This window comes from Novosphingobium sp. SG707, from assembly GCF_012275515.1.
GTDB lineage: Bacteria > Pseudomonadota > Alphaproteobacteria > Sphingomonadales > Sphingomonadaceae > Novosphingobium.
Map to the genome: position 1 here is coordinate 112,617 of NZ_JAAZQL010000004.1, position 57,671 is coordinate 170,287.

At 64.0% G+C, this 57,671-nt stretch carries 47 protein-coding genes (2 of these 47 cut by a window edge); 25 read left to right on the top strand and 22 right to left on the bottom strand.

The window, feature by feature from the left end:
* On the top strand, positions 1-2,046 hold the 3' portion of the coding sequence (locus tag FHW92_RS12955; RefSeq protein WP_168603698.1) for a TonB-dependent receptor. Its footprint begins 423 nt before the window's first position; 2,046 of the gene's 2,469 nt are visible here — the last part of the coding sequence; the start codon falls outside the window, past its left edge; it ends in the stop codon at positions 2,044-2,046.
* Between the two features lie 41 nt (positions 2,047-2,087).
* On the opposite strand, the gene alr is transcribed toward FHW92_RS12955, so the two are convergent.
* Positions 2,088-3,137 (bottom strand): alanine racemase, encoded by a 1,050-nt coding sequence (gene alr, locus FHW92_RS12960; RefSeq protein WP_246870145.1) that lies wholly within the window; start codon positions 3,135-3,137, stop codon positions 2,088-2,090.
* A 157-nt stretch (positions 3,138-3,294) separates the two neighbouring features.
* Between alr and FHW92_RS12965 the strand changes: the two genes are divergently transcribed.
* Genes FHW92_RS12965 through FHW92_RS12990 form a run of 6 tightly spaced genes read left to right on the top strand, consistent with a single transcriptional unit; the run spans position 3,295 to position 13,316 of the window.
* Complete coding sequence (locus FHW92_RS12965; RefSeq protein WP_168603699.1) at positions 3,295-6,654, top strand: transglutaminase family protein; 3,360 nt, start codon at positions 3,295-3,297, stop codon at positions 6,652-6,654.
* A 1-nt stretch (position 6,655) separates the two neighbouring features.
* Positions 6,656-9,139 carry a circularly permuted type 2 ATP-grasp protein gene (locus tag FHW92_RS12970; RefSeq protein WP_246870146.1) on the top strand — a complete coding sequence of 828 codons (2,484 nt, stop codon included), beginning with the start codon at positions 6,656-6,658 and terminating at the stop codon, positions 9,137-9,139.
* 7 nt (positions 9,140-9,146) lie between these two features.
* A complete protein-coding gene (locus FHW92_RS12975; RefSeq protein ID WP_168603700.1) occupies positions 9,147-10,031 on the top strand; it encodes a transglutaminase family protein in 885 nt (294 codons plus the stop codon).
* 33 nt (positions 10,032-10,064) lie between these two features.
* Entirely contained in the window at positions 10,065-11,693 is a 1,629-nt protein-coding gene (locus FHW92_RS12980) for a SulP family inorganic anion transporter (protein WP_246870147.1), read from the top strand.
* Between the two features lie 20 nt (positions 11,694-11,713).
* Positions 11,714-12,331, top strand: coding sequence for a ParB-like protein (locus FHW92_RS12985; protein WP_210428492.1), 618 nt, complete (start codon positions 11,714-11,716; stop codon positions 12,329-12,331).
* 7 nt (positions 12,332-12,338) lie between these two features.
* Positions 12,339-13,316 (top strand): quinone oxidoreductase, encoded by a 978-nt coding sequence (locus tag FHW92_RS12990; protein WP_168603701.1) that lies wholly within the window; start codon positions 12,339-12,341, stop codon positions 13,314-13,316.
* 86 nt (positions 13,317-13,402) lie between these two features.
* Here FHW92_RS12990 and FHW92_RS12995 read toward each other — a convergent pair whose 3' ends face one another.
* The 4 genes from FHW92_RS12995 to FHW92_RS13010 form a co-directional block, all read right to left on the bottom strand.
* Positions 13,403-14,035 carry a LysE family translocator gene (locus tag FHW92_RS12995; protein ID WP_168603702.1) on the bottom strand — a complete coding sequence of 211 codons (633 nt, stop codon included), beginning with the start codon at positions 14,033-14,035 and terminating at the stop codon, positions 13,403-13,405.
* Positions 14,032-14,556: a DUF4337 family protein gene (locus FHW92_RS13000; protein ID WP_168603703.1), complete on the bottom strand. Its 525-nt coding sequence runs from the start codon at positions 14,554-14,556 to the stop codon at positions 14,032-14,034. Before FHW92_RS13000 ends, FHW92_RS12995 begins: the two co-directional genes overlap by 4 nt.
* Positions 14,557-14,634: 78 nt before the next feature.
* Positions 14,635-16,005, bottom strand: coding sequence for a 3-deoxy-7-phosphoheptulonate synthase class II (locus tag FHW92_RS13005; RefSeq protein ID WP_168603704.1), 1,371 nt, complete (start codon positions 16,003-16,005; stop codon positions 14,635-14,637).
* A gap of 245 nt (positions 16,006-16,250) precedes the next feature.
* Positions 16,251-19,136 carry a M16 family metallopeptidase gene (locus FHW92_RS13010; protein WP_168603705.1) on the bottom strand — a complete coding sequence of 962 codons (2,886 nt, stop codon included), beginning with the start codon at positions 19,134-19,136 and terminating at the stop codon, positions 16,251-16,253.
* Positions 19,137-19,273: 137 nt separating this feature from the next.
* On the opposite strand from FHW92_RS13010, the gene FHW92_RS13015 reads away from it, so the two are divergent.
* The 5 genes from FHW92_RS13015 (at position 19,274) to FHW92_RS13035 (ending at position 22,196) form a co-directional block, all read left to right on the top strand.
* Positions 19,274-19,849, top strand: a complete 576-nt coding sequence (locus FHW92_RS13015; protein ID WP_168603706.1) for a NifU family protein — start codon at positions 19,274-19,276, stop codon at positions 19,847-19,849.
* On the top strand, positions 19,846-20,538 hold the full coding sequence (tsaB, locus tag FHW92_RS13020) for a tRNA (adenosine(37)-N6)-threonylcarbamoyltransferase complex dimerization subunit type 1 TsaB (protein ID WP_349237684.1): 693 nt from the start codon (positions 19,846-19,848) through the stop codon (positions 20,536-20,538). The genes FHW92_RS13015 and tsaB overlap by 4 nt, the downstream gene beginning before the upstream one ends.
* 21 nt (positions 20,539-20,559) lie before the next feature.
* On the top strand, positions 20,560-21,036 hold the full coding sequence (locus FHW92_RS13025) for a GNAT family N-acetyltransferase (RefSeq protein WP_246870148.1): 477 nt from the start codon (positions 20,560-20,562) through the stop codon (positions 21,034-21,036).
* 172 nt (positions 21,037-21,208) lie between these two features.
* The gene (locus FHW92_RS13030) at positions 21,209-21,652 is read left to right on the top strand and encodes a MucR family transcriptional regulator (protein ID WP_168603707.1); all 444 of its coding nucleotides are present in this window, start codon (positions 21,209-21,211) and stop codon (positions 21,650-21,652) included.
* Positions 21,653-21,767: 115 nt separating this feature from the next.
* Positions 21,768-22,196: a Fur family transcriptional regulator gene (locus FHW92_RS13035; RefSeq protein WP_168603708.1), complete on the top strand. Its 429-nt coding sequence runs from the start codon at positions 21,768-21,770 to the stop codon at positions 22,194-22,196.
* Positions 22,197-22,233: 37 nt separating this feature from the next.
* Here FHW92_RS13035 and FHW92_RS13040 read toward each other — a convergent pair whose 3' ends face one another.
* The 7 genes from FHW92_RS13040 to FHW92_RS13070 form a co-directional block, all read right to left on the bottom strand.
* Complete coding sequence (locus tag FHW92_RS13040) at positions 22,234-23,226, bottom strand: aldo/keto reductase (protein ID WP_168603709.1); 993 nt, start codon at positions 23,224-23,226, stop codon at positions 22,234-22,236.
* Positions 23,227-23,489: 263 nt separating this feature from the next.
* On the bottom strand, positions 23,490-24,440 hold the full coding sequence (locus FHW92_RS13045; RefSeq protein WP_168603710.1) for a Gfo/Idh/MocA family oxidoreductase: 951 nt from the start codon (positions 24,438-24,440) through the stop codon (positions 23,490-23,492).
* A 59-nt stretch (positions 24,441-24,499) separates the two neighbouring features.
* Positions 24,500-25,342, bottom strand: a complete 843-nt coding sequence (locus tag FHW92_RS13050) for a class III extradiol dioxygenase subunit beta (RefSeq protein WP_168603711.1) — start codon at positions 25,340-25,342, stop codon at positions 24,500-24,502.
* Positions 25,343-25,353: 11 nt separating this feature from the next.
* On the bottom strand, positions 25,354-25,800 hold the full coding sequence (gene ligA, locus FHW92_RS13055) for a protocatechuate 4,5-dioxygenase subunit alpha (protein WP_168603712.1): 447 nt from the start codon (positions 25,798-25,800) through the stop codon (positions 25,354-25,356).
* Positions 25,801-25,857: 57 nt separating this feature from the next.
* Positions 25,858-26,883, bottom strand: coding sequence for an amidohydrolase family protein (locus FHW92_RS13060; RefSeq protein WP_168603713.1), 1,026 nt, complete (start codon positions 26,881-26,883; stop codon positions 25,858-25,860).
* A gap of 6 nt (positions 26,884-26,889) precedes the next feature.
* Positions 26,890-27,729 carry an NAD(P)-dependent oxidoreductase gene (locus FHW92_RS13065; RefSeq protein WP_168603714.1) on the bottom strand — a complete coding sequence of 280 codons (840 nt, stop codon included), beginning with the start codon at positions 27,727-27,729 and terminating at the stop codon, positions 26,890-26,892.
* 110 nt (positions 27,730-27,839) lie between these two features.
* Positions 27,840-29,003, bottom strand: a complete 1,164-nt coding sequence (locus FHW92_RS13070; RefSeq protein WP_168603715.1) for a LysR family transcriptional regulator — start codon at positions 29,001-29,003, stop codon at positions 27,840-27,842.
* Positions 29,004-29,117: 114 nt separating this feature from the next.
* On the opposite strand from FHW92_RS13070, the gene ligK reads away from it, so the two are divergent.
* The 7 genes from ligK (at position 29,118) to FHW92_RS13105 (ending at position 37,489) form a co-directional block, all read left to right on the top strand.
* Positions 29,118-29,792 (top strand): 4-carboxy-4-hydroxy-2-oxoadipate aldolase/oxaloacetate decarboxylase, encoded by a 675-nt coding sequence (gene ligK / locus FHW92_RS13075; protein WP_168603716.1) that lies wholly within the window; start codon positions 29,118-29,120, stop codon positions 29,790-29,792.
* Positions 29,793-30,072: 280 nt separating this feature from the next.
* Positions 30,073-31,134, top strand: coding sequence for a 4-oxalomesaconate tautomerase (locus tag FHW92_RS13080; RefSeq protein ID WP_282599745.1), 1,062 nt, complete (start codon positions 30,073-30,075; stop codon positions 31,132-31,134).
* Between the two features lie 13 nt (positions 31,135-31,147).
* Positions 31,148-32,026 (top strand): amidohydrolase family protein, encoded by an 879-nt coding sequence (locus FHW92_RS13085; RefSeq protein WP_168603717.1) that lies wholly within the window; start codon positions 31,148-31,150, stop codon positions 32,024-32,026.
* Positions 32,027-32,093: 67 nt separating this feature from the next.
* A complete protein-coding gene (locus tag FHW92_RS13090) occupies positions 32,094-33,023 on the top strand; it encodes a LysR family transcriptional regulator (protein ID WP_168603718.1) in 930 nt (309 codons plus the stop codon).
* A gap of 220 nt (positions 33,024-33,243) precedes the next feature.
* Positions 33,244-34,674, top strand: coding sequence for an efflux transporter outer membrane subunit (locus tag FHW92_RS13095; RefSeq protein WP_246870149.1), 1,431 nt, complete (start codon positions 33,244-33,246; stop codon positions 34,672-34,674).
* A 5-nt stretch (positions 34,675-34,679) separates the two neighbouring features.
* Positions 34,680-35,876 carry an efflux RND transporter periplasmic adaptor subunit gene (locus tag FHW92_RS13100; protein WP_246870150.1) on the top strand — a complete coding sequence of 399 codons (1,197 nt, stop codon included), beginning with the start codon at positions 34,680-34,682 and terminating at the stop codon, positions 35,874-35,876.
* An 11-nt stretch (positions 35,877-35,887) separates the two neighbouring features.
* Positions 35,888-37,489 (top strand): DHA2 family efflux MFS transporter permease subunit, encoded by a 1,602-nt coding sequence (locus tag FHW92_RS13105; RefSeq protein WP_168603720.1) that lies wholly within the window; start codon positions 35,888-35,890, stop codon positions 37,487-37,489.
* 58 nt (positions 37,490-37,547) lie between these two features.
* On the opposite strand, the gene FHW92_RS13110 is transcribed toward FHW92_RS13105, so the two are convergent.
* Positions 37,548-38,183 (bottom strand): CoA transferase subunit B, encoded by a 636-nt coding sequence (locus FHW92_RS13110; protein ID WP_168603721.1) that lies wholly within the window; start codon positions 38,181-38,183, stop codon positions 37,548-37,550.
* A gap of 5 nt (positions 38,184-38,188) precedes the next feature.
* Positions 38,189-38,893: a CoA transferase subunit A gene (locus tag FHW92_RS13115; protein ID WP_168603722.1), complete on the bottom strand. Its 705-nt coding sequence runs from the start codon at positions 38,891-38,893 to the stop codon at positions 38,189-38,191.
* Between the two features lie 269 nt (positions 38,894-39,162).
* Between FHW92_RS13115 and FHW92_RS13120 the strand changes: the two genes are divergently transcribed.
* On the top strand, positions 39,163-40,029 hold the full coding sequence (locus tag FHW92_RS13120) for a LysR family transcriptional regulator (protein WP_168603723.1): 867 nt from the start codon (positions 39,163-39,165) through the stop codon (positions 40,027-40,029).
* Positions 40,030-40,247: 218 nt separating this feature from the next.
* On the opposite strand, the gene FHW92_RS13125 is transcribed toward FHW92_RS13120, so the two are convergent.
* The 3 genes from FHW92_RS13125 to FHW92_RS13135 form a co-directional block, all read right to left on the bottom strand.
* Complete coding sequence (locus FHW92_RS13125) at positions 40,248-40,640, bottom strand: dihydroneopterin aldolase (RefSeq protein WP_168603724.1); 393 nt, start codon at positions 40,638-40,640, stop codon at positions 40,248-40,250.
* 17 nt (positions 40,641-40,657) lie between these two features.
* Entirely contained in the window at positions 40,658-41,530 is an 873-nt protein-coding gene (purU, locus tag FHW92_RS13130; RefSeq protein WP_349237685.1) for a formyltetrahydrofolate deformylase, read from the bottom strand.
* A gap of 69 nt (positions 41,531-41,599) precedes the next feature.
* On the bottom strand, positions 41,600-42,472 hold the full coding sequence (locus FHW92_RS13135; RefSeq protein ID WP_168604084.1) for a methylenetetrahydrofolate reductase: 873 nt from the start codon (positions 42,470-42,472) through the stop codon (positions 41,600-41,602).
* A gap of 186 nt (positions 42,473-42,658) precedes the next feature.
* Between FHW92_RS13135 and FHW92_RS13140 the strand changes: the two genes are divergently transcribed.
* Together FHW92_RS13140 and FHW92_RS13145 are read left to right on the top strand one after the other, a co-directional pair.
* Entirely contained in the window at positions 42,659-43,354 is a 696-nt protein-coding gene (locus tag FHW92_RS13140; protein WP_246870151.1) for an alpha/beta fold hydrolase, read from the top strand.
* Positions 43,355-43,382: 28 nt separating this feature from the next.
* Positions 43,383-44,771, top strand: a complete 1,389-nt coding sequence (locus tag FHW92_RS13145; protein WP_168603727.1) for an aminomethyl transferase family protein — start codon at positions 43,383-43,385, stop codon at positions 44,769-44,771.
* A gap of 54 nt (positions 44,772-44,825) precedes the next feature.
* On the opposite strand, the gene mtnP is transcribed toward FHW92_RS13145, so the two are convergent.
* Positions 44,826-45,692 (bottom strand): S-methyl-5'-thioadenosine phosphorylase, encoded by an 867-nt coding sequence (gene mtnP / locus FHW92_RS13150; RefSeq protein WP_168603728.1) that lies wholly within the window; start codon positions 45,690-45,692, stop codon positions 44,826-44,828.
* Positions 45,693-45,813: 121 nt separating this feature from the next.
* Between mtnP and FHW92_RS13155 the strand changes: the two genes are divergently transcribed.
* Positions 45,814-46,440: a glutathione S-transferase family protein gene (locus FHW92_RS13155; protein WP_168603729.1), complete on the top strand. Its 627-nt coding sequence runs from the start codon at positions 45,814-45,816 to the stop codon at positions 46,438-46,440.
* A gap of 39 nt (positions 46,441-46,479) precedes the next feature.
* On the opposite strand, the gene clpB is transcribed toward FHW92_RS13155, so the two are convergent.
* Complete coding sequence (gene clpB / locus FHW92_RS13160; RefSeq protein WP_168603730.1) at positions 46,480-49,059, bottom strand: ATP-dependent chaperone ClpB; 2,580 nt, start codon at positions 49,057-49,059, stop codon at positions 46,480-46,482.
* A 115-nt stretch (positions 49,060-49,174) separates the two neighbouring features.
* The gene (locus tag FHW92_RS13165; protein ID WP_246870152.1) at positions 49,175-50,941 is read right to left on the bottom strand and encodes a M28 family metallopeptidase; all 1,767 of its coding nucleotides are present in this window, start codon (positions 50,939-50,941) and stop codon (positions 49,175-49,177) included.
* A gap of 190 nt (positions 50,942-51,131) precedes the next feature.
* Here FHW92_RS13165 and FHW92_RS13170 point away from each other — a divergent pair, with 190 nt between their 5' ends.
* Both FHW92_RS13170 and FHW92_RS13175 read left to right on the top strand, forming a co-directional pair.
* Positions 51,132-51,779, top strand: coding sequence for a hypothetical protein (locus tag FHW92_RS13170; RefSeq protein WP_168603731.1), 648 nt, complete (start codon positions 51,132-51,134; stop codon positions 51,777-51,779).
* Between the two features lie 87 nt (positions 51,780-51,866).
* Positions 51,867-54,722 carry a pitrilysin family protein gene (locus FHW92_RS13175; protein WP_168603732.1) on the top strand — a complete coding sequence of 952 codons (2,856 nt, stop codon included), beginning with the start codon at positions 51,867-51,869 and terminating at the stop codon, positions 54,720-54,722.
* A gap of 252 nt (positions 54,723-54,974) precedes the next feature.
* Here FHW92_RS13175 and gatB read toward each other — a convergent pair whose 3' ends face one another.
* Both gatB and gatA read right to left on the bottom strand, forming a co-directional pair.
* On the bottom strand, positions 54,975-56,480 hold the full coding sequence (gene gatB, locus FHW92_RS13180; protein WP_168603733.1) for an Asp-tRNA(Asn)/Glu-tRNA(Gln) amidotransferase subunit GatB: 1,506 nt from the start codon (positions 56,478-56,480) through the stop codon (positions 54,975-54,977).
* Positions 56,481-56,657: 177 nt separating this feature from the next.
* Positions 56,658-57,671: the 3' portion of an Asp-tRNA(Asn)/Glu-tRNA(Gln) amidotransferase subunit GatA gene (gene gatA / locus FHW92_RS13185; RefSeq protein ID WP_168603734.1), read on the bottom strand. 468 nt of this gene lie beyond the right edge of the window; 1,014 of the gene's 1,482 nt are visible here — the last part of the coding sequence; its start codon lies beyond the right edge, outside the window; it ends in the stop codon at positions 56,658-56,660.

The window sequence follows — 57,671 nt, forward strand, 5'->3', positions numbered from 1 at the left end:
GATGCGGGCCAGATCGAAGTGCTGCGCGGGCCGCAGGGCACGCTCTATGGCAAGAACACCACCGCCGGCGCGATCAACATCACCAGCCGCGCGCCCACCTTCAACTTTGAAAGCCGGGGTGAAATCTCCGTCGGCAATTACGGCTATCGCCAGTTGAAGCTGGCCGTGTCGGGGCCTTTGTCGGAAACCGTGGCGGCGCGCATCGCGGTGTCCTCGACCGGGCGGGGCGGCACGATCTATAACACCACGACCAAGAGCTGGGTGCAGTCGCAGGACAATCTGGGCCTGCGCGGGCAAATCCTGTGGCGCCCCTCGGCCACGGTGGATGTCACGCTGGCGGCGGATTACAACGAGCAGAACCCCTCGTGCTGCGCCACGGTCTATTACGGCTATGGCAGCACCCAGCGCTCATCCGCCCGCCAATTCCCGGCGCTGGCCAATCTGCTCGGCTATACGCCCGCCAGCACCAATCCCTATGCCCGCGTAACCGACCTCGACAGCGAATTGCGCGCCACGAACCGTATTGGCGGCGCCTCGCTCAAGATTAAGACGCAGGTCGGCGCAGGGACCTTCACCAGCATCACCGCATGGCGCTTCTGGGACTGGAACCCGTCGAATGACCGCGACTACACCGGCCTGCCGATCACCACGCTGAGCCAGAACCCGACCAAGCAGGAACAGTACACGCAGGAATTCCGCTACAGCCTCTCGACCAGCAAGTTCGACTGGAACGTGGGCCTCTTCGCCTTCAATCAGGCCGTCCACACCACCGGCACCCAGCAGCAGGGCAGCGCGGCGAGCCGCTTCCTGCTCTCGTCCACCCAGATCAACGCGATCTGCCCCACCGGCTCCTCGGCCACCTGCGTGCCCGACATTCTCAACGGCCTGACCGCCAAGAATGACATCCGCCTCAACAACACCAGCCTGGCCGCTTTCAGCCAGTTGAGCTGGAAGGTGACGGATCGTTTCACCATCCAGCCGGGCGTGCGCCTGAACTATGACCAGAAGAAGGGCTGGTACAATTCGGTCGTGAACAATTCGGCCGGGACGCAGATTTTCCCGTCGTCGGGCACGGGCGCCAATTCGCTGCTGGGCGCGCAGGCGGGCGTGCTTTCGTCCCAGCAATTCCCGGCGCGCTATTCGGCGTGGAATTTCAGCTATGATCTGACGCTGTCCTATGCGCTGGCCCGCGATGTGCGCGCCTATGCCACCTATGCCAAGACGTTCAAGTCGGGCGGGGTCAACCTGAACGGCGTGCCCTCGGACGCCAATGGCCAGCCGATTCTGGCCGCCGCCACAGTGAAGCCCGAAACGGTCAACCATTTCGAACTGGGCTTCAAGAGCCAGTGGCTGGACCGTAAGGTGACGGTCAATCTGGCCGCCTTCCGCACCACCATCGACAATTTCCAGGCGCAGGTGACCAATGGCGCGCTGGGCGTGCTGCGCGGCTATCTGGCCAATGCCGAACAGGTTCGCACGCAGGGTCTGGAAGGCGATTTCTCGGTGCGCCCGAGCGACCGTTTCAGCGCCTATCTGAATGCCGCGCTGACGGATGCGAAATATCGCAAGTTCACCACCGCCCCCTGCCCGCCCGAACTGTCGGGCGGCACCACCGTCACCGGCACGCAGACGCCGGGCGCGGCGGGTGTACCAGGCGCGCTCAGCCCGGCCAGTTGCGACATTTCGGGCCAGCGCCTGCCGGGCGTGTCGAAATATGCGCTGAGCTGGGGCGGCGAATATAACGTTCCGGCCCAATTGTTCGGCAAGGATGGCGAGGTCTATGTCGGCTATGACGCCTCCTATCGTTCGAGCTGGTCGTCCAATGCCTCGGCCTCGATCTACACCTGGGTAAAGGGCTATTCGCTGCACAATTTCCGCGCAGGCTGGCGTCAGGATCGCGGGATCGACATCTATGGCTGGGTCCGCAACGCCACCGGCATCAATTATGTCGAGATGCTGACCGTGGCCAGCGGCAACACGGGCCTGATCGCGGCCAACCTTGGCGATCCGCGCACCTATGGCGCGACGGTGAAGTTCGAATTCTGATAAAGCCTCCGGCGCGGGCCGTCCGCCCGCGCCGGATCGCATCAGCGATAGATACGCTGATACCGCGCGCCCAACTGGGTCAGGATTTCATAGGCAATCGTGCCCGCCTCCTGCGCCACAGCCTCAATCGGGCGATGCGGGCCGATGATCTCGACCAGTTCCCCCTCGGCCAGCGCGCCCTCGGGCAAGGCGGAAGCATCGACCACCGTCACATCCATCGACACCCGGCCCACGATGGGCAATGTCGCGCCCTGCGCCCACACCGCGCCCCGGTCCGACAGGCTGCGCGGAAAACCATCGGCATAGCCGATCGAGAGCAGCGCCAGCCGCGTTTCACGCGGGGCATGCCATGTCTGGCCATAGCCCACGCCGGTCCCGGCGGGCACAGTGCGGGTTTGCAACACGCGGGCCTGTAATCCCACCACCGGGTGGAACGGCTCGGCCCGCCCATCGGCAGGCTCGGCGCCATAAAGGCACAGGCCTGCCCGCACCAAATCGCCATGCCAGGCCGCGCCCAATTGCACTCCGCCCGAATTGGCAAAACACCGCGCCACGCCCGGAAACAGTGCGGCAGCGGCCTCAAACCGCGCCAATTGCACGGCATTCTCGGCCCGATCGGGTTCATCGGCGCAGGACAGATGGCTGATAATCGCCAGCAAGGGCACAGCGCCGCGAAATTCCGCATCGCCCGCCAATACGACCGCTTCTTCAAAACCAAGCCCATGGCGCGCCATGCCGGTATCGACCTGAAGCATCGCCGGGCGGCCAAAGGCCTGCCATCGCCGCGCCTGCGCGATACTGTTCAGCACCGGCGTGATTCCCGCATCGGCGGCAAAAGCCTCTCCACCCGGATGCAGCCCGTTGAGCACCGCCAGCAAAGCGTCATCCGGCACCAGCGTACGAATGGCCAGCGCCTCAACCAGATTGGCGACGAAAAAAGCACGGCAACCCGCCGCTGCCAGCACCGGGACCACCTGCGCCGCGCCCAGACCATAGGCATCGGCCTTGACCACAGCGGCGGCTCGCGCGGGCGCAACCTCGCGCGCCACGCGGCGCCAGTTTTCCACCAATGCATCAAGATCGATTGTCAAAACCCCCGGCGCGGGGGCCATTTGCGCCTGCACTTGCCTGTCACTCCAGTTGCACGCGCCCTGCTGGACCACAGGGGGGCAAAGCGCAACCGGCTTTGTTGACAAGGCCCGCAATTCCATATTGCAGCGCACAAACCTTTCGCGCACACTCCCGTTCATGATCACAGCTGGCCTGCACCACCTCACCCGCTATCGCTACAGCAAACCGATCCGTTTGGGGCCGCAGGTGATCCGCCTCCGTCCCGCGCCGCACAGCCGGACGCTGGTGCCCAACTATTCGCTGAAGATCAGCCCGGAAAACCACTTTCTCAACTGGCAGCAGGACCCGCATGGCAATTGGCTGGCGCGGCTGGTTTTTCCCGATCCGGTCGATCATTTCAGCATAGAGGTCGATCTGCTGGCCGATATGGTGGTGATCAATCCCTTCGACTTCTTTGTCGAGGATTATGCCGAGGAACGCCCCTTTGCCTATGATCCGGCGCTGAAAGAGGATCTGGCCGCCTATTTCGATGTCGAACCGCAGGGCGCCCTGTTCGAAAAGCTCTATGAACGCTTTGCCGATGTGAAGCAGCGCACGGTCGATTTCCTCGTCGATGTGAACATGGCGGTCTATCAGGCGGTCAATTACGTGATCCGCATGGAGGCCGGGGTCCAGGAACCGGAGGAAACGCTGGAGATCGGTTCGGGATCGTGCCGCGATTCGGCGTGGTTGCTGGTCAATCTGCTGCGGCGGCTGGGTTTTGCCGCGCGCTTTGTCTCGGGCTATTCGATCCAGATGACGCCCGATGTGATCCCGGTCGACGGGCCGAAGGGCGTCTCGCAGGATGTCTGCGATCTGCATGCCTGGGCCGAGGCCTATGTGCCGGGCGCAGGATGGATCGCGATGGATGCCACCAGCGGCATGTTGGCGGGCGAAGGGCATATCCCGCTTTGCGCCACGCCGCATTACCGATCCGCCGCGCCGATCAGCGGGCTGGCCGAACCGGCCGAAGTCGATTTCCATTTCGAGATGGGCGTCCACCGCATCCATGAAGCGGTGCGCATCACCAAGCCCTTTACCGACGAACGCTGGGACGCGGTGCTGGCGCTGGGCGACAAGGTGGATGAGGACATTGCCGCGCAAGACATGCGCCTGACCATCGGGGGCGAGCCGACCTTTATCGCGGACGGCGATTTCGAGGCGCCCGAATGGAACAGCGACGCCGTCGGCCCCACCAAGGCCGCCTATGCCGACCGGCTGATCCGCCGCCTGCGTGACGAATTCGCGCCCGGATCGCTGCTGCATCACGGGCAAGGCAAATGGTATCCGGGGGAAAGCCTGCCGCGCTGGGGCTATTCGATCTATTGGCGCAAGGATGGCGTGCCGGTGTGGCGCGATGCGACGCTGATCGCGGGCGAGACCTTGCCGCGCGAAACGCTCCCGCCCGAGGTGACACCGCAAAGCGCGGAGCAGGTGATGCGCGGCATTGCCGCCACGCTGGGTGTGGATGAGGAATTTGTTCAGCCGGTCTATGAAGACGCGGTGGAATGGATCGTGCGCGAGGCGCAATTGCCCGACAATGTGACGCCCGATGATCCCGAACTGGAAAATCCGGAGGAACGCGCCCGCTTCATGCGCACGTTCCAGCGCGGCCTGAACAAGCCGGTCGGCTATGTCCTGCCGGTCCAGCGCTGGTGGCAGGCGGCGCATCAGCCGATCCGGCGCTGGCGGTCGGAAAAGTGGCGACTGCGGCGCGGGGCGCTGTATGCTGTGCCGGGCGATGCCGCGCTGGGCTATCGCCTGCCGCTTTCCTCGCTGCCCCATGTGGCAGCCTCAGACTATCCTTTCATCAACCCGCAGGACACCGCCGCCCCGCTCGCGCCCTTGCCCGATTTCTATGGTCTGGCGGCCGAGCGCGAAGCTGCCGCCCGGACGCAGGGCGCGTTTCAGCGCGTATCGGATGCCCCCAGCAAGGCCAGCGGCAACACCTATGTCGAACAGGTCGCCATCGAAGGCGTGGTGCGCACCGCCATCACGGTCGAGGCGCGGCGCGATCACCTCTGCGTCTTTATCCCCCCGGTCGAAACGCTGGAGGACTACCTCGACCTCATCGCCACGGTCGAGCATGTGGCGCAGGAAAGCGGGCTGCCGGTGCGGATCGAGGGCTATCCTCCGCCCGCCGATCCGCGCCTGATAGTGCTGAAGGTCACGCCTGACCCCGGCGTGATCGAGGTCAATATCCAGCCCTCGGCCTCTTGGCGCGAATCGGTGCACATCACCGAAACGCTCTATGATGTCGCGCGCGAGGTCGGGCTGACGGCGGACCGTTTTATGGTCGATGGCCGCGCGGTGGGCACCGGCGGGGGCAATCATATCGTGCTTGGCGGGCCACGCCTGCTCGACAGCCCGTTCATCCGCCGCCCCGATCTGCTGAAATCCTTCGTCACCTATTGGCAGCGGCACCCCTCGCTCTCCTATCTGTTTTCGGGCCTGTGCATCGGCCCAACCAGTCAGGCCCCCCGCATCGACGAGGCGCGCCATGACGGGCTGTACGAGCTGGAAATCGCGCTGGCGCAGGTGCCCGGCCCGGAGCAGCCGCAACCGCTGGCATGGGTGGTCGATCGCCTGTTCCGCAATCTGCTGGTCGATGTGACGGGCAACACCCATCGCACCGAGATCTGCATCGACAAATTGTTCAGCCCCGATGGCCCCACGGGCCGCCTCGGTCTGGTCGAATTTCGCGGTTTCGAGATGCCGCCAGGCGCGAAAATGAGTCTTGCCCAGCAATTGCTGATCCGCGCGCTGGCCGCTTGGTTCTGGCGCGAGCCGCAGGGCGGGCCGCTGGTGCGCTGGGGCACGCAGTTGCACGACCGCTTCATGCTGGGCCATTTCGTCTGGGCCGATTTCCTCGATGTGCTGTCGGATCTGCGTCGTGCGGGCTATGATTTCGATCCCGTGTGGTTCGAGGCCCAGCGCCAGTTCCGCTTCCCCATCCACGGCACGACCGAGGGCGGCGGGGTGCAACTGGAAATCGCCCATGCGCTGGAGCCGTGGAATGTACTGGGCGAGACGGGTGCGATCGGCGGAACCGTACGTTTTGTCGATTCCTCGACCGAGCGTTTGCAGGTGCGCGCGACGGGCCTTGTGGCCGGACGCCATATCATCACCTGCAACGGCCGCCGCATTCCCATGAACCCCACCGGCACACCGGGCGAAGGCGTCGGCGGCGTGCGCTACAAGGCGTGGTGGCCGTCTAATTGCCTCCATCCCATGCTGCCGCCCCATGCGCCGCTCACCTTCGACATCTATGACACATGGAACCATCGCAGCCTCGGCGGCGCGGTTTATGAGGTCGCGCATCCGGGCGGGCGCAATTACGATACAGTGCCGGTCAACGCATTCGAGGCCGAGGGGCGGCGCAAGGCGCGCTTCTTCGACATCGGCCATACGCCGGGGTTTCAGCCCGCACCCGCGCAGGAGTGGCACGGCGAATTTCCGATGACGCTCGACCTGCGCCGCCCCGGCTGGCTGGGGTAACTTGGCCACCCGTGCGCCCCGCAAGGCCCAGCCGGTGGACTGGCTGAAGGACTATCCGGTCGACGTGGATGCGGGCGACCTGTTTCGCCATGCCCCGCCCGAGGTCGCCGCCAAATGGCGGATGATGGCGGACGGGCTCCATACGCTGGCGCAGGATTCGGGCCTGTCGGCGCAGGAATTGCTGGCGCGCCAAATCGCCGACATGGGCATGAGTTTCCGCATGACCGGCGATGCGGAGGAGCGCAGCTGGCCCCTGACGCCGATGCCGCTGATTGTCGGCGCGCAGGAATGGGCCAAGGTCGAGGCAGGGCTGATCCAGCGTGCGCGCCTGCTCGAAGCTGTGGTGGGCGATATTTACGGCCCGCAGGATCTGGTGCGTGAAGGACATATCCCCGCCGCCGTGGTTGCGGGCAGCCGCTATTTCGCCCGCGCGATGGGCGGGGTTCTGCCGCGCCGGGGCCATTATATCCATGTTTATGCGGTCGATCTGGCGCGCGGGCCGCACGGGCAATGGCGCGTGCTGGGCGATCGGCTGCGGCTGGCCAATGGTGTGGGCTATGCGCTGGAAAACCGGCTGGCGCTTTCGCGCGGGACGGGGTCGCTGCTCTCGGACATTCACGCGCGGCGGCTGGCGGGCTTCTTTGGGCAATTGCGTCAGGGGCTCTCGGCCGATTGCCCCCGCGAATCGCCGCGGATCGCGCTGCTGACGCCGGGGCGGTTCAACCAGTCCTATCCAGAACAGGCCCATCTGGCGCGCTATCTGGGCTTTCCTCTGGTCGAGGGGCGCGATCTGACCGTCATCGACGGCAAACTCTATGTTCGCACCATCGGCGGGCCAAAGCGGGTCGATGCGCTGTGGCGCTGGATCGACACCAATTCGCTCGATCCGCTCAATTTCGATGCGCGCTCGACGATTGGCGTGCCCGATCTGGCTGATTGCTGGACCGGCGGACAAGTGGCCATGGCCAACTGGCCCGGCGTCGAGGTGGTCGAGGCGCCCGCCTTTGCCGCCTTCCTGCCGCGCCTGTTCCAAACCCTGCTGGGCGAGGACCCGCTGCTGCCCAATGTCGCCACATGGTGGTGCGGGGGCGAGGCCGAGGCGGATCTGGTGCGCGGGCGGCTGGATGAATTGATGGTGGCTCCCGCCTTTGGCCAGAGGGTCGAGGGGCTGGCCGCAGTGCAGCCCGCCCACGGCGCGCAATTGACGCTCGAGGCGCGCGAGGCCCTGCTGGCCGCTATGGCACGCCGCCCGATGGATTATTGCGCGCAGGAAATCATCAACCTGTCCACCACGCCCGCGCTGATCGACGACCGGTTCGAGCCGCGCCCCTTCACACTGCGCGCCTTTGTCGCGCGCGGGGCCGATGGCGAATGGGTGGTGATGCCGGGGGGCTTTGCCCGCCTGTCCTCCTCGGGCAAGATCGCCTCGACGCTGATGGGCGAAGGCGATCTGTCGGCCGATGTCTGCGTGGTGGACGAGGCCGATGAGGAGCGTTTCAGCCGCGTCACGCTGACCGGCGCGCCTGCGATCCGGCGCGATGGCGGCGTCTTGGCGGCGCAGGCGGCCGACAATCTGTTCTGGTTCGGCCGCTATGGCGAGCGCGCGGAAATGACGGTGCGCGTGGTCCGCTCGATTCTGGGCGGAGGTATCGAAGTGGACGCGGGCGCCAGCGGCCATCCCGAGGTGCGCACAAGGCTGGTGGATCTGCTGGCCAATTGGGGGGCGCTGTCCGCCGATCACAACGCGCTTTCGCCCGCCGAGGCCTGCCGCGCGGCGCTGGTTGAGAATGTCCTGCCGGGCGGGGTGGCGGCGCTGCTCAACACCCAGCGCAATGTGGGCCAATCGCTGCGCGACCGTTTCGCGCCTGATTTCTGGCGGATCGCCAGTCGGCCTTTGCCGCTGCTCGATTCGCATCGGCCCGGCGTTCTGCTGCGCGTGGCGCGTGAACTGGTCGAGCGTTTCGCCGCGCTTTCCGGCCTTGGCGCGGAGGATATGGTGCGCGGGCCCGCATGGCGTTTTCTCGACATGGGGCGTCGCATCGAGCGCGCCCTTTCGCTGTGCCGCATCGCGCGTCAATTGGAGGGCGCGGGTGAGGAGAGCGACCGGCTCAACACTCTGCTCGACATTTTCGACAGCCAGATCACCTATCGCTCGCGCTATCTTTCGGCGCCGCTGCGCGATCCGGTCTATGACCTCCTGCTGCTCGACCCCGACAATCCGCGCAGCCTTGTCCATCAGGTGCAGGCCATTGAGCGCCATATCGTCGCCCTGCCCTCGCTGCGCGAGGATGCCTTGCCCGAAGCACCGCTGCGCGAGGTGCGCGCGGTGCTGGCCCCTCTCATCAGCCTGACGGTCGATCAATTCGACGGGCCGCGCATGGCCGAGATCGAAATGCGGCTTCAGGCGCTCTCGGATTCGATTTCCGCGCGCTACTTCCTGCAATTCGATGCGGCGGTCGCGGGCCGCACGCCGCTGCAAGGCTGACCCTTTCATGCGCTATCGCATCCATCATACCACCAGCCTGCGCTATGACGGCGTGGTGCGTCTGGCGCGGCTCAACCTGCGGTTGAAACCGGCGCTCTGGCCGGGGCAGCGGGTAGAAAATTTCGCGCTGAAACTCGACCCGCCCCCCGCCGAGATCGAGGCCGGGGATGGCCCGTGGATTGTCCACCGCCACCGCGTGATCCTGCGCGAAGCGCTTTCAGAGCTGAGCATCGAAAGCCGTTTCGATATTGAGGTGAGTGAACCGGCCCTCTCGCCCGATGACGCAGGCGCCCCCGATATTGGCAGTATCCGCGCCGCTGCGCTGACGCTGCCCGATCTGTCGCCGATGGGCCCGGCCTCTTACCTCTTCGCCTCACCCATGGCCCCGCCATCGACCGCGATTGCCGAGTGGGCCGCCCCCTTTTTGGCCGCCGATCAAAGCGTGCTGGCCGCAGGTCACGCATTGATGAAGGCCATCCATGAGAGCTTTGCCTATGACGGCACGGCAACCAGCGTGACCACCACCGCTCAGGACGCCTTTGAACAAAAGCGCGGCGTGTGTCAGGATTTCGCCCATGTGATGATCGTGGCTGCGCGGGCGCATGGCATTCCGGCGGCCTATGTCAGCGGCTATCTGCGCACGCTGCCCCCGCCGGGCCAGCCGCGTCTGGTGGGGGCCGATGCGATGCATGCCTGGGCCGCGCTGTGGTGTGGTCAGGCCATCGGCTGGGTCGGTTTTGATCCCACCAATGACGTGCTGGCCGGGACCGACCATATCTTTGTCGCGATGGGGCGCGATTATGCCGATATTGCCCCGATCGACGGCGTGTTTCTGGGCGGCGCGGGGCAAAACCTGTCCGTGTCCGTCGATGTCGAACCGGTGGAAGACTGATGCGCGCGGCTTGACTTGCATGATGCCGGGTCCATGCATAGCGCGATGGAGAGCATTCCCCGACGCGATCTGCTGACCGGCCTTGGCCTTGCCGGATTGCTCCTGCCCGAGGCGGTGGCCTATGCCGGGATGGCGGGGCTGGCGCCGGGACGGGCGATTGTGGCGGCGGTGGCGGGCGCGCTGGCCTATGCGGTGGTCGGGCGCAGCCGATATGCGGTGATTGCGCCCACATCTTCGTCGGCGGCCATTCTGGGCGCGGCGCTGATCGGGCTTTCGGCCGAGGGCTTGGGCGATAAGGGCGCAGCGGCCACAGCGCTTGTGGTAATGACAGGGCTGATCTTTGCCGCGCTGGGTGCGTTCCGGCTGGGCAGTTTGGCCGGTTTCATCTCGCGGCCTGTGCTGCGCGGCTTTGCGATGGGATTGGCGGTCACGATCATGGCGCGCCAATTGCCGCATCTGTTGGGGATCAGCGTGCCGGGTGCGCCGATGTGGCGGCTGCTGGGCGAAATCGCCATGGCGCTGCCCCGCACCAACTGGCCCAGTCTGCTGCTGGGGCTAGGGGCGCTGGCGGCGCTGCTGGCGCTGCGGCGAGCGCCGCGTTGGCCCGGATCGTTGATGGTGATCGGCGGCGGGCTGCTGCTGGGCTGGTGGCTGGACCCGGCGGCATGGGGCGTGGCGCTGGTGGGTCAGGTGGCGCTGACATGGCCCGATTTCGCGCTGCCGCCCTTGGCGCTGCTGCCGCGTCTGGCCCAGATCGCCGCGCCGGTCGCGCTCATTCTGTTTGCCGAAAGCTGGGGGACGATGCGCAGTCTGGCCTTGCAGAATGGCGACCGGGTCGATGCCAACCGCGAGCTGAGCGCGCTGGGTCTGGCCAATCTGGCCGCAGGGCTGGCGCAGGGCATGCCGGTGGGCGCGGGCTTTTCGGCGGCCAATGCCAATGCCTCGGCGGGCGCGCAGAGCCGATGGGCCGCGATTGTGGCGGCATTGGCGCTGCTGGGCCTCGCGCTGTTCGCCGCGCCCGCCATCGGGCGCATTCCCGAGCCGATCCTTGCCGCCGTGGTGATCGCCGCGCTGACCCATGCACTCCATCCCGCTCCGATCCGGCGCCTGTTTCAGATTCGGCGCGATGGCTGGGTGGCGGTGGCCGCCGCGGTCGGCGTGCTGGCGCTGGGGGTACTTAACGGGATGCTGGCGGCGATTGCGCTGTCCATCGCCATGCTGCTTTATGATCTGGCCCATCCCTCGATCAGCACGCTCGGCCAGGTGGGCGATAGCCATGATTACGTGGATATTGCCCGCCATGACGATGCCCGCGTGCCTGCCAATATCGCGCTGTTTCGCCCCAATGCGCCGCTGTTTTTCGCCAATGCGGAAAGTGTGCTGAACCTGATTGCGGCGCGGGCGGCGGCATCGGGCGCGCCCGTGGTGGTGCTTAGCCTTGAGGAATCGAACGATCTGGACGCGACCGCCATCGACGCGCTGGGCGAATTCGTGCTCGACCGGGCGCAGCATGGGCAGCGCGTGCTGCTGGCCCGCGCGCATGACCGGGTGCGCGATGTGCTGGTGGTGGCGGGCATGGCGCAACTGGCGCAGGATTCGACATTTTCGGTGGCCGACGCCGTGGCGCGGGCGGGGGCATCATGGCGGGATAGCGCCATCTGAGGGAAAGGAGAGCTGCGTTTATGGCCATGAACCACCCGGTCCAGCCGGTCCTCAATCCGGTCCGACTGCGCGATCTGCGCCCGACGCAAATGACGGTGGGAATGGCCGAAGTGCGCGACAAGCAGCAGCATTGGCGTCAACAGAAAGAGGCCGGACAATGGCTGGGCCAGCATCTGATCCCGGTTGTGCATGGTCCGGGCGACACATGGTGGGTGATCGACCATCACCATCTGGCCCGCGCGCTTTATGAGGAAGGCGTCGAGGAAGTGCTGGTTTCGGTCGAGGCGCGGCTGGGCAAGCTGAGCAAGAAGCGGTTCTTTTCAGTGATGGACTATAACAACTGGCTCCATCCCTATGATGACAATGGCAAAAGGCATGACTGGTCAGATCTGCCGCGCCATGTGGGCAAACTGGCCGATGATCCGTTCCGATCGCTGGCAGGCGCGGTCCGGCGCGGGGGCGGCTATGCCAAGACATCGACGCCCTATGCGGAGTTTTTATGGGCCGATTTCTTTCGCGACCATATAAAACGCGCAAAACTCGAAGAAAATTTCGCTGCTGCGCTGGCCAAGGCGCTGAAATTGGCCAATAGTCCCAACGCGGCCTATCTACCAGGCTTTGCCGGTCCGGAAGGATGATGACACGATGAAAGCTCTGCAAGCCTATTTCGCCCAGACCGGCGGGCCTGAAGTGATCCGCTGGCACGAAGTCGATCTGCACGAGCCGGGCCCCGGCGAAATCCGCGTGGTGCATGAGGCGGTGGGGCTGAATTTCATCGACACCTATTATCGCTCGGGCCTCTACCCCTGCCCGCTGCCCTCCGGATTGGGCAGCGAAGCGGCAGGCGTGGTCGAGGCGGTGGGGCCGGATGTGGCGGCCTTCAAGCCCGGCGACCGCGTGGCCACCTTTGGCCCGGCGCTGGGCGCCTATGCCACGGCGCGGATAGTGCCCGCCTCGGGATGGTTCCGCATCCCCGATGGCATCAGCGCACAAACGGCGGCGGCGGCCATGCTCAAGGGCTGTACGGCCGAATTTCTGGTCGAGCGCGCGGTGGCATTGAAGGCAGGCGAATGGGCGCTGGTCCATGCGGCGGCGGGCGGCGTGGGGCAGATCCTCGTGCAATGGCTCCATGCGCTGGGCGTGCGGGTGATTGGAGTGGTCGGGTCAGAAAGCAAGGCGGCCATGGCCAGCGAGGCCGGGGCCGAAACCGTCCTCCTGTCCGGCTCGCCCGATGTGGCGGCGCAAGTGCGCGAGATCACCGGCGGCATCGGCGTTGCGGCCAGTTTCGACGGCGTGGGCGCGGCGTCTTGGCCGGTGTCGCTGGCCTCGGTCCGGCCGCGCGGCACCATCCTGTCCTTCGGCAATGCCAGCGGGCCGGTGACAGGGGTGGCGCTGGGCGCCTTGGCCTCGGCGGGCTCGCTCTATGTCACGCGGCCTCGGCTGTGGGACTATTACGCCACCCCGGCGGAGAGCGCAGCGGGCGTGGCGCGCCTGTTCGAAATGCTGGAGAGCGGCGCGGTCAAAATGCCGGTGGGGCAAAGCTTTGCCCTGACCGATGCCGCCGATGCCCATCGCGCGTTGGAGGGGCGCCAGACGGTAGGGGCGAGTGTTTTGGTGCCTTGATGGGGCTTGATGGGGGGGCAGCAAGAGGCCTCTGGCGGGCAAAGGGCCCCCGCCCCTTTGCCCGCCAGAGGCACCTTCCTAAACCCTCAAGCCTTCTGCGACCGCAGCAGCATGGCGCCAAAGCCAACAAACACCGTGCCCGTCACGCGGTTGAACCAGCGCTGGGCGGCGGGGCGCCGCAACCATCCGGCAAGACCCCTGCCGCCGACGGCATAGGTAAAGTAGCAGAAGGTCTCGATCACGACGAAGGTGCCGATCAGGATGGAAAGCTGGATCGCCTTGGGCTGCGCCGGGTCGATGAATTGGGGCAGGAAGGCGGCGGCGAAGAGCAGCGCCTTGGGGTTCGAAATGGCGATGGTAAAGCCCCCGCGATAGACCGCCCAGCGCGAAAGGCCGGGGCGTTCAAACTCGACCGCTTCCTCGGCCTCATCGGTAACGGGCGCTCGCCATGCCTTGATGCCCAGATAAACCAGATAGGCCGTGCCCACGAGCCGCAGCACCTCGAATGCCCCGGGCAGCGCGAAGAGCAGCGCGGTCAGGCCAAGCGCGCTGGCCGTCATCATCACCACCAGCGCGCTCATGCAGCCAGCCATGGCCGGAAACGACCCACGCAGGCCCAGCTCGACGCTGCGACTCATGATATGGAGCATGTTCGGCCCCGGCGAGGCGCTGATGAGAAACACGGTGAGGCAATAGAGCCCCCAGAGATGCAGGTTCATGCCATTACTCCCCCCAAAACACCCAAGGCAGCCAGAGCGATTCCGGCAAGACCGAGGCCTGCGCCCAACCAAAGGAACAGCCGGGCCGCCATGATCTGCGACAAGGCCAGCAACAAAATGCCCAGCAACAGCGTGCTTTCGGCGAGACCAAGCTGGCCGCTGCGCTCCGCCGCAGAGGATGCCTCCGCCCGCAGGCCTGCGATCCGCGTGGCGATGGCGTCAATGCCGGGCGCGCGCGGACCGCCCGGCTGAGCGCTCAGCTTGCCCTGACGCAGCACCGCCGCCTCGCCCAAGGCGCCTGCGCGCACGTCGCCGTCCAGCCCGCCTTGATTGGCCTGCGCGATCAGCATCGTCTCACGCGCCTTCATCGCCTCGACCATCGTGGTGGCGTCTGCCGCGGCAAGAGCGGCCTGAATGCCCTCGCGCTGCGCCGAAAGCATGGCGATATGGATGATGCCCGAAAGCACCACGGCCAGCACGATCAGGGCAACACTCAGCGGAGAGGATTTCGTCTCTGTCATATCCGTGACTTAGCCGGGTGGCGGAAAAAAGAAAGGGGGCCGTTCTGGCCCCCTCCCCCTTGGTTCGGATCGGCCGGATCAGGCGGCCGCGCGGCGCTCCTGCGCCTCGCTGTTCAGTTCCTCGGCCAGCAGGAAGGCCAGCTCGATCGACTGCGCACCATTGAGACGCGGGTCGCAATGCGTGTGATAGCGATCAGCCAGCGACGCATCGGTCACATCGATCAAACCGCCCGTGCATTCGGTCACATTCTTGCCGGTCATCTCGATATGGATGCCGCCCGCATGGGTGCCTTCGGCGCGATGCACGGCAAAGAAGTCGCGCACTTCCTTGAGGATACGCTCGAACGGACGGGTCTTGTAGCCGCTGTCCGACTTGACGACATTCCCGTGCATCGGATCGGACGACCACACCACCGGATGACCCTCGGCCTTCACCGCGCGCACCAGAGCGGGCAGATGAGCCTCGACCTTGTCATGGCCGAAACGGGCGATCAGCGTGATACGGCCAGCTTCGCGCGCCGGGTTCAGCTGATCCAGCAGACGCAGCAGCAATTCAGGCGCCAGCGACGGCCCGCACTTCACGCCGATCGGATTGCCCACGCCGCGCAGGAATTCGACATGCGCGGAATTGTCGAAGCGCGTGCGGTCGCCAATCCACAGCATATGTGCCGAGCAGTCATACCATTCGCCGGTCAGCGAATCCTGACGCGTCAGCGCCTGCTCATAAGGCAGCAGCAGCGCCTCATGGCTGGTGTAGAAATTGGTGCCCTGAAGCTGGGGCACGCTCTGCGGATCGACGCCGCAGGCCGCCATGAAGTCCAGCGCCTCGCCAATCTTGTCGGCCATGGCGCTGAAACGTTCGCCCCAGGGGCTGTGGTCGAGATGCTCAAGCGTCCACTTGTGCACCTGGCGCAGGTTCGCATAACCGCCGCTGGCAAAGGCGCGCAGGAGGTTGAGCGTTGCCGCACTCTGGCCATAGGCCTGAAGCATACGGTTCGGGTCATTGCGGCGCGATTCCGGCGTGAAATCGCTGCCGTTGATGATGTCGCCGAAATAGCTGGGCAGCTCCAGATCGCCCAGTTTCTCAGTCGGCGCGCTGCGCGGCTTGGCGAACTGGCCCGCGATGCGGCCCACCTTGACCACCGGCTGCTTGCTGGCAAAGGTCAGCACGACCGCCATCTGCAGCAACACGCGGAACGTGTCGCGGATCGCGTTGGGATGGAATTCGGCAAAGCTTTCCGCGCAATCGCCGCCCTGCAGCAGGAAGCCCTTGCCCGCCGACACCTTGGCCAGCTCAGCCTTGAGCGCACGCGCCTCGCCCGCAAAAACCAAGGGGGGAAAGTTGGCCAGCGTCTGCTCCACCCGGCCGAGTTCTTCGGCGTCCTGATACACGGGAAGGTGCCGCGCCTCGCGGGTCTTCCAGCTTTCCGGGGTCCAGTTGCTTGCCACTTTTCCTTACTCCACACGCCGCATCACACTACGGCCTTGACGAAAGATGTACCATTTAGTACATACTACGAAACAGATCCTGTCCTCTGCCGTGAATCCCAAGATGTGATTCTGCCTGGCGCCAGACAAGGTTGCTGCCCATACAGGTCTATTCGGCACATGGATAGCCGCTCTTTTCGATCAGATTGAACGGAAATTCCCGCGATGGAGAGCATGAATGCCCCCATCGCAGGCAGAATTTCGGCCTATTTACGCTCCGGCACAATCGCCAGACGGAAAGCGCGATCCTTGATCAGCCAGCGCGCCGCCAGCGCCTGCAGTTCCTCGGGCTTCACATTGACATAATCGGCCATCAGTCCGCGCACCTGCGCATAGCGGCGCGGGTCCTGCGTGGCGCCCTCGATCTGGCTCATGAAAAAGGCGGTGCTCGACGAGGCGCGCGCCACCTGCTGACGCAGAGGCTCGGTCACCAGCGCCAGTTCGCTGGCCGGGATCTTGCGCGTGGCCAGATCCGCCGCGATCCGGTCCACCGTTTCAAAGAACAGCGGCACCATCTGCGGCGTCACCTGCGCGCTGGCCGAGAGCGTGCCGCCGCCGGGCAGGTCGATGGGCCAGTCGGCCGACACCTGCGGCGCATAGGAAGCCCCGCTCTTTTCGCGCATCGCGGCCAGCAGGCGGTTGGCGAAGACCTGGCTGAGCACTTCGAGATGGCGGCTCTCGCTCAGCCCCTCGACCCCGCCGCCGGTCGGCCATGTCACCACGGCGGCGGCCTGATTGGCATCGCCCTCATGGGTGACAACCACCGGCTGCGCGCCGGGCCGGGCGAAGGCATAGCCCTTGGTCGTGGCCGGTTGCAGGGGCCCTCGCGGCGCCAGCGCGCCAAAGGTCTTTTGCAGCGCTTCCATGCCCTTGGCGCTGTCGAAATCGCCAAATACCTGCACCTCGATCGGCCCCTGCGCCAAAATCGGCGCCCAGACCTGACGAAAGCCCTCAGGCGTCACCTTGTCCAATTGTTCCGGCGTGGGCACGGCAAAGCGCTCGTCATTGCCGCGCTGCAGATAGCGCAGATCGCGCTCCATCACCCCTTGCGGGCTGGCGGCATAGGAGGAAAACTGGATCTTGCCCGCCGCGCGCGCGCGCAGCAAGGGCCCCGAATCCCAACGCGGCATCGCAAATTTGGCGGCGAACAGATAGAGCTGATCCTCCAGATCCTCCGCCCGCGTTTCGCCGGTAAACTGGAAAGAGCCGTCATCGATGCGGAAATCAAAGCCCAGCTTGCGCCCTGTCGAAATCCGGTCCAGCTCCTCCTGACCCAGCGGCCCCTCGCCCGAGCTGACCAGCGCCAACTGGCCCAGCGTGGCATAGGCATTGTCGGTGGGCTTGAACGCCTGCCACCCGGCGCCAAAGCGGACCTTGACGATTACCCGGCCCGGATCATCCTTTGTAGGCCAGAACTGCGCCTTCACCCCATTGGCAAAAGTCAGCTCCTGCACATCCAGCATACCGGTCGGGCGTACCTCTGGCGGGGCCGAGGGTGCGCCGATAGCGGGCAATTGCGCAAAGCTGATCGGCTTTTGCGCGGCGCGGGCGCGTTCATCGGGCACCGCCTTGGTCAGCAGCGCAGCGCGCAGGTCCTGCGGGCTGACCTCGCTCTTGTCCGGCGTGACATAGAGCGAGCGGATCACCCTGCCGGCAAACAGGCTGCGCGCGTGCTGCTGCACCGCCTGCGGGGTGAAAAGCGGCATCGACTGCTTAAAAATATCCTGCACCACGGCCGGAGAGGCGACCGTCTCGTGAATATCGACCGCCTGCACCAGATCATCGGCCAGCTTGCCGCCCGGAAGAAGGGCGCGCTGCTGGACCTGCGATTCGAAAACCACATTCATTTCGGCAGCTTCGCGCGCGATGTCCTCGACGCTGGGCGGGCGGTCGAGCATATCGGCAATGATCCCGCGCACCTCCGACAGCGCCCCGCGCCAATTGCCGTCCAGCGGCGAGACGGTGACGAATGTACCATCAACGGAGCGCGATTCATTTTCCTGATCGACCCGCGCCGAGAGGAAATTGCCGCCCGAACGCGCCCGCGCCTCCAACCGGCGGTTGAGAATCGCCAGCGCCAGCTGATCCAGCATCAACCCTTGGTTATAGACCACCGTATCCTGCTTTTCATGCCAGGGGCGCAGCACGGCATAGATCAGCGAACGCGGCACGGTCGGCTCGATCAACACTTGCGCGGCGCCCACCGGATTGGCCGGATCGGCGCCCGCAGGCGTGGTGGGCTCGCCGAAATCAGGGTCGGGCGTGGCCGGTCCGCTTGCCTTCCACTCACCGAACCATTTGGTCACCAATGCGGCGGTAAGGCGCGGATCGGCATCGCCCGCCACCACCACCGTCACCTTTTCCGGGCGATACCAGCGCTGGTGAAAGGCGCGCAATGCGTTCTGGCGCGCACCGTTGATCGTTTCGACATCGCCCACCGTGACATGCGAGGCCAGAGGCTGACCTTCGGCCATCAGCTTGCGCATGGCGATCATCAGGCGTTCGGCCGTGCCGCCCCTCTCGCGCTTTTCCGCCAGCACGATGGGGGCCTCGATACGAATATCGTTGTCCGACAGGTTGGGAGCGAACACCATGCCCGAAATCAGCTTCATGCTCTCATCCAGCGTGGCGGGTGAGGCATCGGGCAGGTCGATTTTGTAGGTGGTGGCCGTCGGTGTGGTTTCGGCATTGGTGTCGCTGCCGAATGTCGCGCCAAGGCGCTGCCATGTCGGGATCGCCGCGCCCTGAGGCAGATAGCGGCTCTGGCGGAATACCAGATGTTCGATCAGATGGGCAAAGCCTGCCTCCTGCGGCTTTTCATGCATCGCGCCCACATCGACGCGCACGCGGATCGACACCTGTCCGGGCGGCACCTGATTGTTGCGCACCGCCCATCGCACGCCATTGTCCAGCACGCCGAAATACCATTCGCGATCATGGGGCACATCGCTGCCCTTATAGAGCCATGGCGCATCCTGCGATGGCAAGGGCGGCAGCACCGAGGCGGTGCGGGCCGAGGACGTCTGAGCGCCGATCAGCGCCAGCGAGATGACAAGCGAAAGCAGGCGGGGGGCGCGGGAGAAATGGCTCATAATCCAAGCTATAGGGAGGCCCATCCTTAAAGGCCAGTGAACAGCGACCACTTTACATCGTCAAAACTGCAACATTTGCCTGACAAATGGCTTTTCCACCCTTGTCGATACCGGCCAACGCTCCTAAATCAGCGCGCATGTTTATCGAGACGGAAACCACGCCCAATCCCGCCACGCTCAAGTTCCTGCCCGGGCGGCAGGTCATGGTGGCTGGAACCCGCGAATTTATCGATGAGGAACAGGCCGAAGCCTCGCCGCTGGCCGCTGCGCTGTTCAGCCTTGGCGACGTCACGGGCGTGTTCTTCGGCCGCGACTTCATCTCGGTCACCGCCGGGCATGGCGCGGGGTGGAGTGATCTGAAGCCGCAGGTCGTGGCCATGCTGCTCGATCATTTCATTTCCGAGGCTCCCCTGTTTGCCGCCGGAACCGCCGCCGGCATCGCCGTCCCGGCTGAGGAGGACTTCCCCGGCGACCGCGAAGAGGATGCCGACATCATCGACCAGATCAAGGATCTGATCGAAACCCGCATTCGCCCCGCCGTTGCCAATGACGGCGGCGATGTGGCCTATCGCGGTTTCCGCGATGGCGTGGTGTTCCTGCAGATGCAGGGCGCCTGTTCGGGCTGCCCCTCATCCTCGGCCACGCTGAAGAATGGGATCGAAAGCCTGATCAAATATTACGTGCCCGAGGTGACCGAGGTTCGCGCGGCGTGAGCCTGGCAGTGTCGGGGCCTGATCCGCGCATTGGGCGCTGGCTGGCCATTGAATGCACGACCGAGGCCTGCTCTGTGGCGTTGTTTCAGGATGGCGGGCTCGTGGCGGGCGAATACCGGCAATTGGGGCGCGGCCATGCCGAAGCGCTGGTGCCGATGATCGCCGCCTTGCCCGAACGTGGGCGGGCCGGAGCGATTGCTGTGGGTCGCGGGCCGGGCAGTTTTACCGGATTGCGTATCGGCCTTGCCGCCGCGCGGGCGCTGGGGCTGGCGTGGAACGCGCCGGTTTACGGCTATCCCACTTTGGCGCTGATCGCGTCCATGGCGCTTTTGCGTGAGCGTGGCCCGGTGCGCGTGGCCACCACCGGCGGCCATGGGGAATGGTTCACGCAAAGTTTTGATGCCCAAGGGCGCGCCTTGGACGATCTTCTCTCGCAGCACCCGGAGGCCGCGATAGCTCATGGCGAGGCGCTGATCGCGGGCAGCCAGGCCGAAGCGCTGCTGGCCGGGCGGCAGGCGGCGGGCGGCGCGGACGGACTGGCGCTGGCACTGTGGCCCGATGCGCGCGCGGTGGCGGGGTTGAACCCGGCCCATTTCTCCCACGATCTCACCCCGCTTTACGGCCGCGCGCCTGATGCCCGCCTTCCGGGCGGGCGCCTGCCCGATACGCCCGCCGTCTCCGCCGCCTGATTCGCAGGATTTGCTAAAACCATGATGCCCAAAGACGATGTTGACCGCATCATGGAGGTCATGGACGCCGCCTTTGAACCGTTTTGGGGCGAGGCGTGGAACCGAATGCAGATCGAAAGCGCGCTGGCGATCGGCAACACGCATTACTGGCTGATCGCGCCCCATGGCGCCGCGCCGGAGGAAGGCGAGGATGCGGCCGGTTTTGCGCTGGTCCGGCAGATTTTCGATGAGGCCGAACTGCTGCTTTTTGCTGTTTCGCCCCAGTGGCGCCGTCGCGGCCTTGGCGCCAGATTATTAGTCAGAGCATTAGATGACATGAAAAGATCGGGCGTCCGCAAGGTGATGCTTGAAATGCGGCGCGGCAATCCGGCCGAAACTCTTTATCGCGCCACAGGCTTCGCTCCGGTGGGCCTTCGACCTAAGTATTACCGTTGCGCCGATGGCGAGAGGATTGATGCGGTCACATTTTCCTTTCCCGCAGATGAACAGAACAACTGATTGAGCCGAAAAAAGGCATCATTCCAATGTATGTTCAAATTTTCTAATTCTGCATCTTGAATAATTCTTGAAATCGTCGCAATAGAGCCTGGTGCAGCTGGGATGGAGCTGCATAAACAAAACAAACAAAAACAGACAATCGGGTCACAAGCAAAAGAGAAGGCTACATCCCATGAGCACGATCGAAGTCGATTCCAAGGAAACCCTCATCACCCTGACGTCGGACATTGTTGCCGCGCATGTCAGCAACAACAGCGTCAGCGTTGAGGAAGTTACCGCCCTCATCACCAATGTTTTCAATGCCCTGTCGGGTCTTGGTCAACCTTCGGCTCCGGTGGAAACGCCGCCCGAACCGGCTGTCTCGATCCGCGCTTCGGTCAAGCCCGATCACATTGTGTGCCTTGAAGACGGCAAGAAGCTCAAGATGCTCAAGCGCCACCTGGCGACTCACTACAATCTGACCCCGGAACAGTATCGCGCGCGCTGGAACCTGCCCGCCGACTATCCGATGGTTGCCCCCAACTATGCCGAAAAGCGCCGCGAACTGGCCAAGTCGATCGGCTTGGGCCGCAAGCCCAGCGTGAAGCGCGGCCGCAAGCCCAAGGCTGCTGCCTGAGGCGACCGGCGATACGGGGGTTTTGCCACCGTTTATCACCGCATAGCAGGTTGAAGTTTTGCCCTGCCGGCTCCATAGTCGGTAGGGCAAACCTTTTTAAAGACACGGACCCTCAGTGCATCAGCAAATCGACATCGAAACCCTTTGCCAGCAGCGCGGCCTGCGCATCACCGAGCAACGCCGCGTGATCGCCAAAGTGCTGTCGGAGAGCGACGATCACCCCGATGTAGACCAGCTGCACGCGCGCGCAACGGCGGTCGATCCGGGCATTTCGATTGCCACGGTCTATCGCACGGTGCGCCTGTTCGAAGAAGCGGGCATTCTGGACCGCCACGATTTCGGCGATGGCCGCGCCCGCTATGAGGCCGCGCCCGAGGCGCATCATGACCATCTGATCGATGTGGAAACCGGGCATGTGATCGAATTCGTCGATCCCGAGCTGGAAGCACTGCAGCGTCAGATTGCCGAGAGGCTGGGCTATCGTCTGGTCGACCACCGGCTCGAACTGTTCGGGGTCAAGCTGGAACGCGAAACCAAAAAGTGAAGAAAAGGGCGGGGTCCAATCCCCGCCCTTTCTTTATTCAGACAAATTCCTCGGTATCCATGGTCGCCTGCATCGCGGCGGGATAGCGCGGGCCGGAAACGGTGTGCTGGTTGATCAGCCCGTCCAGCTCGGCCAGCGTGGCCTGCGAAGGGCGCCAGTCAGGGCGCTGGATATTCTCGCGCAGGTGATCGGGGTTGGTCGTGCCGGGGATCACATGCACATGATCGCCCCGCGAAAGCACCCATGCCAGCGACAATTGCGCAGGCGATACCCCTTCCCGCCCGGCAATGGCGTTGAACGCATCGACCAGCGCGAGGTTCTTGGGCCAGTTTTCGCCATTGAAGCGCGGATGCGTGCGGCGCAGATCCTTGTCCTCCAGCGCCGAGGGCTCGCGCATCCCATTGGCCAGCACCCCGCGCGCCAGCGGGCTGAACGCCACCAGCGCCACGCCCAGCTCACCGCAGGCCTGCAGTACCCCCAGTTCGGGGTTGCGGGTCCAAAGCGAGTATTCGGTCTGAACGGCGGTGACGGGGCAGACGGCATGAGCTTTGCGCAACGTGTCCGCGCTCATTTCCGACAGGCCATAGCCGCCGATCTTGCCGGCTGCGATCAGGTCGCCCATCGCGCCCGCGCTCTCCTCGATGGGAACGGTAAAATCACGGCGGTGCATGTAATAGAGGTCGATATGGTCGGTCTGGAGCGCCTTCAGGCTCTTTTCCACCTCGGCCTTGATCGTCTCGGGCTTGCAATCGACATAGCGGCGCTGACCATCGGCAATCAGGCCCATCTTGCTGGCCAGAAAGAATTCCTTGCGCCGCCCCTTCAGGGTTTCGCCGATCAGTTCCTCATTCTTGCCGCCGCCATAAAGTCGGGCTGTGTCGAGATGGCCATAGCCCAGATCGAGCGCCAGATGCAGCAGCTTGGCGGACTCTTCGGGCGGCGGCGGCGCGGCATAGGCCCAGCTGACATTCATGCAGCCAAGGCCGATGGGGTTCACATCCTTGCCACCAAGTTTGCGGGTGATGGGCATTGGGGGATCCTTATTCAATGGCGGGTTTTATGCCTCCGGCGGGCAAAGGGACTCGTCCCTTTGCAATCCCATTACCGGGTTTGTCGAAGGGACGGCATTGGAAATGACATGATATGATAAAAGCCTGCGACGCGGCGAGGTTACACTCGATAGCGCCGCAGGCTTTTACATTTCAACGCCGCGTCCGACACGTAAGGCCGAACCATAAACGCAACGAAGACAGTAACGGGAGCGCGAGGGACGAGTCCCTCGCATCATTCCACTTACTTCTTCATCGCATTCAACTGCACTTCCAACTCACCCAGCACGCGATAGCAATCGAGCACCTTGCCCACCGACGAGTTCGGCTCGCGGCCTTCGCGGATAGCGGCAATGAATTCGCGGTCCTGCAATTCGATGCCGTTCATCGACACATCGACCTTCGACACGTCGATGGCGTTTTCGCGGCCGTCGACCAGATCGTCATAGCGCGCGATATAGGTGGCGGTGTCGCCGATATAGCGGAAGAAGGTGCCCAGCGGGCCGTCATTGTTGAAGGACAGCGAGAGGGTGCAGATCGCGCCCGACTCGGCCTTGAGCTGGATCGACATATCCATCGCGATGCCCAGCGTGGGATGATAGGGACCTTCGATGGCATTGGCGGCGACGATCTTGCCCGCCTGATAGGCGAACAGGTCAACCGTATGCGCGGCATGGTGCCAGAGCAGGTGATCCGTCCAGGAACGCGGCTCGCCCTTGGCGTTCATGTTGCTGCGGCGGAAGAAGTAGGTCTGCACATCCATCTGCTGGATGTTGAACTCGCCCGCCGTGATCTTGTTATGCACATACTGGTGGCTGGGGTTAAAGCGGCGCGTGTGGCCCACCATGCAGGTCTTGCCGGTTTCCTGCGAAACCTTGAGCACTTCCTGCGCATCGGCCCAGCTGTCGGCCAGCGGGATTTCGACCTGCACATGCTTGCCCGCCTTCATGCAGGCGATGGCCTGCGCGGCGTGCATCTGGGTGGGGGTGCAAAGGATCACCGCGTCCACATCATCACGGGCCAGCGCATCATCCAGTTCGGTCGAGCTGTGCTTGGCGCCATACTTGGCGGCAACCGCAGCGGCCTGTTCGCCGGTGCGGCTGATGATCGAGGTGATTTCAACGCCGTCGATGTTCTTCAGGCCATCGAGGTGCTTTTCGCCAAAGGCGCCGGCGCCGGCAAGGGCAATACGCATGAGAGGATACTCCGTGATAGGAATGGCCGGAGCGCCATGCAGCCCCCCGGCATCGGGAATTACTCGGCAGGTTCCAGCACGATATGGCCGATGGCCGTATTGCTGCACGGGATATGGTAATGGCGGTGAAGGGTTTTCACCTTCTTGCCCATCGCGCCGCGCATGATCAGCCACATCACCATTTCAATGCCTTCGCTGCCGGTTTCGCGCAGGTATTCGATATGCGGGATATGGCGCACATCGTCATTGTCGCTTTCCAGCATGTCGAGGAACTTGTTGTCCCATTCGCGGTTGAGCAGGCCCGCGCGCGGTCCCTGAAGCTGGTGGCTCATGCCGCCCGTGCCCCAGATCTGGACGTTGAGATCTTCGGGGAAGCTCTCGACCGCCTTCTTGATCGCCTCGCCGATCGCCCAGCAACGGTTGCCCGAGGGCACCGGATAGGTCACGACGTTGACAGCAAAGGGAATAACCTTGCAGGGCCACTTTTCAGGCTGACCGAACATCATCGAGAGCGGCACGGTCAGGCCGTGATCGACATCCAGCTTGTTGAAGATGGTCATGTCGAAATCGTCGAGAATCAGGCTCTGGGCGATATGCCATGCCAGATCGGGATGACCTTCGACCTCGGGCACCGGGCGCGGGCCCCAGCCCTCGTCGCAAATGCCGAAACGCTCGCCGCAACCGATGGCGAAAGTGGGCACGATGTTCATGTCGAAATAGCTGGCATGGTCATTATAGACCAGCACGACGACATCGGGCTTTTCAGCCTTTTCCCATTCGCGCGTCCAGTCATAGCCACGGAAGATCGGGCCGAAATAATCGTCCTTTTCCTTGCCCTGATCCACGGCCACGCCCAACAGGGGCACGTGGCTGGAGCCGACACCGGCGGTAATCTTGGCCATCTTCTCTCCCCTTAGTTTTTTTGAGCGGCCGCGGCGGCGGCGGCAAGATTTTCGCGGATCGAGCGGTTGCCCTCGGGCTTGCGCCCGCCATCCAGCATCATCTGGCGATATTCGGGCCAGGTCATGTCGGTCATCGTGCTGCATGCCTCGGCAAAGGGAATGCCGTCGGCCGAAAACAGCTTCGACAGGTAATAGACGTTGCCGCCCAGATCGAGCAGCGCGTTGTAATCACGGCGCAGGAGCGCCTGCTTGCCTTCCTCGGAAATATCCCATTCGTCCAGATAGGCGCGCTCGTCCTTCTTGAAACGCTCGCGGTTTTCCGGCTTCATCATGCTCATGGCAAACTGGTTGATCCAATAGCCACGGCGCGCACGTTGCGCGGTATAGACGCGGGTGCCGGGAATATCTTCGAATTCGGCCAGATATTCGTGAATATTCTGTGTGGGGTTCTCAGCCATCTTCATTCTCCCAAACCCGTCCCCGCCCGGTTGCTGCCGGACGGGGCAGGTCGTTGATTACAGGCCGCGCGCCTTCAGCTTGGCGTCCAGACGCGGGAACACACGGCGGGCATTGCCCTCGAAGATGGCGTGGCGTTCGGCATCCGAAATATCCAGCGCATCGACATACCGCTTGGTGTCGTCGAAATAGAAACCGGTGGTGGGATCGATCCCGCGCACCGCGCCCACCATTTCCGACCCGAACAGGATGTTCTTGTTGTCGATCACATCGGCCAGCAGGTTGATGCCGGGCTGATGATAGACGCAGGTGTCGAAAAAGATGTTGTTCATCAGATGGGTGTCGAGCGACGGCTTTTTCAGCATGTCGGCAAGGCCCCGATAACGACCCCAGTGATAAGGCACCGCGCCGCCACCATGCGGGATGATGAAGCGCAGCGTGGGGAAGCGGCTGAACAGATCGCCTTCGAGCAATTGCATGAAGGCAATCGTGTCGGCCGCGATGTAATAGCCGCCCGTGGCATGCATCGCCGGGTTGCACGAACCCGAAACGTGGATCATCGCCGGAACGTCAAGTTCGACCATCTTCTCATAGAAGGGGAACCAGTATTCGTCGGTCAGCGGCGGATGCTTGAAATGGCCGCCGCCCGGATCGGGATTCAGGTTGCAGCCGATAAAGCCCATCTCGTTGACGCAGCGCTCCAGCTCCTTGATCGAGTTGGTCAGATCCGCCTCAGGCGATTGCGGCAACATGCAGACAGGCTCGAACACGCCCGGGAACAGATCCACCACGCGCCCGATCAGATCATTGCAGGCCTGCGCCCAGGGAACGGCCACGCTCTGATCGCCGACATGCGGGGCCATCGCGCTGGCGCGGGGCGAAAAGATGGTCAGGTCCGCGCCGCGTTCCTTGATGAGGCGAAGCTGGTTGGCCTCAATCGTCTCACGGATTTCATCGTCGCTGATCTTCGGATAGGCCGGAGCAGCAACGCCGGCCTTGAAGGCGGCCTTCTGTTCCTCACGCCACGCGTCATGCCCCTTGGGCAGAACGGTGTAGTGGCCATGACAGTCAATAATCAGGCTCACGGGGGTTTACTCCTTTCCCTCGATCAATCTCTCTTTACGGCCCGCCATGTCGCGCTGGCGCAGAACGGTGCCGTTGGTCATCATCGGCTCGATGCCAAGCCCGGTCAGGGTCTTGGCCGATTCCTCCATCTCGGCGGCGCGGCGCACGCCATGCGTCACCATCCGCTCGATGTTATAGGCCGCACGTTTGGCCCAGGGCCAAGCCTTCTCGCTGGCGTCCAGACTGGAGAGCACCTCATCGACCACCCCAGCTTCCTGCGCGGCCAGCATCATTTCGGCGGTCAGCGCCTCGATGCCCTTGACCATCACGCTGCGGATCATCTTGATCGCGGATGCCCGGCCCACTTCATCGCCCACGATGCGGATATTATTGAAACCGGCCTCGCGCAGCATGGCTTCGGCCCGCCCCGCCTCACGCCCGGCCAGCAGCAGCGGCACATTCAACCGCGCCGGATCGACCGGGGCCAGCACCGCGACGTCGACATAGCAGCCGCCAGCCGCTTCGATTGCGGCGGCGGCTTCGCGCTTGGTGCCCGGCGCCACGGAATTGCAGTCGGCCCAGATTGCGCCCTTGGGCAGGAATGCGGCATAGCCCTGTGCGGCGGGCAACGCGCTGTCGGCCGTCACCAGCGAGAGGACCATCGCACGCCCGGCCAGAGCCTCCTGCGCATCGCGCGCCACCATCAGCCCGTCCTGCGCGGCCAGCGCCAGCCTTTCGGGGCGCACATCCCACACACCGGCGCGCGCATTGCCGCCCGCCCCGTCCGCTGCCTCACCCCAGCCGCCCGCGCGGGCAAAGGTGGAGCCTGCCTCGCCATAGCCGATCAGGAATATAGTATGTGACACGAACGAATCTCCTTATTGCAACAGCCATGCCGCCAAGCCTCGCGCGCGCACCAATCGAAAGGCATCCGCCACCATAAGTTTTTACAAAGCCCGTCAGCTTTGCCCATCGTTCAGCTTTGGCCGGCTCCGCATTCGCGCAGCATCGCCACAAAGGCCTCCTGTGTTGCGGTCGGCCGCCAGCCCGCCCGCGTGGTGATCCCGATGCTGCGCGTAAAGCCCGAAACGAGATCGCGCGCGGTCAACACGCCCGCGTCCAGCTCGACCGCTACCTGCGACCGGCTGAGCAGGGTCAGGCTGTCGCTGTCGAGCAGCAATTGCCGGATCGTCATCACCGACCCGCATTCGATGGCCACGCGCGGCGGCTCGGCCCCCAGCGCGCGCAGCATCGTCTGCCAATGGCGGCGCAGCGGTGTTTCGGAACCCGGCAATATCCACGGATAATCCGCCAGTTCCGCCCCCGGCTCGGCCACAGACTCCAACGGATGGCCCTTGCGCATCACCAGCACCGGCGTATCGGCGAACACAGCCTCGCCCGCCAGCCCTTCGGCCTCGGCCCCTTCGCGCAGGGCGCCCAGCATCAGGTCGATTTCGCCATCGCGCAGCGGGCCGGACAATTCGCCATGGCTCCCTTCGACCACCATCACGCCCACACCGGGATATTCGCGGGCAAACCGGCTGATCGCCTCGGGCAACCAACGCGCGCGCGACAAAGGCATCGCACCCACGATGATGCGCCCGGCCGCCTTGCCCTGCCATGTAGCCACCTCGGCCAGGCCCGCGCGCAATTCGGCCATGGCAAGGCCAAATCCGCGCGCGCGCCGCTGCCCGGTGGGGGTCAGCGCGACATGCTGCCCGCGCCGGTCCACCAGCCTTTGGCCCAGCGCTACCTGCAGATCGGCCACCGCGCGGTGAAGGCTGGCCGAGGACAGGCCAGTCGCCTCGGCCGCCCCGGCATAGCTGCCCGCGCGGGCCAGCGCGAGCAGCGCGCGAAGCTGAGTTCCGGTGACACGCGGGCTGCCGATATGGTCAATCGCAGCCTCGGCGCGCGGGGCCATCAGCAGCGCCGGTTCGGTGGCCGTCATACCTTGCGCGCTGCGTTCAAACAGGGTCACGCCAAGGCTCGCCTCAAGACCAGCGATGGCCTGGGTCAGAGCTGGCTGGGTCAGGTTTACCGCGCGGGCGGCGCGCGTCAGACTGCCATGGCGCACGGTCGCGGCCAGCGCGGCAAAATGGCGGATATTAAGCGGGCGATCCCCGATTCCATTTTCGATCATGCTCGCACATTTAGCAGAAACTTATGACCTTAGACAACTTCGCATTGGAGCGTGACGGCGCCCCGGCGCATGTCGCATGCCAGCCAACCTATCGACCATCCAGAGAGGATCTTCATGTCTTCCATCGTCGTCCAGAACATCGAGCGCGCACCCCTTGATGTCATCGACGGCCTCGCCGCCTGCGGCGTTGCCACCGTTCACGAAGCGCAGGGCCGCAAGGGCCTGCTGGCCAGCTACATGCGCCCGATCTATCCCCGCGCGCGCATCGCGGGCAGCGCCGTGACGATCAGCGCCGCCCCCGGCGACAACTGGATGGTCCATGTCGCCATCGAACAGCTGAAAGAAGGCGACATCCTCGTCCTTGCCCCCACCTCGCCTTGCGAAGACGGCTATTTCGGCGACCTTCTGGCCACCAGCGCGCAGGCGCGCGGCTGTCGCGGTCTGGTCATTGATGCAGGCGTGCGCGACGTGCGCGACCTGACCGACATGAACTTCCCCGTCTGGTCCAAGGCCGTCTATGCCCAAGGCACCGTCAAGAACACGCTGGGCAGCGTCAACGTCCCCATCATCTGCGCCAACCAACTGGTCAACGCGGGCGACGTGATCGTGGCCGATGACGATGGCGTCTGCGTCGTGCGCCGCGAGGAAGCCGCCGAAGTGCTCAAGGCCGCGCAGGCCCGCGAGGCCAACGAGGCCGCCAAGCGCGAGAAGCTGGCCGCCGGGGTGCTGGGGCTCGACATCTACAACATGCGCGAGCGGTTGGAGAAGGAAGGGTTGAAGTACGTTTGACTTTGGGTGCTTAATAAAGTGCCTCCGGCGGGCCAAGGGACTCGTCCCTTGGCAATCCCGTTAATGGGGATGCGCCTCGTTTGCTAAGAGGCATTTTTGGACGAGGCCATTGTTAAAGCCTGCGGCGCGGCGGCGTTGCGCTGATTGGCGCCGCAGACTTTCATTACCAAACGCCGCGTCCGACACCCAAACGCCCAACCCGAAGCGCAGCAAAGACAGTAACGGGAGCGCGAGGGTCTAGACCCTCGCATTTCTTCCTTATCTATTAGGAACCATTCCCATGCCCACCAACCTCTCCTCCCCCTGTATGTGGATGCGCGGCGGCACCAGCAAGGGCGGCTATTTCCTGAAATCCGACCTGCCTGCGGACACCGCCACGCGCGATGCGTTTTTGCTGGGCGTGATGGGTTCGCCCGATCCGGTGCAGATCGACGGCATGGGCGGCGCTGATCCGCTGACCAGCAAAGTGGCCGTGGTCAGCAAATCCGAGCGTCCCGGCATTGACGTGGACTATCTGTTTTTGCAGGTTTTCGTCGATCAGGCGATTGTGACCGACGCGCAGAATTGCGGCAATATTCTGGCCGGTGTCGGCCCCTTTGCGATTGAACGCGGGCTGATCCAAGCTACGGGCGAAGAAACCCGCGTGGCGATCTTCATGGAAAACACCGGGCAGGTGGCCGTCGCCACGGTCCAGACGCCGGGCGGCGTGGTGTCATATAAGGGCGAGGCGAAAATCGACGGCGTTCCCGGCAGCCATGCTCCCGTCCCGCTGGAATTTCGTGACACGGCCGGTTCCTCCTGCGGCGCGCTGCTGCCCACCGGCAATGCAGTGGACGAGGTCAATGGCGTGCGCGTCACGCTGATAGACAACGGGATGCCCTGCGTTGTGTTCAAGGCTGAAGATGTCGGCATCACCGGCTATGAGGACCGCGACCGGCTGGACGCCCACACCGAGCTGAAAGCGAAGATCGAGGCGATCCGTCTGGCTGTGGGGGAGCGAATGAATCTTGGCGATGTGAAGGAAAAATCCGTCCCCAAGATGATGCTGGTGGCCCCGCCCAAGAACGGCGGCGCGGTCACGGTGCGCAGCTTCATCCCCCATCGCGCCCATGCCACGATCGGCGTTCTGGGCGCGGTGTCCGTGGCCACGGCCTGCCTGCTCAAGGGCTCGCCCGCCGCCGAGGTGGCGCAGATCCCCGAAGGTGCGCGCAAGACCCTGTCGGTCGAGCATCCCACCGGCGAGATGACCTGCGTGCTGGAAACCGATGAAGCGGGCGATGTGAAGACCGCTGCCCTGCTGCGCACCGCGCGCAAGCTGATGGACGGCACCGTTTTCGGATAATCAGGAGAGATCAATGTCTGAACGTATCACCAGCTGGCACGGCAATCCGTCCAAGCCGACCTATACCCCGCCGCCGGGCGCGATTGATGCGCATTGCCATGTGTTTGGCCCAATGGCCGACTTCCCCTTCAGCCCCAAGGCGAAATATCTGCCCGAAGACGCCGGCCCGGACAAGCTGTTCGCCCTGCGCGATCATCTGGGCTTTTCGCGCAATGTGATCGTTCAGGCCTCGTGCCACGGCACCAACAATGCCGCTACGCTCAACGGCATCGCGGTGTCGGGCGGGAAAGCGCGCGGCGTGGCCGTGGTCGATCCGGCGATCAGCGACGAGGAAATCGCGGCTCTCCACGAAGGCGGGATGCGCGGCATCCGCTTCAACTTTCTCAAGCGTCTGGTCGATGACGCGCCCAAGGACAAGTTCCTTGAAGTGGCCCATCGCCTGCCCAAGGACTGGCACATCGTCATCTATTTCGAGGCCGATATCCTTGAAGAGATGCGCCCCTTCATCGCCGCCCTGCCGCGTCTGGTGGTGGTCGATCACATGGGCCGTCCCGATGTGACCCAAGGCCCCGATGGCGCCGACATGAAGGCTTTCCGCAGCCTGCTCGACAGCCGCCCCGACATCTGGTTCAAGCCGACCTGCCCTGATCGCCTCGATCTGGCCGCAGGCGATCCTTGGGACAATTTCGCCCGCGCCGTCGCGCCGCTGGTGGCCGATTATTCGGACCGCTGCATCTGGGGCACCGATTGGCCGCATCCGAACATGGAAAAGGCGATCCCCGACGATGGCCATATCGTCGACATGATCCCGCGCATCGCGCCCACCGCCGAGCTTCAGCAAAAACTGCTCGTTACCAATCCGATGCGGCTTTACTGGCCCGAAGAACTCTGATGCCTTGAGGGGAAGGCGGGCGTACAGCCCCCTTCCCCTTCCTGCGCGCATGGGGCAAAAGGCCGCCATGCCGCATTCGCTCCCCGATCTCGAAGCATGGGCCATCTTTGCCAAAGTGGCCGAATGCGGCAGTTTCAGCCGCGCGGGCGAGCAGTTGGGCCTTGCCAAGACGACCGTGTCCAAGGCCGTAACAAGGCTGGAACACAGGATGCGCGCCAGCCTCTTCCACCGCACCACGCGCAAATTGTCGCTGACCGAAACGGGCCGCCTTGCGCTGGAGCGGGCAGCGCGCATTCTGATCGACGGCGCGGCAATCGAGGCCGATATTCTGGACGAAGCCGCCATCCCGCGCGGCCTTGTGCGCATCGCCACGATCAGCGCTTTGGGCGTTGAAGTGATCGCGCCGGTGCTGCCGGAGTTCCTCAAGGCCAATCCGGAGATCGAGGTCGATCTGGTGCTGACCGAAAACCGGGTCGATCTGGTGGCCGAAGGGTTCGATGCGGCCATTCAGGTAGGGCTCGACGGCGATTCCGCCAGCCTGCGCGCGCTTCGCCTGTCCTCGCTGCGCCGCCCGCTCGTGGGGGCGCCCGAATTGCTCGAGCGGCTGGGGACGCCCCGCACGCCGCATGATCTGACCCGCTATCCCGCCGTCTTACCCAGCCACATCGCCAACAGCCACGAATGGCAATTCGCCCGAGGCGACGAGGATCCTGTGACCGTGCGCGTCAATGGCCGCTATCGCGCCAACCATGCCGATGCGCTGGTGCCTGCGCTGGTGGCGGGGGTGGGCATCGGGCTGATGGCGGAATATTTCGTGTGGGATCATGTCCGCGCGGGCCGCCTGATCGAATTGCTGCCGGATTGGAGCACGCCGCCCGGCCCGCTCTATCTGATCACGCCGCCGGGCCGGGCGCGCCCCGCGCGGGTGCGCGCGCTGCTGGATTTTCTGCGCCCGCATCTGACCCTGCCGAAATGGGCCAATGGATACAAAGATTGAGTGGTCATTATAGTCAATTGGGAAACACTATTATGCCGCCGGGGCGGATAATCCTTGACGCTGCGCTGCACTATAACACAATTGTCAGTATCAGGACGGGTTGCCTCTGGCCCGCCCTTGCAAAACTTCCTGTCGGCCCCCGGAAATCCGTCAGGAAGAGGAACGAAAGCTACCCATGACTCAATCCCTTACAAAGCCGCGGGCATCGGCAAAGATGGCCATGGCTTTGACTGTCTCCCTGCTGGCCGGGCCGATGCTGGCCGGTTGCGCCGCCCTGCCCCATGACAGGCCGCAGTTTAGACCCCGCGAGGCCGCCGACCTGGGGTTGACCAATACGGCGCCTGTGCCGGTGGCCGCCGACTGGTGGCAGGCGCTGGGCGACCCCCAGCTTGACCGCATCATGGCCGATGCGCTGGCGGGCAATCCTTCGCTGGACGAGGCCGCCGCAAGGCTGCGCATGGCGGGCCAGTTGATCGCCTCGGCGCGTTCAGGCCTGTTGCCGCAGGTCTCTGCCGATGCCTCGGCGATGGATCAGCGCCTGTCGAACCGCTATATCTATCCCGCGCCGCTGGGCGGATCGTGGACGTGGATTTCCAATGCGCAGGCCAATCTGGACTGGTCGCTTGATCTGGCCGGACGGCAAAAGGAACTGGTGCTGGCCGCCAAGGTCTATACCCACGCCAACGAGCTGCAATTGGCCGCCGCCCGCGTGGCGCTGGCGGGCAATGTCGCGCAGGCCTATGTCAATTTCGCCCGCGCCGAGGAACAGGCCCGGATCGCGCGTGAATTCGTCGCCTCGCGCTCGGCCTCGCTGCGGATCGTGACGGGGCGGCGCGATGCGGGCCTTGGCAATGAATTCGACATCGCCAGCGCGCGCACCCTGCAGTCTGAGGCCGAACAGGCGCTGACCCGCGCGCTGGGCGCAAGAGCGCTGGCCGTTCATGCGCTGGCCGCTCTGGTCGGGCGCGGGCCTGATTACAGCGCCGGGCTGACCGCGCCGACGCTGGCGCCGGACAAGGCGCTGCCCGTTCCCGAAACCCTGCCCGCAGATCTGCTGGCGCGCCGGGCCGATCTGCTGGCCGCGCGCGAACAGGTCAAACTGGCGATGGCGGGCGAGAAGATCGCCAAGACCGATTTCTATCCCAACGTCAATCTGCGGGCTTTTGTGGGCGCGCAGGCGCTGGGCATCGGCTCGCTGTTCACCGGCAGCGCACTGACGGGCGGGTTTGGCCCCGCCATCCATCTGCCGATCTTTTCGGGCGGGGCGATCCGCGCGCAATATCGGCAGGCTGTGGCAGGCGCCGACATTGCCATTGCCCAGTATAACAAGGCGGTGGTGGGCGCGGTGCGTGAGGCGGCCGATGCGCTTTCGGGCGTAGACACCAACCGGGCGGATGCGCGCCAGCAGGCCGAGATCCTCGCCGGGCTGGAAAAAACCGTTTCGCTCGACAAGGTGCGGCTGCAATCAGGCCTCTCGACCAATCTGGACGTGCTGAGCGCGGGCGAACGCCTGCTCGCCGCGCGTCAGGCGCAGGTCGATCTGGCCGCCGATGGGGCCGTCAAACGCATTCAGTTGCTGATCGCGCTGGGCGGCGGGTTTGCCCCGATCCCCGATCAGCAGGCGGGCGCCCTCGCCCCGGCCGGAAAGTAATCGCCATGAACCAGCAAAACCATTCTTTTGACAAGGACAATACCTCCGCCATGGCCGACAGCTACAGCCCTCCCCCGGCCAAGAACGCCGCCCGCCGCAAAGGCCTTTTGATGCTGGGCGTAGCGGCTCTGGTCGGCCTTGCCGGTTACGGTGTCTATACGATGATGAGCGCGGCCAACGAGGAAACCGATGACGCCTATGTCGCGGGCAATGTCACGCAGATCACCGCGCGCGATCCCGGCACCGTCATTGCGGTCCATGCCGAAAGCACGCAGGGCGTGAAGGCGGGCCAGCCGCTGGTCGATCTCGATCCGGCGCTGGCGGATGCGCAACTGGCCGCGGCCGAGGCCGAACTGGCCCGCGCGGCGCGCACGGTGCGCTCGGGCTTTACCAAGGTGGGCACTGCCGATGCCGAAATCGCGCAGGCCGAGGTTCGCCTTGCCGCCGCCAGGAGCGATCTGACGCGCCGCGAAAAGGCTGTCTCCTCGGGCGCCATTTCCGCCGAAGAAGTCGCCCATGCCGGCGAGGCCGTGCGCATGGCCCAGGCCAATCTGGATCTGGCGCGCAGCCATCGAGCGGACGCGGAAAGCACAGTGGGCGGCACCGATGTGGCGGGCAATCCGGCGGTTCTGGCCGCGATCGCGGCGGTCAAGCGCGCGGCCATCGTGCGCTCACATATGCATCTTTCCTCGCCCGTCGATGGCGTGGTGGCCCAGCGCGCCGCGCAGGTGGGCCAGCAGGTGGCGCCCGGCGCACCGCTGATGTCGGTGGTGCCGCTGCGCAAGGTCTGGGTGGACGCCAATTTCCGCGAGACGCAGCTGGCCAATCTGCGCATCGGACAATCGGCCACGCTGCATTCCGACGCCTATGGCAAGAAGGTGGTGTTCCACGGCAAGGTCATCGGCCTTTCGGCTGGTTCGGGCGCGGCCTTCGCGCTGCTGCCCGCGCAGAATGCCAGCGGCAACTGGATCAAGGTGGTCCAGCGTGTGCCGGTGCGCATCGCGCTTGACCCCAAGGAACTGGACGCACACCCGCTGCGCCTCGGCCTGTCGGTGACGGTGAAGGTCGACACTTCGCAGGGCACCGGACAGCCTGTGACCGCGATCCCCGCCGCCGCGCAGGCCAGTGAACCCGTCGATACCGTCAGCCCCGAGATCGAGGCGCGCATCCGCCGGATCATCGCGGCCAACGCCGGCCGCTGAAGGCAGAGGTCATGAGCCAATCTCCCTCGCAAGATCTGGACGCGAGCGAATTCGCGGTTGAGGATAACAGCCCCTCGCCCGCAACGCCCCCGCCGCTGCATGGCGCGGCGCTGTTTTCGGCGGCCTTCGCCCTTGCGCTGGGCACCTTTATGCAGGTGCTGGATTCCACCATCGCCAATGTTGCGCTCAACACGATCTCGGGCAATCTGGGCGAGGCGAGCAGCACGGCGACATGGGTAATTACCGCCTTTGCCGTGGCCAATGGCGTGACCGTGCCGCTGACCGGGTGGCTGATGCGGCGCTTTGGCGTGGTGAACACGTTCATCGCCTCGGTGGCGCTCTTCACGCTGGCCTCGTTCCTTTGCGGGATTGCCTGGTCGCTGCCTTCGCTGATCGTGTTCCGCCTGTTGCAGGGCGCGGTTTCGGGTCCGATGATTCCGGGCAGCCAGGCGCTGCTGCTGGCAATTTTCCCGCCCGAAAAGCGCACCGTTGGCCTGTCGATCTGGTCGATGACCGCGCTGGTCGGGCCGGTGCTGGGGCCGATCCTTGGCGGTTATATTTCCGACAATTATCACTGGGGCTGGATCTTCCTTATCAACGTACCGGTGGGTTTCATCACCGTGGGTGTGCTGATGGCGCGGATGCGGGCCTATAATACGCCGCCGGTCAAGCTGCCCTTCGACTGGGGCGGGGTGGCGCTGTTGATCCTGTGGGTCGGCTCGCTTCAGGTCGTGCTCGACCTTGGCAAGGATGAGGACTGGTTCAATTCCACCTTCATCTGCGCGCTGTCGGTGGTGGCGGTCCTTGGCTTCTTTGCCTGGCTGATCTGGGAATTGACCGAGGAGCACCCGGCGGTCGACCTCACCTTGTTCAAGAGCCGCAATTTCGCCATCGGCACGCTGTGCTTCTGTCTGGGCTATGGCTTCTTCTTTGCCAGCAACCTGCTGATGCCGCTCTGGCTGCAGACCCAACAGGGCTATACCGCGACATGGGCGGGGCTGGTGTCGGCGCCTGCGGGCATGGTGGCTTTTTTGCTGGCGCCTTTGGTGGCACGGGCGGCGGGTACGCTCGATCTGCGTTATGTCGCCACCTATGCGCTGCTGGCCTTTGCGGTGTCCTATATGATGCGCACCGGCTTTGCCCCCGATACCGACCTTTGGCATTTCGTCCTGCCCTCGATCGTTCAGGGCACGGCGATGGGCACGTTCTTCATGTCGATGACCACGCTGTCGTTTGACCGGCTGGGGCCGCATCGCATCCCTTCGGCCACGGGCATTTCAAACTTTGCCCGTATCACCGGAGGCGCCTTTGCCGCCTCGATCACCACGACCTTCTGGGACCGGCGCGAAGTGCTGCATCAGAGCCGTCTGGCCGAGGCCGCCAATCCGGGCAATCCGGCCTATGTTCAGGCGATGGACCATCTCCAGACCATTGGCATGAGCAAGACACAGGCCACCGGCGCGCTGACCGGGCAAATGGTGAACCAGTCCTATCTGCTCTCCTCGCTCGACATTTTCTGGTTTGCGGGCATGGGCTGCATTGCCATGCTGGCGCTGCTCTGGTGCACGCGCAAACCGGCTCCTCCGCAAGGCGGCGCGGTGGTAGTAGATTAAAGAAAAGGCCGGGACGGTTGATCCATCCCGGCCTTTTTTTATGGCGTTTGAAAGCGTCTTATTCGACGTAATGCGCGCTGGTCTTTTCGCGCACTTCCTCGGCCGTAACGCCGGGGGCCAGTTCGACCAGCTTGAACGGGCTGTTGTGATCGGGCCGGGCAAAGACGGCCAGATCGGTCACGATCATGTCCACAACATTGCGCCCCGTCAGCGGCAGCGTGCAGGCGGGGATGAACTTGGGGCTGCCATCCTTGGCGCAATGCTCCATCACCACGATGATCTTCTTGACGCCCGCGACCAGATCCATCGCGCCGCCCATGCCCTTGATCATCTTGCCCGGGATCATCCAGTTGGCAATGTCGCCGCCCTCGGACACTTCCATCGCGCCAAGGACGGTCAGGTCGATATGGCCGCCGCGGATCATGGCAAAGCTCTGCGCGCTGTCGAAATAGGCCGAATGGGGCAGCTCGCTGATCGTCTGCTTGCCCGCGTTGATGAGGTCGGCATCTTCCTCACCCTCATAGGGGAACGGGCCGATGCCCAGCATGCCGTTTTCGCTCTGCAGCGTCACGGTCAACCCCTCGGGCACGTAATTGGCCACCAGCGTCGGGATGCCGATGCCAAGGTTCACATAAAAGCCGTCCTGAAGCTCACGCGCGGCGCGGGCGGCCATTTCATTGCGGTTCCAAGCCATGTTGCTCAGGCCTCCTTCGGACGGGTGGTGCGGAATTCGATCTTCTTGTCATAGCTGCCCAGCACAATGCGCTGAACATAGACGCCAGGCAGATGGATCGCATCGGGATCAAGCTGCCCCGGCTCGACGATCTCCTCAACTTCGACCACGGTGATCTTGCCGGCGGTGGCGGCGGGCACGTTAAAATTGCGCGCCGTCTTGCGGAAGATCACATTGCCCGTCGTGTCGGCCTTCCAGCCCTTCACAATGGCGAGGTCAGCGAAAATGCCCTGCTCCAGCACATATTCCTGGCCGTCAAAGATCTTGGTTTCCTTGCCCTCGGCCACCAGCGTGCCAACGCCCGTCTTGGTGTAAAAGCCCGGAATGCCCGCCCCGCCCGCGCGCAGACGCTCGGCCAAAGTGCCCTGAGGCGTAAATTCCACTTCAAGCTCGCCCGCCAGATACTGACGCTCGAACTCCTTGTTTTCGCCCACATAGGACGAAATCATCTTCTTCACCTGCCGCGTGCGCAGCAACTTGCCGATGCCCTCATTGTCGATGCCCGCATTGTTGCTGGCAAAGGTCAGATCCTTGACCCCGCTGGCCTGAATCGCATCCAGCAAACGCTCCGGAATGCCGCAAAGGCCAAAGCCCCCGCTGGCAATCAGCAAACCATCGCGCAACACCCCTTCCAGCGCAGCCTCTGCGCTGGGATAAACCTTGCTCGCCATACAGCTCCCTCTCTCTCGGGATTGATATAGGGGTGACTGTATCGAAGGAAAATGATGTGTTCTAATGATAGTTTTTTTGGGTTATTGATAGGTAGTGGTGATGTATTGGAATGTGCAGAGAAAGGTGCCTCCGGCGGGTTAAGGGCGGGGGCCCTTTGCAATCCCGTTAATGGGGTGGCGCCATGGGGTCGGCGTTGGGTGACTTCAATTTCCATCCCCAGTATCGGGATTGTTAAGGGCCCCCGCCCTTAACCCGCCGGAGGCATAAATTGAACCGCATCGCCCTCTATCACCTTGAAACCCTGCTCTGGATCGCGCGCCTCGGCACCTTTGCAGCGGCGGCGGAGAGACTGAACACCACCCAGCCCACCATCTCGGCCCGCGTACGCGAATTGGAGGCGCAGATCGGCTATCCCCTGTTCCGGCGCGAGGGGCGGCGGATGCTGCTGACGGTGCGCGGGCGGCAATTGGTGCGCGATACCGAACCGCTCTGGGCGGCGCTGGAACGGACGCTGGCGGCGGACAATCTGGCGGGCGCGCGCGGCGTCGTGCGCATCGGCACCGGCGAGATCGCGGCGGCCTCCTGCCTGCCGGGTTTCGTGGCCGAGATCGAGCATGACATGCCCGCTGTGACGCTGGACATCACGATAAGCCTGACCGCACAATTGCTGCAGGATCTGCTGGGCGCAACGAGCGACCTGGTGTTTCTGGCCGGCCCGGTGGCCAGTCCGGGGCTGCAAACCGCCTCGATCGGCGGGGTGGCGCTGCAATGGCTGGCCTCACCCACCACGGCGACGGCTATGCGCGAGGGCGCGACGCCCCCGCTCTGGTCTCTGCCCCGCCAGTCGCCGCTTCATCAGGTCATGCTCGAAACCCTCTCGGGCGATGCCCTGCCCGCGATCCGCACCTGTAACAATGCCCGGATGCTGATCGACATCATCGCGGCGGGGCAAGGCATGGCCCTGCTGCCCGAAACCATGACGCGCGAGGCGGTCGCAGACGGGCGACTGCAGGAAGTGTGGCCCCGGCCAAAACGCGGGATCGAGTTTCAGGCCGCGATCCGGGCCGAGGAGAGCGATCCGCTGGTGCTGGAGTTGTTCAGGAGGGCGGCGGGGTTGCGGATTGATCCTCGGTAGAAGGAGGAAGATTGGCCCCGGCGGGCAAAGGGACTTGTCCCTTTGCAATCCCGTTAATGGGTGCGCGCAACATGGCCGACATGCGCTAATCCGCAAAGCGGCTTTATAGCCTGCGACGCGGCAAACTTGCGCAAGGCCGAACCCATGGCGCAACAAAGACAGTATTGGGATTGTTAAGGGCCCCCGCCCTTAACCCGCCGGAGGCATAAAATCCGCGATTAAACCGCCCGCACCATCACCGACACCGAGGCCATCCCATTATCAACCGCCTCAGGCTTATCAATCCGCACACGCGCCCACAAAACCGACCCCATCCCCAGACAAGCCTCACCCAATTGCCGGGCAAAGCTCTCGATCAGATCGATGTGGGTGCGCGCCAGACACTCGGCCGCCGCGCCGATGTCGCGATAATCGACGGTTTGCTCCAGCCGCTCGATGGCGCCCACACCAAGGCCCAGTTCGGCGAAGATGACCAGCGGTTGGCGCCGCCCGATTTCGCCATGATTGACGCCGACTGCCGCCATCACCTCGAAACCCGACAGGCGCACCACCGTTTCGGCCACCTCATAGCCCGCAACAGGCGCGGGGCGCAGAGAGATCACACTATCCATACACCCCGCCTCCTGTATCAGCCCGGGAATACCACGGTGCGGTGGCCATTGAGGAACACGCGATCCTCGAGATGCGCCTTGACCGCTTCGGCCAGCACGCGGCGTTCGATATCGCGACCCTTGCGTACAAGGTCCTCGGGCGCATGGGCGTGGCTGATGCTGCCCACGTCCTGCGCGATGATCGGACCTTCGTCGAGGTCGGCGGTCACGTAGTGCGCCGTTGCACCGATCATCTTGACCCCGCGCTCATAGGCCTGATGATAGGGCTTGGCGCCCTTGAAGCCGGGCAGAAACGAGTGGTGGATATTGATGCAGCGGCCCGACAGGAAGCCCGCCAGATCGTCGCTCAGGATCTGCATATAACGCGCCAGCACCACCAGATCGGCCCCCGTTTCGGTCACGATAGCCTTGATCTGCGCTTCCTGTTGCGCCTTCGTGTCCTTGGTAATCGGCAGATGATAGAAGGGCAGATCGCCGATCAGGCTGGTGGTTATATGCTTGCGGTCATGGTTGCAGATGATCGCCACCACATCCATGTCGATCTCGCCAATGCGCCAGCGATAGAGCAGATCGCCGAGGCAGTGGTCGAATTTGCTGACCATCAGCACGACCTTCTGCCGCTCGCCATGAACGCGCAGGCGCCAGTCCATCGCATGTTCGGCGGCCAGATCGCCGAAATGGGCGCGCCATTCCTCCGCCGTATCGCCCTGAGGCAAGGCAAAGATCACGCGCATGAAGAAGCGGTCGGTCAGGCGGTCGTTGAACTGCTGGGCATCGAGAATATTGCCGCCGCGCCCCGCCAGATAGCCCGCCACCTTGGCCACAAGGCCGGGTTGGTCCCCACAGGACAGGCTCAGCGTACAAACAGTGTCGTGGTCAGACGTGGTCACTTGCATTGATCCTTTCTCTCTCCCGCACGGCGCCTTTTCGCGCCGGCGCTTATTCCTTTTCGCAGCCGATCAGCCGCGCGATTTGCGATACGAGTTGATCCACGCCACGGTTTTTTCCAGTCCGCCAAACGGATAGAAATGCAACCGCACCGGTCCATGGCTTTCATTCAGGCCCTTGGCAAGCGCGTCAACCAGCTTGTCCGGCCCGGCGCTGCCCAGCAATTGCGTGATCGAAATGCCATATTTGGCCAGCACGCTGGCCGAGGCGCCCACGCCGCAGCGCGCGGCAAAGCGCATCAGGGTCTTGATGCCCGCAGGCCCCGGCACGCCGATGCGCACGGGCGCAACAATCCCGCGCTGGCGCAGGGCCACCAGCCAATTGAGCGCCGCATCGGGGTCAAAACCGAATTGCGTGACCACCAGCGGGGCCATGCCGCGCGCGTCGATGTCCACGCATTTGCGGGCCAGCACTTCCCAGCATTGCTCCTCGCTCATGTTGGGGTGCCCTTCCGGGTGCCCGCCCACGCCGATTGCCTTGATCCCGGCCTTTTCAAACAGGCCGGTGGCGATCAGTTCGCTCGAATCATTATAGGGGCCCGCAGCATGCTCGGGATCGCCCGCAATGACAAAACAGCGGCGCACGCCCGCTTCCTGCACAACGGTGTTGAGGTAATCCTGGAATTCAGCCTCGCTGGTGATCCGGCGGGCGGAAAAATGCGGCATCGGCTCAAAACCCAGCGCGCGCACGGCCTTGGCGGCGGCGATTCGCGCGGGCGCTTCCTCGCCTGGCAGGAAGGTGACGGCGATGGGCGTTTCGGGCGGAATGGCGGGCGCGGCGGCGCGCAGCGAATCGACATCCTTGGCCGTAATTTCCAAGGAAAATCCGTCGGTAATCCCGTCCGGCGCGCGTTCCCAATTGGGGTGGATCTGTGAAATGGCCACCATGGTCCTCTGCCCTTTCTCTCTGGCGCCCGGCGATGGGGGCTTGGATGCCTGCCTCATCGGGGACGGATATTTTGTATGCGACGCATACTAAAACGAAATGCGTGTGACTTGAAGTGTCCTCTAGCGCAGGGCGATAATTTCGTATAGATGAATTTTTCATGGACGAGAAAAATGCGGGAAACGATGCCTGAAAACCTCCCATTGCTGCTGGTTCCCGGTCTGATCTGTGATTCGCGGGTCTTTGCCGCGCAGTGCGCCGCCCTGCCGCAGGCCACCGCCCTGCCCGGTTGGGGTACGGTGGATTCGCTGGGCGCGATGGCGGAGCGGCTGCTGTCGCAGGCGCCCGAGCGCTTTGCCCTGCTGGGCCATTCGATGGGTGCGCGCGTGGCCTTGGAAGTCGCGCGTCGTGCACCCGAGCGTGTCGAGCGGCTCGCGCTGGTTTCCACCGGCACGCATCCTGTGGGCGCGGGCGAGGCGGACAAGCGCTATGCCCTGCGCGACAAGGGCCGCGAATATGGGATGGAGGCGCTGGTGGCCGACTGGCTGCCGCCGATGATCGCGCCTGACAATCGCCCCGCGTTGATGGGTCCATTGACCGCCATGTGCCTTGAACAGGGCCTCTCCGCCTTTGAGGCGCAGATCGAGGCCCTGCTCTCGCGCCCGTCGCTGGAGGATTTGCTGCCCACGCTGACCATGCCGGTGCTGTCCTGCACCGGGGCGCTGGATGTGTGGAGCCCGCCCGAGCAGGCCCGCGCCATTGCCGAAGCCATTCCCGGCGCGACGCTGGAAATCGTGCCCGATGCGGGCCACTTCCTGCCCATCGAGCGTCCGCAAGCCTTCACCCAGATCATCGCCCGCTGGCTGACCCAGCGCGCCTGAACACCAAGATCCACATAAGGAGAGTAAGATGACCCAAAGCCTGCAAGATGTCCTCGATGCCAGCGGCGACATTGTCGAAATGCTGCGCAACGCGCAGGTCGGCCCCAATGTCTATCCCGGCGTTCCGGCCGAATATTCGAACTGGCGCACCGAGCAGCAGGCCTGGGCCAAGACCGCCGTGCTGTTCAACCAGTCGTATCACATGGTCGATCTGGAAGTGTCGGGCCCCGACGCCTTTGCCATGCTCAACTATCTGGGCATCAACAGCTTCAAGGGCTTTGTGCCCGACCGCGCCAAGCAGTTCGTGCCCTGCACGGCCGAAGGCTATGTGATCGGTGACGTGATCCTGTTCTATCTGGGCGAAAACCTGTTCAATCTGGTGGGCCGCGCCCCCGCGATCGAATGGGTCGAATATCATGCCGCCACCGGCAAGTGGGACGTCAAGGTCGAGCGCGACGAACGCTGGGCCATGCGCACCGACGGCAAGCGCAAGAACTACCGCTTCCAGCTTCAGGGCCCCAATGCGATGGCCGTGCTGTCCAAGGCGCTGGGCTATGACGCGCCCGACCTCAAGTTCTTCCACATGACCACGCTGGAATTCGGCGGCGCCAAGGTGCGCGCGCTGCGTCACGGCATGGCGGGCCAGCCGGGCTATGAACTCTTCGGCCCCTGGGAAGATTACGCCGCTGTCCATGGCGCGCTGGTCGAAGCGGGCAAGGATTATGGCCTGACGCTGTGCGGCGGCCGTACCTATTCGTCGAACACGCTGGAATCGGGCTGGATCCCCTCGCCGCTGCCCGCCACCTATACCGGCGAAGGTTCGAAGGGTTTCCGCGCATGGGCCTCGGCCAATTCCTATGAAGCCAAGTGCTCGATCGGCGGTTCTTACATCCCCGACAGCATCGAGGGCTATTACCTGACCCCGTGGGATCTGGGCTATGGTCCGTTTGTGAAGTTCGACCATGACTTCATCGGCCGTGAGGCGCTGGAAGCCAAGGCCGCCGGCCCGCACCGCCGCAAGGTGACGCTGGCGCTGGACAATGAAGACGTGATGCGCGTCCAGTCCTCGGCCCTGTCGAAGGGCGAGCGCGCCAAGTTCATGGAATATCCCAGCGCCGTCTATGCGATGCATCCGTTTGATCAGGTGCTGCTGGACGGCAAGATGGTCGGCCTTTCCACCTGGATCGGCTATACCGCCAATGAGGGCAAGTTCCTGACGCTGGCCATGGTGGACGAAAGCGTCGCCACACCCGGCACGCAGGTTACGCTGCTGTGGGGTGAACCCGATGGCGGCACGCGCAAGCCCACCGTCGAGCGCCACGTGCAGACCGAGATCAAGGCCGTGATCGCCTCGGTGCCCTATTCGGAAGTGGCGCGTGACGCCTATGCCGACAGCTGGCGCAACCGTCAGGCCTGATCGGTTCTGATGCCAGGAAACGCCCCTGCCGGAGACGGCGGGGGCGTTTTCCGTTTACCGCAGAACGCGACCCGCAACCGCATCCAGCCGCGCCAACAGCGCCGGATCGCGCTGCGCCGGGGCGGTGGCGAAGGCGCCGTCCAGCGCCCGGTCAATCGGGCTGTCCTCACGCACCGGGGGCAACAGGCGCGCCAATTCGCGCACCGCCGCGCGGGCCAGCGCTGCATTGGCCTTCATCGTAGCAAAGACTTCATGGGCCTCGACGCCCGCTTCCTCGTCCCGCCAGGCGTCATAATCAGTGACCATCGCCAGCATCGCATAGGGCAGCTCGGCCTCACGCGCCAAACGCACTTCGGGGAAACCCGTCATGCCGATCACATCCGCGCCCCATCCGCGATACATCCGGCTTTCGGCGCGGGTGGAAAATTGCGGGCCTTCAATGGCGATATAGGTGCCCTTGGGATGCACGGTGCCGCCCGCATGATGCGCCGAAAGCGCCAGCAATTCCGACAGGCGCGGACAGACCGGATCGGCCAGCGCCAGATGCGCCACCATCCCTGTGCCGAAAAAGCTGCGCGCGCGGCCTTCGGTGCGGTCGATCATTTGGTCGACGCAAACGAAATGGCCCGGCGCATATTCCTCACGCAGCGACCCCACCGCCGAGAGCGAGACCAGATCCGTCACGCCGCAGCGCTTCAACACGTCGATATTGGCGCGGTAATTGATCTCGCCGGGCGGGATGGCATGGCCGGGTCCGTGGCGAGGCAAAAAGGTGAAGCGCACGCCGTCCAGCGTGCCGGTGGTGACGCTGCCGCTGGGCGCGCCAAAGGAGCTTTCGACGGCAATCTCCTGCGCGCCTTCAAGCCCGATCCCTTCGGCCAGACCCGATCCGCCAATCACCCCGATATGCCATGCGCTCATGCGATCAAACTCCTGTGTCCTGCCGGTTGCCTAGCCGATGGAACGCGGCGCCGAAACCGCTTTTCGCTTCTCTTGCCAAGAGTTGCGCGCCCGTGCAGTCTGTGACTGAAAGGAAAAACTTATGCTTTTGATTGGCCAGTTTGACAGCCCCTTTGTCCGCCGCGTCGGGATTGCGCTCAGGATTTACGGCATGGCTTTCGAACACAGCCCCTTTTCGGTGATGGGCGATGGCGACAAATTCGCCCACCTCAACCCGTTGAAGCGGGTGCCGACTTTAGTGCTCGACGATGGTGAAGTGCTGATCGAGAGCGGGGCGATCCTCGACCATCTCGATGAGGTCCATGGCCGCGATAAAGCCCTGATCGCCGCCCATGGCCCGGCCCGCCGCGCCGCGTTAAAGCGCATCGCCACAGCCACGGCGGTGGCCGACAAGGCGGTGGCCTATTTCTACACGCGCCGGTTCGGCGGCGAGGTCGATCCGTTTTTCACCCAGCGCAGCGAAGCCCAGATCCGCGATGGCATGGCCGCATTGAACGCACAATGCGCCGCCCGCGATGGCGATTGGTGGCATGGCGATGCGCCGGGCCATGATGACATCGCCGTGGCCGTGGTCGCGCGCTTTGTGTCCGAAGCCTATGGCTGGCTGGTAACGCTCAGCGATTATCCCGCATTGGCCGCCCACAGCGCTCGCGCCGAAGCCCGCGAGGAATTTCAGGCGATCCAGCAGGCCTTCATTCCGCCCAGTTGATGCAAAAAGGGGCCGGGATTTTACCCCCGGCCCCTTTCATCACGCCACGCTGATATTCAGCGCGCCGTCGCCTTCCTCGATATTGACCGTGCTGCCATCGGGCACCTCGCCTCCCAGCAGCTTTTCGGCCAGCGGGTCCTGCAGGTAGCGCTGCACCGCGCGTTTCAGCGGACGCGCGCCATAGACCGGATCATAGCCCACCCGGCCCAGCCAGCGCTTGGCCGCATCGGTCATGGCCAGCGTGATCTTGCGATCCTTCAGCAGCTTTTGCACCCGCGCGACCTGAATATCGACGATGGGCGCCATATGCTCCTGACCCAGCCGGTGGAAAAGGATGATCTCATCCAGACGGTTGAGGAACTCAGGCCGGAAATGGCTGCGCACCACCTCCATCACCTGCGGCTCGACGCTTTCCACATCGCCGCCCTCGGGCAGATTGGCCAGATACTGGCTGCCCAAGTTAGACGTCAGGATGATCAGCGTGTTGGTGAAATCCACCACACGCCCCTGCCCATCGGTCAACCGGCCATCGTCGAGGACCTGAAGCAGCACGTTGAACACATCGCTGTGGGCCTTCTCCACCTCGTCGAACAGCACGACCTGATAGGGCCGCCGCCGCACCGCCTCGGTCAACACGCCGCCTTCATCATAGCCGACATAGCCCGGAGGAGCGCCAATCAGGCGCGAAACGGCGTGCTTCTCCATGAACTCGCTCATGTCGATGCGCACCATCGCGCTGTCATCGTCGAACAGGAACCCCGCCAACGCCTTGGTCAGCTCGGTCTTGCCCACGCCCGTCGGGCCCAGGAAGAGGAAGCTGCCCAGCGGGCGGTTAGGGTCCTGCAGACCGGCGCGGGCGCGGCGGACGGCCTTGGAAACGGCCACCACCGCATCCTTCTGGCCGATCACACGCTGGCCGATCACTTCTTCCATGCGCAGCAGCTTTTCCCGCTCGCCTTCCAGCATGCGATCCACCGGCACGCCGGTCCAGCGGCTGACCACGCCCGCGATGTCATCGGCGGTCACTTCCTCGCGCAGCATGGCGTTTTGCGCCTGAGACTGCGCCTCGGAAAGCTGACGTTCCAGATCGGGGATGCGGCCATAGGACAGCTCGCCCGCGCGGGCCAGATCGCCCTTGCGCTGCGCCTGTTCCAGCTCGATGCGTGCGGCGTCGAGTTGCTCCTTGATCTTGCCCTCGGCGGCGATCTTGTCGCGCTCGTTCTGCCAACGGGTGGTCAGCTCGGCCGACTTCTGCTCGGCATTGGCGAGTTCCTCGCGCAGCGCGGCCAGCCGGTCCTTCGACGCCTGATCGCTCTCCTTGGCCAGCGCCATTTCCTCGATCTTGAGCTGGATGATCCGCCGGTCGAGGTTTTCGATCTCTTCCGGCTTGCTCTCCACCTCCATGCGGATGCGGCTTGCGGCCTCATCCATCAGGTCGATCGCCTTGTCGGGCAGGAAACGGTCGGCAATGTAGCGGTTCGACAGGGTGGCCGCTGCGACAATCGCATTGTCCGCGATCCGCACGCCATGGTGCAGCTCGTATTTCTCCTTCAACCCGCGCAGGATCGAGATCGTGTCCTCCACCGTCGGCTCGCCCACGAAAACGGGCTGGAACCGGCGCTGCAAGGCAGGGTCCTTCTCGACATACTTCTGGTATTCATCCAGCGTGGTCGCGCCGATGCAGTGCAATTCGCCGCGCGCCAGAGCGGGCTTGAGCAGATTTCCTGCATCCATCGCGCCTTCGCTTTTGCCCGCGCCGATCAGCGTGTGCATTTCGTCGATGAACAGGATGATCTCGCCTTCCGCGCCCTTCACCTCGTCCAGAACCGCCTTCAGGCGCTCCTCGAACTCACCGCGATATTTGGCGCCCGCGATCAGGCTGCCCATGTCGAGCGCCATCAACCGGCGATGCTTGAGGCTGTCGGGCACATCGCCATTGGCAATGCGCAGCGCGAGACCTTCGGCAATCGCGGTCTTGCCCACGCCCGGTTCGCCGATCAGCGCGGGGTTGTTCTTGGTCCGGCGGGCCAGGATCTGCACCGTGCGGCGGATTTCCTCGTCGCGCCCGATGACCGGGTCGAGCTTGCCGTCCTTGGCCGCCTGAGTCAGGTCGCGGGCATATTTCTTCATCGCGTCATAGGCGTTTTCGGCCCCAGCGCTGTCGGCCGTGCGCCCGCCACGCAATTGCGTGATCGCGGCCTCCAGTGCCTGAGGCGTGACATTGGCGGCTTTCAGCGCCTGACCGGCGGCCGTCGTCGTGGCCAAAGCCAGCGCGACAAGGATGCGTTCTACGGTGACGAAACTGTCGCCCGATTTGTTGGCAATCTGCTCGGCACTGTCCAGCACGCGCACGGCATCATTATCGAGGCCCGGTTGCGCCTGCGCGCCCGATCCCGACACCGCCGGGATCTTGGAGAGAGCCTTGTCCAGCTCGGCGCTGGCGATGGCGGGATTACCGCCCGCGCGCTGCAACAGCCCGCTGGCCATGCCCTCGCTGTCCTCCAGCAGGGCCTTCAAAATATGTTCCGCCGTGATGCGCTGGTGGTTCAGGCGGATCGCCAAAGTCTGCGAGGCTTGCAGGAAACCCTTGGCGCGGTCAGTAAACTTTTCGAGGTTCATGGGGTCGGTTCCTCCGTTGCCTCACAAGGTAGTGTGACAAAATCGCCACACAAGCCCTTGCAACAAGAATTTACCGCCCCATGTTTCCCCGTTCTTTGATGCGGAGCAATCCGGTTTATTTCGCTGCCTTGACCGCCCCTGCCGCATAAGTATCGCCAAAGAAATCGCCCTTGAACCACTGCGGCAGCGTGTCACCATCGGCCATGGCGCGGGTGATGCGATAATTGGCCTCGGCAAAGCGGGCGCCCGCGCGCCAGTCCCATGCCTGATTCATATCATCATTGGGCTGGTGATAGGTCTTGGCCAGAAACGCCTCATTGGCCGCCGCCCCGCCATTGGCATAGCCCGTGGCAAGGAACACCGCAGGCACGCCCTTGCGCACAAAGCGATAGTGGTCCGAACGCACAAAGATCGTTTCGGCCGGAATCGGATCGGGCGAGAGGCTGACCTGCATCGGCTTGACCGCCGCCGCCACAATCGGCCCCAACGTCGAATGATCCGCGCCATAGGCCACCACATCGGTAAAGGGATAGAGCAGCACCGGCATATCCAGATCGACATTGCCGACAATGCTGGCCGCCGGAACGGTGGGATGGTTGGCGTAATAATCGGCGCCCAGCAGGCCCTTTTCCTCCGCCGTCGAAATCAGGAAGACCACCGAGCGGCGCGGGCCTTTCTTGTCCTCGGACAGCACACGGGCGACCTCCAGCGTTGTCGCGCTGCCCGCCGCATTGTCCATCGCGCCGTTGTAAATGCGGTCCTTGCCCGGCGCATCGCCCGGCTTGGGCGCGGCCACGCCAAGGTGGTCGAGATGGCCCGAGAGCACGACCGTCTGGTCCTTGAGATCGCCGCCCGGCAGCATGGCCACGATGTTCGGGCTGGTCACGCGCTCGGATTTGCTGGTCGAAAAGGCGCGCAAGCTGGTCTTGAGCGCAAAGCCCTTGGGCCGCCCGCCTACCTTGTCGGCCTCGGCGCGGATCTGCGCCAGCGTGCGCGGCGCGCCCGCCAGGAATGCCGCGGCAGCCTCATCGCTGATCGCCCCGGCCACACGGATGCCCGGCGCGGCCTCATTCGCCTTGCCGTCCTCGCCCACCCAAGCATAGCTGGGATAGAAGGCATATTGCAGCGCCTTTTCCCAAGGCCGCACCCGCGCCGATGCGTTGGTGTTCAAGGTGATCACGCCGATCGCACCATGCGCCTGCGCCATCTGCGCCTTGTTAGCCGAGAGATGCGCGCCCTCCTCGCTGGCCATACCCGCCGGATAGCCGCGCAGCACGACAACGATCTTGCCCTTTACATCCAAACCATTGTAATCATTGATACCGATCAGGTCATTGTCGATACCATAGCCGACAAACACCAGCGGAGCGCTGATATCCAGCTTGGGCTCATTGGCGCTGGCCGAAATCATCACCTGCTTGCCATGGTCAAATGTGGTCTTGCCCTTGGGGCCGGTGATCTCCATCCCGGCCGGGCCATCGGCATAGGAGGTCTTTTGAAAGGTGATGCGCTGCAGCCAGCCGCGCTTGCCGTCCGGGCCGATGTCGCCCATCGGCGTCAGGCCCAGCGAGGCGAAACGCTGCGCCACATAGCGTGCGGCGATCTCATGCCCCCGGCTGCCCACATCGCGCCCTTCGAGCAGATCGTCGGCAAAGAAGGCGATGTCGGACCGGATGCGCTCGGCCGAAAAGCGTGGGTCGAGCGGCATGTCCGCTTCGGCGCGCGTCGGAGCTTCAACCTTGGCTGCAGGCTTGGCGGCGGGCGGCGCGCCCGCTTCTTCATACATGGCCTCGGTCGCCTCGACCGATTCAATGGCATGGGCCGGGCTGACCAACAGCAGCGCGGGGATCAGGCAGGCGGAAAACTTGGCAAGAGCAGGCATGCATCTCTCTTTATGGGAAACTGACACGCATGTCAGCATAGGCAAGATTTCCCAACAGGCAAGCATGGGCCATGCACAGGAATGGGGGTAAAAATTGTAAAATAAAATCAAAGACGAGAACCAGTAATTAACCCTAGTCCAGCCAAAAAAGACAGGTTCGTCCCGTTTCAACTCCTCGGAGATTTCCTGAATGACCAGTCTTTTTGCCGCCCGCCATGTCCTGGCGGCAACCGTGGCCATGACCGCTCTGGCCGCATCGCCCGCCATGGCCGCATCGCCGCGCATCGATTATCAAAACCCCGAGATGGAGGTCTATGCCGGCCCGGTCGTGGGCTATGACAGTGTGATCGGCAGCGATTCAACCACGACCATCGGTCGCAGCGGCGTGACCTATGGCGGCGTTGTGGGCGTTGACACGCGCACGGGCGAGCGCAGCCGCCTTGGCTTTGAAGTCGAAGTGATGGGCAGCACGGCGGCATTGCGTGAATCGGCAAACGGGATCGGCTCGCTCAAGGTGGGCGTGGGCCGCGACATTTTTGTCGGCGCCAAATTCGGCTATATGGTCGCCCCGCATCTGCTGACCTATGCCAAGGCGGGCTATTCCAATGCGCTGGGCACGCTGGATGTTGCCGATGCCACCGGCGCCAATATCTATCACGGCAGCCAGACCATGGACGGCATCCGCGTCGGGGTGGGCACCGAATATATGCTCAACAAGGTGCGTATGCGCCTTGAATATCGTTATACCAATTATGGCGAATTGAGCATCAACGGCGCCAAGACCGGCGTCAGCTTTGATCGCCATCAGGTGGTCGCGGGGATGATCTACGGCTTCTGATCGATCTCTCCGGCCTGTCGCGCGGTTCATCCTTGCGACAGGCCGGGGATGAAACTACCCATGGTGCATCCATTGACGGGAAACACCATGCGACACCAGATTTCCGCGCCGCTGCTGGCACTTGCCCTCACCCTTTCCGCCCAGCCCGCCATCGCTCAATCGACCCCGCCCGCCACGCCGCTGGCCGAGCTGGTGAAGAAGGTCGATATTCCCTATGAGAGCTTCAAGCTGGCCAATGGGCTGACGGTTCTGGTCCATACCGACCGCAAGGCGCCGATCATCGGCGTGACCACTTACTACCGTGTCGGGTCCAAGCATGAGCCGCGCGGCAAGACCGGTTTTGCCCATCTTTACGAGCATCTGTTCTTTGGCGGCAGCGAGAATGTGGCCAATTTCGACGTGCCGCTCGAGGCCGCCGGATCGACCAGCACCAATGGCAGCACATGGTATGACCGCACCAACTATGTCGAAACCGTGCCGACCGGCGCGCTGCCGCTGGCGCTGTTTCTGGAAAGTGACCGCATGGGGCACCTGCTGGGCGCGGTGACGCAGGACAAGCTGGATAAGCAGCGCGGCGTGGTGCAGAACGAAAAGCGGCAGGGCGACAACCAGCCCTATGGCCTCTTGCGCTATGCCGAAACCGACGGCCTGTTCCCCATCGGCCACCCCTATCGCCACCAGACCATCGGCTCGATGGCCGACCTTGATGCGGCCAGCCTGTCGGATGTGCGCCACTGGTTCACCGATCACTATGCGCCCAACAATGCGGTGCTGGTGCTGACGGGCGATATTGACGCGGCAAGCGCCCGGCCGCTGGTGGAAAAATACTTTGGCGACATTCCTTCCGGTCCGGCGGTGAAACCCGTTGCGGCGGGCCCTGTAACGCTCAAGGCCCCCAAGCGGGTCGAGATGCAGGACAAGGTGGCCACCACGCGGATCATGCGGATCTGGTCCGGGCCGGGGCTGAATGACAAGGATGCCGCCGCGCTGGATATGGGCATGAGCGTGCTTGGCGGCCTTGCTTCCTCGCGGCTCGACAATGCGCTGGTCCGGGGCAAGCAGGTAGCTGTCTCGGTCAGCGCCGATTTCGAGACGCATGAACAGGTCAGCTTCCTCGAAATCTCGATGGATGTGAAACCGGGCGTGCCGCGCGCCAAGGCCGAGGCGGCGCTGGATGCGGAAATCGCGCGCTTTCTGGCCACCGGACCGAATGCCGATGAGGTCAAGCGGGCCGCCACCCGTTCGGTCTCGGCGGAGATCGGCGCTTTGGAGGTTGTCGGCGGCTTTGGCGGCAAGGGCACCACGCTGGCCGAGGGGCTGATGTATTCGGGCGATCCGGCGCAGTATAAGAAGGATCTGGCCGAACTGGCCGCGCTGACGCCTGCCCAGATCAAGGCGGCGACCGGGCGCTGGATGAAGCGGCCCGTGCTGGCGATTGCCGTGACACCGGGCGAACGCAAGCAGAAGGGCGAATTGCTGGGCGGATGGGGCGATGAGGCCACGCGCCCCGCGCCCAAGCCCGATGCCAAGGCCCCCGTGCCGCCCGTGCCGCAATCGCCCCCGCGCAAGGTGCCCGAAGTGGCCCCGGTGGGCGAACTGGCCTTCCCCTCGGTTCAGCATGCGACGCTGTCCAACGGGATGCCCGTCACGCTGGCGCGGCGCACGGCGGTGCCCAAGGTGCTGGTCAGCATCGGCTTTGACGCGGGGATCGCGGCGGACTCGCTCAACACGCCCGGCACGCAGGGGCTGATGCTTTCGATGCTGAAGGAAGGCACGGTCAAGGACGCCACCGGCGGCACCACCCGCAGCGCGGTGCAGGTGCTGGAGGAAGAGGAGCGGCTGGGCGCGAGTATTGAAACGGGCAGCAGTCTGGATACGAGTTCGATCACGCTCTCGGCGCTTTCTGCCAATCTGGCGCCCTCGCTTTCGTTGATGACGGACGTGCTGCTGCATCCCGCCTTTGCCCCCGCCGAGGTGGCGCGGGTCAAGGATCAGCGCCTGGCCGCGCTGGCTCAGACGATGGCCAATCCGCGCGGCGTGGCGCTGCGCGCGATCAATCCGCTGCTGTTCGGGCCGAACCATCCCTATGGCCATGCCTCCGACGGGCTGGGAAATGCGGCATCCTTGAAGGCCCTGACCTCACAGGATCTGCGCGCCGCGCATGACCAGTGGCTGCGGCCCGATCTAGCCCGCGTGACGGTTGTCGGCGATATCACGATGGAGGAATTGCTGCCCAAGCTGGAGACGGCGCTGGGCGTGTGGAAGGCGCCAGCCGCCGCCAAGCCGGTCAAGGCGCTGAATGCCGCGCTGCCCCCGGCGCACCCGCGCATCGTGCTGATCGACCGGCCCGGTTCGCCCCAGTCGATGATCGTGGCGGGCAAGGTCCTGCCCATCGACGGGCGCGCGCCGGGACAGGAAGCGCTCGATCTGGCCAATGAAGTGCTGGGCGGCGGCTTCCTCTCGCGCCTCAACCTCGACATCCGCGAGGAAAAGGCATGGTCCTACGGCGTCTCCACCGCCGTTCGCCAGCCTCTGGGCGCGCGCAGCATGATCCTCTTTGCCCCGGTCCAGACCGACCGCACCGGCGATTCCATCAAGGCGATGATTGCCGACATGAAGGCGTTTCCGGGCGCCAAACCCGTCACCGCCGAGGAATTGCAGCGCGTGACCGACGGCAATATCCGCGGCCTGCCCAACAAGTTTGAAACCAACGGACAGGTGCTGGGCGCGATTGCCGCCAATGAGCGCCTCGGCCGCCCGGATGACTATTACAGCAAGCTGCCCACGCTCTATCGCAGCATCGATGCCAAGACGCTGGAGGCCAAGGCGGCGGAATATCTGCAACCCGATGGCCTGACCTTCGTGGTCGTGGGCGACAAGGCCAAGGTTGAAGCGCAGTTGAAGGATGTGGGATTGCCGGTGGAGGTGTCGGGGGCAAAGTGAGTTTGCCTCCGGCGGGCAAAGGGACTTAGTCCCTTTGCAATCCCATTATGGGGTAGCGCCTCGGTTCGGCCGGGGCGCTGATCCGCAAGCCGATTAAAATGAAAGCCTGCGGCGCCAGCTAATCTGCGCCGCAGGCTTTTTCAATTCAAACGCCACACCATTCAATCTCGGTCGAACTTACGGCGCAACGCATACAGTATGGGGATTGTTAAGGGCCCAGGCCCTTAACCCGCCGGAGGCACCCCTCTTGCTTTACCCAGCCAAAGCCTTCTTCAGCAGTTCATTGATGATCTGCGGATTGGCCTTGCCCTGCATCGCCTTCATGGTCTGGCCGACGAAGAAGCCGAAGAGGGCCTCCTTGCCGCCGCGATACTGCTCGACCTTATCGGCGTTCTTGGTGAGGATTTCGGCAATCACCGCCTCGATCGCGCCGGTGTCGGAGTTCTGCTTCAACCCTTCGCGCTCGACGATCACGCCTGCCGCGTCGCCCGTTTCCAGCATCTTTTCCAGCACCTGCTTGGCGATGGAGCCGGAGATCGTGCCATTGCCCACCAGCGCGAGAAGTTCGGCCGCGCCTTCAGGGCTGATCGGGCTGGTCGAGAGATCCTTCCCCAACTTGTTCAGCGCGCCAAAGAATTCCGACAGCAGCCAGTTGGCGGCCTGCTTGGCCACATCGGCCTCGGGCTTGTTCTGCGCCGAAGCCGTGGCCGCCAGCAGCGCTTCAAACCAGCGCGCCGTATCGACGTCATTGGTCAGCACGCCCGCATTATAGGCCGACAGGCCCAGCCCATCGACATAACGCGCCCGCTTGGCATCAGGCAGTTCGGGCAGCGATGCGCGGCATTCCTCAAGGAAGGCATCGTCGAGCACCAGCGGCAACAGGTCGGGATCGGGGAAGTAGCGATAGTCATGCGCATCTTCCTTCGAGCGCATCGAGCGCGTCTCGTTCTTGTCCGGATCGTAGAGGCGCGTTTCCTGCACCACCTTGCCCCCGTCCTCGATCAGCGCGACCTGACGCTTGGCTTCCGATTCCACCACGGCCATCACGAAGCGCACCGAATTGACGTTCTTCGTTTCGGTGCGCGTGCCGAATTCATCGCCCGGACGGCGCACCGAGACATTGACGTCCGCGCGCATCGAGCCCTGATCCATATTGCCGTCGCACGAACCGACATAGCGGACAATCTGGCGCAGCTTTGACAGGTAAGCCCCTGCTTCTGCGGGCGAACGCATATCGGGGCGGCTGACGATTTCCATCAGCGCCACGCCGCTACGGTTCAGGTCGACATAAGACATAGTCGGGTGCTGATCGTGCATCAGTTTCCCTGCGTCCTGTTCGACATGGATACGCTCGATGCCGATGACCTTGGGCTCGGGAATGCCCGCCTTCTCATCCGCCTCGATGGTCAGCGATCCCTCGCCCACCAGCGGGTGATAGAGCTGGCTGATCTGATAGCCCTGCGGAAGGTCGGCATAGAAGTAGTTCTTTCGGTCAAAGCGCGACCACTTGTTGATCGCCGCCTCAATCGCCATGCCGGTGCGCACCGCCTGACGGATGCATTCCATGTTCGGCACGGGCAACATGCCGGGCATCGCGGCATCGACCAGCGAAACCTGGCTGTTCGGCTCGGCGCCAAAGGCCGTGGCGCTGCCCGAAAACAGCTTGGCGTTGCTGGTGACCTGCGCATGGACTTCAAGGCCGATCACGACCTCCCATTCGCCCGTTGCGCCCTGAATACGATAGGTTGATTCAGCCATTGTCTGTCGGTCCACTCTTGGAGCGAGAGAACAGCCGATGCCGCCCCTTCACTCCTTCATCTTTTAACCGCTCTGTCCGTTTCCGGCGCGGCGCGGCGTCATCATCGTTCCGCCGGAACCGGCGCAGAGGAGTGAATTCCAATACATCCCCGGCCAGTTCCAGCAGATCGAGCAGGCTTACCACCACTTCTCCGGCTTGGCCGAGAACTGCGCCCGCTGCTCGATCGCAAGGCCCGCGTTCAGCACGCCCTGCTCATCGAAAGGCCGCCCAATGATCTGAAGCCCCAGCGGCAGACCGTCCGAGGACAGCCCCGCAGGCACGCTCATCGCGGGCAGGCCCGCCAGCGAAGCCGGCACCGAGAACACATCGCCCAGATAGAGATCAAGCGGATTGCTCTTTTCGCCCAGCGCAAAGGCAGGCGTCGGCGCGGTCGGTGCAAGGATCACGTCGCACTGCTTGAAAGCTTCTTCAAAATCGCGCGAGATCAGCGTGCGGACCTTCTGCGCCTGCGTGTAATAGGCGTCATAGAAACCGGCCGAGAGCACATAGGTGCCGATCAGGATGCGGCGCTTGACCTCTGCCCCGAAACCGGCGGCGCGGGTGGCGGCATACATCTCTTGCAGGTTGGCGCCATCGGGCAAATCGCGCAGACCGTAACGCACACCATCATAACGCGCGAGGTTCGAAGAAGCCTCGGCAGGGGCGATGATGTAATAGGTCGCCAGCGCATATTTGGAATGCGGCAACGAGATGTCGAGCACCTCGGCCCCGGCATCCTTCAGCCAAGCAATGCCATCGTCCCACGCCTTCGCCACATCCGCGTTCAGGCCTTCGATGCGATATTCGCGCGGAATACCGACCTTCTTGCCCTTCAGATCCGCGTTCAGCAACGCCGACCAATCGGGCACCGGCATGTCCAGCGAGGTCGCATCCTTGGGATCGAACCCGGCCATGGCTTCGAGCATAAGCGCGCAATCGGCCACGTCATGCGCCATCGGCCCGGCCTGATCCAGCGAGGACGCAAAAGCCACGATGCCCCAGCGCGAGCAGCGGCCATAGGTCGGCTTGATGCCCGAAATGCCGGTGAAGGCCGCAGGCTGGCGAATCGAGCCGCCGGTGTCGGTGCCGGTCGCCGCCGGACAAAGTCGGGCCGCCACCGCCGCCGAAGAACCGCCCGAAGAACCACCCGC

Bases quoted from the DNA above. Each gene is read 5' to 3' on its own strand.
- FHW92_RS13040 (WP_168603709.1), bottom strand. From the start codon at position 23,226: ATGCCCATCACCCGCAAACTTGGTGGCAAGGATGTGAACCCCATCGGC.
- FHW92_RS12995 (WP_168603702.1), bottom strand. From the start codon at position 14,035: ATGAACCTGCATCTCTGGGGGCTCTATTGCCTCACCGTGTTTCTCATC.
- FHW92_RS13115 (WP_168603722.1), bottom strand. From the start codon at position 38,893: ATGGCGAGCAAGGTTTATCCCAGCGCAGAGGCTGCGCTGGAAGGGGTG.
- FHW92_RS12990 (WP_168603701.1), top strand. From the start codon at position 12,339: ATGAAAGCTCTGCAAGCCTATTTCGCCCAGACCGGCGGGCCTGAAGTG.
- mtnP (WP_168603728.1), bottom strand. From the start codon at position 45,692: ATGAGCGCATGGCATATCGGGGTGATTGGCGGATCGGGTCTGGCCGAA.
- FHW92_RS13050 (WP_168603711.1), bottom strand. From the start codon at position 25,342: ATGGCCAAGATTACCGCCGGTGTCGGCTCCAGCCACGTGCCCCTGTTG.
- gatB (WP_168603733.1), bottom strand. From the start codon at position 56,480: ATGGCTGAATCAACCTATCGTATTCAGGGCGCAACGGGCGAATGGGAG.
- ligK (WP_168603716.1), top strand. From the start codon at position 29,118: ATGTCTTCCATCGTCGTCCAGAACATCGAGCGCGCACCCCTTGATGTC.
- FHW92_RS13070 (WP_168603715.1), bottom strand. From the start codon at position 29,003: ATGATCGAAAATGGAATCGGGGATCGCCCGCTTAATATCCGCCATTTT.
- FHW92_RS13095 (WP_246870149.1), top strand. From the start codon at position 33,244: ATGGCTTTGACTGTCTCCCTGCTGGCCGGGCCGATGCTGGCCGGTTGC.
- FHW92_RS13080 (WP_282599745.1), top strand. From the start codon at position 30,073: ATGCCCACCAACCTCTCCTCCCCCTGTATGTGGATGCGCGGCGGCACC.
- FHW92_RS13030 (WP_168603707.1), top strand. From the start codon at position 21,209: ATGAGCACGATCGAAGTCGATTCCAAGGAAACCCTCATCACCCTGACG.
- FHW92_RS13175 (WP_168603732.1), top strand. From the start codon at position 51,867: ATGCGACACCAGATTTCCGCGCCGCTGCTGGCACTTGCCCTCACCCTT.
- FHW92_RS12965 (WP_168603699.1), top strand. From the start codon at position 3,295: ATGATCACAGCTGGCCTGCACCACCTCACCCGCTATCGCTACAGCAAA.
- ligA (WP_168603712.1), bottom strand. From the start codon at position 25,800: ATGGCTGAGAACCCCACACAGAATATTCACGAATATCTGGCCGAATTC.
- FHW92_RS13085 (WP_168603717.1), top strand. From the start codon at position 31,148: ATGTCTGAACGTATCACCAGCTGGCACGGCAATCCGTCCAAGCCGACC.
- FHW92_RS13015 (WP_168603706.1), top strand. From the start codon at position 19,274: ATGTTTATCGAGACGGAAACCACGCCCAATCCCGCCACGCTCAAGTTC.
- FHW92_RS12980 (WP_246870147.1), top strand. From the start codon at position 10,065: ATGCATAGCGCGATGGAGAGCATTCCCCGACGCGATCTGCTGACCGGC.
- FHW92_RS12975 (WP_168603700.1), top strand. From the start codon at position 9,147: ATGCGCTATCGCATCCATCATACCACCAGCCTGCGCTATGACGGCGTG.
- FHW92_RS13155 (WP_168603729.1), top strand. From the start codon at position 45,814: ATGCTTTTGATTGGCCAGTTTGACAGCCCCTTTGTCCGCCGCGTCGGG.
- FHW92_RS13025 (WP_246870148.1), top strand. From the start codon at position 20,560: ATGATGCCCAAAGACGATGTTGACCGCATCATGGAGGTCATGGACGCC.
- FHW92_RS13110 (WP_168603721.1), bottom strand. From the start codon at position 38,183: ATGGCTTGGAACCGCAATGAAATGGCCGCCCGCGCCGCGCGTGAGCTT.
- FHW92_RS13045 (WP_168603710.1), bottom strand. From the start codon at position 24,440: ATGCGTATTGCCCTTGCCGGCGCCGGCGCCTTTGGCGAAAAGCACCTC.
- FHW92_RS13010 (WP_168603705.1), bottom strand. From the start codon at position 19,136: ATGAGCCATTTCTCCCGCGCCCCCCGCCTGCTTTCGCTTGTCATCTCG.
- FHW92_RS13165 (WP_246870152.1), bottom strand. From the start codon at position 50,941: ATGCCTGCTCTTGCCAAGTTTTCCGCCTGCCTGATCCCCGCGCTGCTG.
- FHW92_RS13100 (WP_246870150.1), top strand. From the start codon at position 34,680: ATGAACCAGCAAAACCATTCTTTTGACAAGGACAATACCTCCGCCATG.
- FHW92_RS13145 (WP_168603727.1), top strand. From the start codon at position 43,383: ATGACCCAAAGCCTGCAAGATGTCCTCGATGCCAGCGGCGACATTGTC.
- FHW92_RS12985 (WP_210428492.1), top strand. From the start codon at position 11,714: ATGGCCATGAACCACCCGGTCCAGCCGGTCCTCAATCCGGTCCGACTG.
- FHW92_RS13090 (WP_168603718.1), top strand. From the start codon at position 32,094: ATGCCGCATTCGCTCCCCGATCTCGAAGCATGGGCCATCTTTGCCAAA.
- FHW92_RS13170 (WP_168603731.1), top strand. From the start codon at position 51,132: ATGACCAGTCTTTTTGCCGCCCGCCATGTCCTGGCGGCAACCGTGGCC.
- FHW92_RS13105 (WP_168603720.1), top strand. From the start codon at position 35,888: ATGAGCCAATCTCCCTCGCAAGATCTGGACGCGAGCGAATTCGCGGTT.
- clpB (WP_168603730.1), bottom strand. From the start codon at position 49,059: ATGAACCTCGAAAAGTTTACTGACCGCGCCAAGGGTTTCCTGCAAGCC.
- FHW92_RS13125 (WP_168603724.1), bottom strand. From the start codon at position 40,640: ATGGATAGTGTGATCTCTCTGCGCCCCGCGCCTGTTGCGGGCTATGAG.
- FHW92_RS13140 (WP_246870151.1), top strand. From the start codon at position 42,659: ATGCCTGAAAACCTCCCATTGCTGCTGGTTCCCGGTCTGATCTGTGAT.
- FHW92_RS13000 (WP_168603703.1), bottom strand. From the start codon at position 14,556: ATGACAGAGACGAAATCCTCTCCGCTGAGTGTTGCCCTGATCGTGCTG.